Origin of the sequence: Sulfurospirillum tamanense (assembly GCF_016937535.1) — a bacterium.
Classification (GTDB): Bacteria; Campylobacterota; Campylobacteria; order Campylobacterales; family Campylobacteraceae; genus Sulfurospirillum_B; species Sulfurospirillum_B tamanense.
This window is the reverse complement of the sequence record NZ_JAFHKK010000013.1, coordinates 1-54380: the sequence shown is the minus strand read 5'-3', so window position 1 is coordinate 54380 and position 54380 is coordinate 1. Positions and strand designations below refer to the sequence as shown.

Sequence of the window (54380 nt, the reverse complement as noted above, 5' to 3'; positions counted from 1 at the left end):
AGTTTAAACTTTATCTTATCAAAGAGTTCCAAAGACTTAAAAGTGAAGAGCTAAAACAACTTGGTTGGGATATTCGTCGAAACCTTACAAAGCTAAACTATAAAATCCATACCGATACTATCAAAGAAAATCTCACCCCAAAAGAGCTTACACCTAGTCAGATAAATTTTGTCTATGCGAGCGAAGCCGACATCTTAAATGTAGCACTCTTTGGCATGAGTGCAAAAGAGTGGAGGGATCTAAACAAAGACAAAAAAGGAAATATCCGTGATGAGGCTAATGTCAATCAACTTGTATGTTTGGCAAATATGGAATCTCTCAATGCGCACTTTATCAGTGAAGGGTTATCGCAAAAAGAGAGGCTTCGAAGGCTCAATAAAATAGCAATAGAACAGATGAGAATATTAAGCAGTGAAAATATCAAAACAATAAGCAACCCCAAATGACAAAAACACCTAGCCCAATCATCCCCATCATCGCAAGAAATAAAGCTCCCATTTCGCTTCTTGCCAAAGATGGCATGGTGTGGATGTGACAAGCCTTAAAAAACGCCCTTTGGTAAGTTTGTGATGGGCTTGCTAAGCGCGTTTTAGTTCACGGCCTCTGCATCAATCAAAAACTCATGGGGTTGCATCACGTTGATGGGGGAGTTTTTAAATCCGCTAAGGTCTCGGGTGATGATGATGTCAACGTGCGCATGGGAGGCGCTCGTGTAGATGACGCTGTCTTCAAAGTCGCTGCCTACGTTTTTTACGCTTTCTTGCAAAATATTTTTGTCCAAGCTTACAACTTCAAACAGCTCAAGTAACGTTTGAATCGCTTCATTGCACTCTTTTTTGCCAAGATGCTTGCGTAAAAGGTAATAAAGCGTCGTCACGGAAGTTGGGCATAAAAAGCCTTGTATCTCTTTTGATTCTATTTTGAGAAAAATCTTTTGTGCCAGTTGGCTAAAAGGCTCGCGCTCCATGAGTAAATCTAACACAACGTTAGTGTCAAGTAAAACCCTCATGCGTGCTTCTTTTCAAGGTAGGCGGTGTATTCCTCTTTCGAGATTTTCCCTTTAAGGACGCCTTGAAGTTTTGATGTTTTAGAGGGTATTGTTTTGTTGGGATTTTCATGTTTTAGCGTGGATTCAAAAAAGTGCATCACCAATTTTGAGACAGAAGTGTTGTGCTTTTTTGCGTAAGATTTGATGCCATCGATAAGGTTTTGGTCGGCATAAAGAGTGATTTTACTGTTCATCGTCAATCCTTGTCGTATATAAATATCAGCATTGTACGACAATCGTGCGCGGCATGTCAAACCCTCCTTGGTGTCTATTAAAAATTTGATGATGCTGGCTTGGTTACCTTGAAGTTTATGCACTCAATTTTGCCGTAATAGTTTTGTGTTCTTGGAACCCTCGATAGTATTGTTTTCAGCAAACATCATGTAGAGTTTCTCATTATTAGAACTTGTATGCTCTTTCTCCAAAAAACCCTTACATGTAAAGGAAAACCCAATGCAAATGACCCACATCCCTTTTGGCACAACCGAGTGGAGCAGTATCACGCCAAGTGAACATCGAGGCGAAAGTGGCGTTGCCCTTTGGCGCACCAAACAATGCGGTGAGATTCGCGTGCGGATGGTGGAGTACTCCGCAGGGTACAAGGCCGACCACTGGTGCCAAAAAGGGCACATTTTGTTGTGCTTGGAGGGTGAACTTTACACGGAACTTGAAAACGGCGAAGTGCATCTTTTAACAGCAGGGATGAGCTACGAAGTCGCCGATGAAACCATGGCGCACCGCTCCTACACGCCTTGTGGCGCGAAGCTTTTTATTGTGGATTAGTTTTTTACGCTTTATTGAAGGCGCGCTTGCTGTGTGGCCATAGTTTTTTTATGGGCAGGTTTTTGTGTTCTAATGTTCGGTATGATATGCCTTAGTCATCTTAGTGCAAAACAAAGAGCAGACAACACCAAGGAGTGCGCCATGAAAACAGAACACTTTGACACCATCATCGTCGGAAGCGGGACTTCTGCTTACTATGCCCTTGAAGCCTTAGCGTCCCATCAAAAAGTAGCAGTGGTTGCCCCTGAGCCCCTTGGCGGTGTTTGCGCGCTTAAGGGGTGCCAGCCTAAAAAGTACCTCGTGGCACACCAAGAAGCCCGCAATGCCATCAAAGATTTGCTTGGCCACGGCTTTGAAACCATGTCAAAAAGCTCTTGGGCAGCGCTCCAGTCCCTTAAAAACGCATTTACCGCGTCCGTACCCCACAGAACCCGCAAAACGCTCCAGTCTAAGGCACGCTTTATTGAAGGCATTGCCACCTTTTGCGCTCCTGATGCGCTTCGTGTGGGAGAAAAAACCCTGAGCGCAAAACATATCGTGATAGCCACAGGCTCCTTGCCAAGGCGCAACGCCATCAAAGGCAGCGAACATTTACGCACAAGCGATGATTTTTTAGAAATGCCTAGTCTCCCCAAACGCATTGCCTTTGTCGGGGCGGGGGTGATTGCCTTTGAGTTTGCCTATGTGGCGGCGAGTTTGGGCAGTGAGGTCACGGTTGTACACCGTTCCAACCAACCCCTTAAAGGGTTTGATGAGAGCATGGTAGCGCGCTTTTTGAGTGCGACCAAAGAAGCAGGCATTCGCGTCATTACCAACGCGCCCGTCACAGAAGTGACCAAACAAGGCGCCACGTACACGCTCATCACGGAAGAGGGCTTACATGTAAAGGCCGATGCGGTTTTTGAAACCATCGGGCGCATGCCCAATCTCTCGGTGCTAGAGGGTGATGCGGGCAACGTGCAAGCTAGCGCCAAAGGCATTGCGGTTAACGCCCACATGCAAAGCGTGAGCAACCCGCACGTGTACGCCATCGGGGATTGCACCGACACGCCCTACCAACTTGCCACGGTTGCGGATGAACAAGGCAAAATAGCAGGAGAAAACATTCTCAAAGGCAATCACCGCACGTGGGATGATGCGTTGGTGGCGCATGCGATGTTCACCCACCCGCCCTTAGTGGCCGTGGGTATCACAGAAGAAGAGGCGAGGGAAAAGGGGTTGGATTACGCCATCAAAGAGGGCGAAACGGCCAGTTGGCCCTCTTCAAAGCGCATCGGCGAAACCCACGGGGCATACAAGATGGTGCTCTCTAAAGAGGGTACGCTTTTGGGTGCAACGCTTTTGCGCCACAATAGCCCAGAAGTGATTAACCTGTGTGCCATGTTGCTAAAAACAAAGATGCCCATTGCGACGTTTAAGCAAATGGCTTTAGCGTATCCGACGGCTTCGTCTGATTTGAAAAACATGCTTTGACTAATGCGCTCCCACAAGCCTTTGGTACGTTACATGTAAGGCTTCTTTGAGGTTTCGCTCTGTTCTTGGGGCGCGTTGCATGCGCCGCTCTTCGTCTGTGATGACCCATGAAAAAAGATAACCCCACGTGTGCGGTGGTATGTCAATACTGCTTCGGATTTCCCCAAAGCGCGCGTCGCTCATGCGGAGGGTGTCGCCTTGTTTTTGCGCCACCCAATACCCTTTAGAAAACCATGCTATGGCGTTGACATTGGCGGCATCCTTGTAGGGTTCCAGGAGCTCTTTGTGTTGAGGGATGCGCTCATACGTGATGGCGCGCGGGGCTAAAAGTGAATAATACCCGACCAGTAAGCCCTCAGGTGTTTGGGCGAGGTGCCGCCACAACAGGGTGTTAAAAGGCGTTGCCATGGTCGTGGACGCGCTTACATGTAAGGCTTTGTTTTTTGTGTCTTGGGTGAAGACATGATGGGCGTAACCGTGGGCGCCCAACGAAAATAGAGCATAAAAAGAGCTTATGTAAAGTCCCGCAAGATTGGCTTTGGGACTTTTAAAAAAAACAGCAAAGCCAATCCCAAAAAGCAACGGCAGGGTGAAAAGTGGATCGATGATAAAAAGATTCCCGTGGGCAAATCCGTAGCGCGAAAAAGGTGCTAAAAGCTGGGTGCCATAAATGGTGAAATAGTCAATGAGTACATGGGTGCCAAAAATGGCAAACAGTCCCCAAAAGAGGTGCGAAAAAGGTATTTTTTCACGCCATCGATGGGCTATGAAAGCAAACATCAAGGCACCAAAAAAGATAAACCAAATGGAGTGGGACTCTCCACGGTGCAAGTAAAGGCGCTCCACCTCATCCAAAAAAGGGCGCGCCACAATATCCAAGTCTGGCAATGTCCCCAAGAGTGCTCCCCAAAGCAACGCTTTTTTGCCCAAGGGCTTGTGCCAACATGCATACGCAACCGATGCGCCAAGGGCGGCTTGTGTGAGTGAGTCCATGGTGTCCTGCTACAGTTTTTCAAGAAGCATAGCAAAATAGCATTAACGACGCCTTGCCAATAGCGTAAAAATAAAAGTCAAGGGAGAAAACCCCAAACACAAAGCTTTTACTCCACATGTAAGACCTTAAAGCACTTCATGCTACACTTTTTCACTTTTTTTAAGGAGTCGTGCGTATGGATACATTTGAAAATGTGAGTGTTGTTAAAAAGGCCAATGTCTATTTTGAAGGTAAAGTAACGAGTCGCACCCTTGTTTTTGCTGATGGAAGCAAGAAAACTTTGGGTGTCATGCTTCCGGGAACTTACACTTTCAACACGCAAGCAGCCGAAGTGATGGAGATTCTTGCGGGAAATTGCGAAGTGCATTTGGGTAAAAACACCTTACATGTAAGGGCGGGAGAGTCGTTTGATGTGCCCGCACTTAGCACGTTTGAGATAACATGCCCCGAGGTTGTGGATTATTGTTGTTCGTTTGTGGAGTAAGCTTCACATGTAAGCCATGAGAGTGCTTTGCTTTTGTGGCTTACGCAGTTGTGCTCAAAAATAGACTTCTTTTAAAGGGACGGTTGTGGAGTTTTTGGCTATTTTTTTAGCGTTCATCATCCCTCTTGCGTGGACGCCTGGCCCTGTAAATATTACTTTGGCGGCCATGGGAACAACCAATGGCTTCAAGCAATCCCTCAAGCTTATCTTGGGCCTCAATGTGGCTTTTATGCTCCAATCTCTTGCTACAGGCTTGGGGCTTGCGCGTCTTTTTTCCCTCTATCCTTTTAGTTTCATTGTTATTAAAAGCGTTGGTGTTGCTTATCTTTTGTATTTGGCCTATAAGATTTCACAAATGAAACTGCAAGACAAAAAGATTCCCCTTGATTTTAGCAACGGATTTATCCTGAGTTTGCTCAATCCTAAAGTGTACATGACTCTTGTCTTGATGTTTACGCAGTTTAAAAACCAAAGCGAAACTTTTGGCGGCATTTTTTTTCTAAGCGCGCTTGCCATGTCTTTTTTCTTTGTGGGAAATGCATTGTGGTCTTTGTTTGGATCAAGTTTGAGAAGATTTATTGCAAATGAAACCGTCTTTGTTCTGCAAAAATACGTGTTTGCTCTGTTGCTTTGCGGCGTAGCGGTGTATATGGCGCTCCATTAAAGTGAAAATGCTTGGGACATAAAGTAACCTGTGGTATAATCCCCGCTCCTATGGTAGAGCAGGTGGCTGCTTGGGGCGCTCACGCCCTAAGAGGAAAGTCCGGGCTGCAATGAAGTAAGGTTCCATCTAACGGATGGCCGGGGTAACCCGAGGGACAGTGCAACAGAGAGTAGACTACCCTTACATGTAAGGGAAAAGGTGAAACGGCGGGGTAAGAGCCCACCAGCGTTTTAGGTAACTAAAACGGCTTTGTAAACCCAACCTGCAGCAAGAAGGGATGGTTTTTTACTTCATACTCACAAAACCCTTCGCTAGAGCGTCTTGGCAACATGGCGCGTAGATAAATAGTCACCCACGACAGAACCCGGCTTACGCTCTGCCATGGGTTCTTTCTTAGGAGTTCATCTCTTTTAAGTACGCCTCAACCCCTATGTTTTCAAGGTTTTGCGCTTTGGCTTCCACTTCTTCTTGCATCTGTTTTTTATAATTCTCAATTTTTTCACACACTTCTTTGTGTTTGATGCCTACCATTTGTGCCGCTAAAATACCCGCATTTTTTGCATTGTTGATAGCAACGGTTGCCACAGGAACGCCTCCGGGCATTTGGACGATGGAGAGCAACGAATCCATACCATCCAAAGAAGAGGTTTTTACAGGCACACCTACCACGGGAAGCGGGGTGAGCGAAGCAACCATACCAGGTAAGTGCGCCGCACCTCCGGCTCCCGCGATGATGACCAAAAGGCCACGCTCTTGGGCGCTTTTTGCATAGCTAAACAATTTTTCAGGAGTGCGGTGGGCAGAGACAACACTCACCTCATAAGGTACGCCAAAGGCATCACACATCTGGGCGGCTGCTTGCATGATGGGAAGGTCAGAGTCGCTTCCCATGATGATTCCAACAAGAGGTTTGTTCATAGGGGTTTAGTTCCTTTCACTTTGAAAATGTCTTTAGCTTTAAGCGCGCGTGCAAGCGCAAGGTCTAGGTTGTGGTCAAGCACAGTGATGTGGCCCATCTTGCGAAAAGGTTTGGTGTGGCTTTTGCCGTAAAAATGAAACGAGACTTTATCAAGAGCAAGAATTTCTGGCAGTCCTTCCAAAAGCGGTTCGCCCTCAAACCCTTCTTCCCCAAGGAGGTTCACCATAACCGAGGGGATGATGAGCTCTGTTGAGCCAAGAGGCAAGCCCGTGACCGCACGGACGATTTGCTCAAACTGCGAAGTGACGCAAGATTCAATGGTGTAGTGGGCTGAATTGTGAGGCCGTGGGGCGATTTCATTGACCAAGATTTTCCCCTCTTTGGTTAAAAACATCTCTACACCAAAGATGCCCACTCCCTCGAAAGACTCCACACAAGCAATGGCAATGTCTTTCACCTCTTGGGCTAACGCAGGTGCAATTCGCGCAGGGGCCATGACGCTGTCACAAATGTTGACCCGCTCGTCAAAGAGCATCTCAACTACAGGATAACACGCCACTTCGCCTTGGAGATTGCGCGCTACGATGATGGCGAGTTCTTTGTCGATATTTACCATCTCTTCAAGGAAGCTTTCGCCTTGGATGGCGTTTTTAAGGTCTTCTTTGGACTTTAGCACCATCACGCCGCGCCCGTCATACCCGCCTTTTTTGGCCTTTTGCACCACAGGAAAACCAAGGCTTTCTAAACAAGAGGGCGTCTTGACGTCTTTGTAGGTTGGCACGGGAATGCCCTTGGAATCAAGGAACTTTTTTTGTTCGTATTTGTTTTGAATGAGGGCGATGGTGTAGGGGGAGGGGTAGATGGCGTGGCCTTGGTCAAAGAGGGGCTTTAGGGCTTCTACATCCACATTTTCAAGCTCAAAAGTGGTGACATCACAAGTGCGAATCAGCTCAACAAGTTTAGCTTGGTCGTAAAATCCACCCACAATTTGTGCGTCAGAAACTTGGCCTGCGGGGCAATTGGGCGTGGGGTCTAGGACGGTGACGTGAAAGCCCATTTTTTTAGCTTTTTGGGACATGATTTTGCCCAATTGTCCACCGCCAATGATGCCAAGTTTGAGGTGCGAATAGTTTAATGGTGTGTTCATGGGTGCTGATTCTCCAACAATGCGGGGTGTATGTGAGGGCGTATTGTATCGATTTTTGGCTTTGAAACTCCAAAGATTTCATTTTGAAATAAAATCCCTAGACACTTTTTTTCTGGGCTACACTGCACCCATGGCAAAAACTCTTTTTGAAAAAATGGCGATTTTAAGTGATAGCGCCAAATACGATGTCAGTTGCAGTTCTAGCGGGAGCGACCAAAAAGGCGCGAGTCTAGGCAAATCCCATGCAAGCGGGATTTGTCACAGTTTTAGCGCCGATGGACGGTGCATTTCCTTATTGAAAGTGTTGATGACTAATGCATGCATTTACGAGTGCGCATATTGCATCAACCGCGCAAGCAATGCCATCCCACGCGCGGCCTTCACACCCCGTGAACTAGCAGATATTACCATCGATTTTTACAAGCGTAACTACATCGAAGGGTTGTTTTTAAGTTCTGGTATTGTCAAAAGCGAAAACCACACCATGGGGTTATTGCTCCAAACCTTGGAGATTTTGCGCTTTGAGTATGGTTTCGGAGGCTACATCCACGTCAAACTCATCCCAGGATGCGACACTGAACTCATCGAAAAAGTCGTCGCACTGGCCAGTCGAGTGAGTTCCAACATCGAACTGCCTAGTAGCCATTCTTTGGCGCTTCTTGCGCCTAATAAAACCAAAGAAAAAGTGATGCAACCCCTGCGTGCCGCGCGCGACATTAGCTTGCATAAAACCTCCGCGCCTATTCCTATGAGCACCCAACTCATCGTCGGGGCCACGCCTGAGAGCGATTTTGACATCTTGCGCTTAAGCAGTGCGTTGTACGAAAAAGCCTTGCTAAAGCGGGTCTATTACAGCGCGTACATTCCCATTAACGACAACGCTTTACTGCCTTCCACACTTACTGCGCCGCCGCTGTTGCGAGAGCATCGGCTTTATCAAGCGGATTGGTTGTTGCGGTTTTATGGCTTTAGGGCTGAAGAGTTGGTGGACGAAGCGACCCGAAAACTTGACGTTGACCTTGACCCCAAAACCTTTTGGGCCTTGCGCCATTTGGAGCATTTTCCCGTAGAAATCAACACGGCACCCAAGGAAGTGTTGGTACGCATTCCGGGCATCGGGGTGCGAGGAGCTTTGAAAATCTTGCAAGCAAGAAAGTTTAGAGCCTTAGACCACGCTATGCTTTCCCGCCTTGGGGTTTCTTTGAAACGGGCCAATTATTTCATTACATGTAAAGGGGTGTACCAAAAAGAAGTGCCTTTGCGCGAAGACCACATCCGCCGCGCCTTGTTGGGGCCAAAAAAACTCCTGCAACCTAGCTTGTTTGACTGGTACCAAGGCATGGTAGGAGGGGAGGTATGATAGTGGTGTATGATGGGACGGCCGAGGGATTTTTGAGCCTTGTGTTTGAAGTGTACGCCCACAAACTTTCTCCTACGCACATCTTCAAATCCCGTCCCCAAAGCCTTTTACAAATCCACGAAGTAAGAAGTGACGAAACCCACGCAAGGCGCGTTTTAGAGGGGATGAAACGCACTTTTTCGCCTTTACATGTAAGGGAAATCCAGCAGGTGCTTTTGTGCGATACCCTTGCTTTTGAACTGCCTCTTTTGGCGTATGTGAACCTAGGCTTTAAAGACCCAAAAAACCTCTACGACCCCACGCAAGAGTCTGTGCGAACAGTACAAAACTGGGCGAGGGTTTATGGGCGAATGGTGCACCGCATGAAAGGCTTTGTGCGTTTTGAAGAGCTAGAAGAGGGAGTATTCTATGCCAAAATCCAAACAGATTACAATATTCTTGCTCTTTTAGGACACCACTTTGTGGAACGCCTTGGAGCGCAAGGGTTCATCTTGCACGACGTGGAAAGAGGGCTTGCTTTTGTGAGCCAAGAGAGGGAGATTTACGCGGTTGCCCACGCGGATGTGCCACAGGTGAGCGAAAAAGAGCTTACATGTAAAGGATTGTGGCAGACCTTTTTTAGCCACGTCGCCATCCAAAACCGCACCAACCCCAAACTTCAACAGGCATTTGTGCCGCTAAAATACCGCACCTATATGAGTGAGTTTGAGGGGCGATATTCGTCTACATGTAAGCACTAAGACGCACATCAGGAAAGATGCCGCTTTGGTGCATGAAAGGCAAGGTTTCAAGGCCTTTGAAAAAGCCGTAGCTTTCGATGAGGGCGCTTTTCATGCCCATGGCATTGGCGCCCAACACATCGGTGTGGAGGGTGTCGCCTACCATCATGACATCTTGCGCATCCACACCCCAGCGTTTTTTGGCAAGGTGTAAGGCGTAGGCAAAAACGTTGTTAAAAGGTTTACCCACGGAGTGTAAATCCGTAAACAACGAAGCGGGTTCCAAGAGGGTGTAAAACCCCGGTTGCTTGGGAAAAGCACCATCTTCTCTAGGGGCGGTGAGGTCGGGGTTGGCGACCCAGACGGTGCGCGGTCTCTCACGCAATGCTTCTCGCCACTTGGCTTGCAAGGCGTCATCCCAACATCCTGTGCTTAAAAATAAAAACCCATCGCTCTCCCAGAACCCATCGTCTTCTTGAAGCGTAACGCGCAAAGGCACTTCCATCTCGTGGCGTTCGCCGATGATGCCCCAATTGTTGGAACTAAAAGGCAAAAGCGACCACAGCACTTCGCGGCTTGAGACGATGTCATGGGGTTCAAAAGCCAAGCCCATGGCGCCTAGTTTGTCACACAAGTAGGACTTGGGAAGGGTGGCGGAGTTGGTGAGCATCAAAAAAGGAAGCCCGCGCGCTCGAAGGCGTTTGAGTAATTGTTGCGCCCCTGGGATGGCTTTCGTGCCCACATTAAGCACGCCAAATGCATCCAGAAAAAAGCACCCCGCTTGGTCTAAAAGGCTGTCGATATCCTTTACATGTAAAGGGGTTTTTAAAGCCAAAGCTTCGGGGAGGTGCTCGCGCACCCCCTCGTACAGTGAAAAAACAGCACGTGAATTCATCAAATAATCATCTTTCTAACCTTTGCGGAAATCGCCTCAGAGACGATGACCGTGCCTAAAATCACCACCACAATGAGGCTCACTTGTGGCCACGCAAGGGTGTTCATGGAGTGTTGCAATTGCAAGCCAATCCCGCCAGCACCCACCAAACCTAAAATGGTAGATTCGCGGATGTTGATGTCCCAACGAAAGAGCGAAATCCCCAAAAAAGAAGGCAAAATCTGCGGAATGATAGCATAATCAATCACCTGCATGCGCGACGCGCCCGTGGCCGATACCGCTTCTACGCTCACGGGATTAATCTCTTCAATCCCTTCATATAAAAGCTTCGACACAAAACCGATGGAGCGCAACGCGATGGCTAAGATGCCCGCTAGTATACCTGGCCCTAAAATAGCCACAAGCAACAAGGCCCAAATGAGTGAGTTGATGGAGCGCGACGTTACAATGATAAACAGCGCAATAGGCCGCACAAAACGAACCGAGGGGGTGGTATTGTGCGCGGCAAAAAACGCCACAGGAAAGGCGATGATAATGCCAAGCAATGTTCCAAGCGTCGCGATGTTGAGTGTGTCCCACAGCGCACCGTAAAGGGAGTTGATGTACCCCCAACGCGGCGGCAACATACGTGAGAGCAAGTCCGCGGCTTGTTCGGGCGCATCATAAACAAAAACCCATAGCGTGTTTTCGGTCATGAGGTTCCAACAAAACACACTGAGTGCCACTACGAGAAACCAACCGCCCCAGACAATCCATGCTTTTTTGCTCATGCGGCGTTGCCAGAGCTTTTCTTGTTCTAACTGACCCATTTGCGTATCCATCCTGAAGCATATTCGCACGCCATAACAATGAGAATGATGACGATGAGCACCGCGCCTGCGGAGTCGTATTCGTAGCGGTCGATGGCGGTGTTCAGGGTTGCCCCGATGCCGCCAGCCCCCACGATGCCGATGACGGCAGATTCGCGAAAGTTGATGTCAAAGCGATAAAACGAAAGTCCCACGAGACGTGGCATGACTTGGGGCCAAATGGCGTAATGAAACCGCTGAAACCACGACCCGCCTGTGGCGCTAATGGCTTCGAGTTGGCGCGGGTCGATTTCCTCGATTTCTTCGGCCAAGAGTTTTCCTAAAAAGCCGATGGTCGCATAGGTGAGAGTTAAAAACCCCGCAAACGCCCCAAAACCAAAGAGTGCCACGAGAAAGATGGCCACGATAATTTCTTGCATGGAGCGCGAAAAAGCGATGAAACTGCGGCAAAAATAGTAGATGGGTTTAGGTGAAATATTGCGTGCCGCGCCCATTCCAAAGGGGATGGAAAGCAAAATGCCTGCCACCGTAGACGTGACCGTCATGGTGAGGCTTTCGATGATGCCAATCTTGATGTCTGTAAAGCGCGAGGTAAAATCAGGCTGCAAAAATCCTTGCACAAAGCGCGCACCCCGCTCTAGTCCTTCGTACGCCCGAAGCCAGTTGACTTCTACACTTCCGATGCCCACAACAAGGTACGCCAGTGCCGCTATGTAAAGGGCGATGCGCCACGAAGCACTGGGGATGATGTAATGGGGCCGTTTCCACGTGGTTGGGTAGCTCACTAGGCCACCTCTTGTGAGACTTCGGCTTCTTGGGCGGTGAGGGTTTCCCAGTTTTCGTCCCCGTAGATACTCGTGAGTGCTTCTTCGTCCAAGGCTTCTGGCGAACCGTCAAACACTACGCTTCCTCCGTGCAAGCCGATGATGCGGTGGGTAAATTGCATGGCTAAAGGCACGTCGTGGATGTTAATGATGGCAGGAAGGCCCCGCTCAAAGCAGATTTCTTGGATGAGGCGCATGATTTGACGGGAGGTTTTTGGGTCGAGGCTAGCGGTAGGTTCGTCCACGAGTAAAAGGTCGGGCTGTTGCATGAGCGCTCTTGCGATGCCGACCCGCTGGCGTTGGCCGCCCGAGAGTTCATCGGCACGTTTGTTGGCGTGGTCTATGAGTCCGACACGCTCAAGCAAGCCAAAGGCCATTTGGATCTCTTTTTCAGGAAAACGCCGCAAAAAGGTGCGCCAAAAGGGTAGGTAGCCCAGTCTTCCAGAGAGAACGTTTTCCATGACGCTTAAGCGTTCTACAAGGGCGTATTCTTGAAAAATCATCCCGATGTGTCGGCGTTGTTCGCGCATTTTGCCACTGGAGAGGGAGCTTAGAAGGGTGTTGTCTAGCCAAATCTCTCCGCTTGTGGGGTCGATGAGGCGGTTGATACACCGAATGAGCGTGGATTTACCCGCACCGCTTGGGCCGATGAGTCCGACGATTTGCCCTTTTGGAACCTCAAAACTCACCCCTTTAAGAACCAGGGGTGCGTTTTTGTACTGCTTGGTGAGTCCTTTAATGCGTAGCAAAAGAATGCCCTATTTGCACGTATAGGAAACGCCCATAGCCGCGTCGATTTGGCGGATAACAGCCCAATGATTCTTAAAGGTGATAGGCAAGAATTGGCCTTCGGCTTTAAACTCGTTTTGAAGTTTAGTGCCTTCCCATTTGAAGCTAAAAAACGCTTCTTTGATTTTTTCTTGAAGTTCAGGTTTGAGGTTGTGTGCGATGCCGTAACCCGTGGTAGGGAACGTGCCAGATTTGTAGATAGTTTTGATTTGTTCCGCTTTGACAACGCCACGGTCTAGCATGCGTTTCATGACGGAGTTTGCAACAGCAGCAGCAGGGTAGTCTTTGTTGGCAACGCCTAGGATGGAGTTGTCATGTTTGCCAGAAAAAACAGGCTCGTAGTCGCGCTCAGCTTTAAGGCCATACTCTGCTTCCATAAGGGCAGAAGGAGCTTTGAAACCTGAGTTTGAGGTTTGTGAGGTGAAGGCAAGTTTTTTACCTTTGATGTCTTCAGGTTTAGTGATACCTGAGCCTGGGAAGGTGATGATTTCCATCTCGTAACCAAAAGAACCGTCTTTGGCCGCCATCATCGTAAAAGGTCGAAAGCCAGCACACGCAACGGCGATTGGATTAGAACCCGTGTTAAAACCCGCTACATGTAAACGGCCTGAACGCATTGCTTCGATTTGCGCGGCGTTGGATTGGACGGGAAAAAACTGCACTTTTTTACCCGTAACTTTTTCCATATGGGCCAAAAATTCCGACCACACGTCCGCGTAAACAGCAGGGTCTTCAACAGGCGTGTACGCAAACACAAGCGTGCTAGGATCTACCAAATTTTTTGGGTCAGTAGGAATGTCAGCGATAAGGTCGCCGTCATTGTCACTATAACGAGGGTCAAGCTTAAACTCCGCATGCGCAGCACTAAGGCCAAGCAAAAGCGCCACAAAAAGGGTTGTAAGTCGTTTCATTGTTCGTTCTCCCGAGGATGTAATTTGACGCAAAGTGTAACACCAAGGAATTACGAGTTGGTTACATGTAAAGGGGTTTTGTGCCTCCAATTGAAATATTTATCCAATTATCGTATGAATATTAAAAAAAGAGGGACGAAGATGAAAATAAAATAAATTTATGTAAGGACAGTTCTTGCATTCGTTTTGGAAGCAAAACCGCCCTTGGGGTGCACTGGTAAAACCCTTACATGTAAGGGTTGTTTCTCACAAATCCTCTAGCCTTAACAACGCCACTTCTTTGCGTAACAACGCGGTCATTGCCGTGTGGAAAACTTCGTCGTCGAGTTTGAAAATAAAAATACCAAACTCTTTTTCGTTGACGGTGTAAGTGTAGCGGATGTCCACATTGACGGAAGCTAGAATGCGCACGATGCGGTTGAAACTGCCGATGTGGTTGTTGATTTTTACGCCTAGCACGTAGGAGGACTGGGCCATGAAACCCTGCTCTAGCAAGACTTTTTTGGCGCGCGCCACTTCGGGGGTAAGTAAGCGCAAGAGGCCAAATTCGGTACTGTCGGCTAATGTGATGGAGGTGAGTGAAATGCCCTCATCTTCCAAAAGTAACGTGATGGCCAAAAGCTCACCTGAACGGTTTTCCACAAAAACGGTGAGTTGTTCAAGTCTGTACGATTCCATCTTAACTCCTTTGGTCGATGACGCGCACCGCTTTGCCTTCGCTTCGCACGATGGATTTTGGCGCGACGAGGCGGATGGCGACGTTGATGTACAAGTGGTTCAATAAGGAACGTTCACACTCTTTTTTGAGCCGTTCCAGTGCTGCTACGTCGTCTCGCATGAGGCTTTCATCAAGCTCTACGTCCACTTCGAGTTTGTCAAGGTGCCCTTTTTTCTTGGCGATGATTTGGTAGTTTAGCGTCACGCCTTGCACGCAAGAGAGCACGTGTTCGATTTGGGAAGGAAAGACGTTGACGCCGTTGATGACAAGCATATCATCACTGCGCCCCGCGATGCTCTCAATGCGCGCCAAAGTTCTGCCACACGCACAAGGTTCGCGGGTGAGGCTCGTGATGTCGCCCGTGCGGTAGCGGATGATGGGCAAGCCGTGTTTGGTGAGGGTCGTGATGACAAGCTCACCCCGTTGGCCATCAGGCACGGGCTTACATGTAAGGGAGTCGATGATTTCGGGGTAAAAATGGTCTTCATTGATGTGCAGTAAAGCGCTGTGTTTACAGCTTCCCGCCACGCCTGGGCCGATGATTTCAGAAAGGCCATACACTTCGTGGTAGTCGATGCCCCATGTGGTAGCAATCTCTTCTTTAAGCCCACGACTTGCAGGTTCCGCGCCAAAAAAACCCACTTTGAGGCGAAAATCTTTGTGCAAATCATACCCTTCAGCCTTGGCGAGTTCTGCCATATGTAAGGCAAAAGAGGGTGTGCCCGTGATGGCGGTGGCACCGAAGTCTTTAAGTAAAAGTAACTGGCGTGAGGTGAAGCCTGTGGAACTAGGCACCACGGCGATTTTCATGCGTTCTGCCGCCGTGTGAAACCCAAGCCCACCCGTGAAAAGCCCGTAGCCTGTGGAGTTTTGCAAGATGTCACAACTGGTGAGTCCGCCCATGGTAAAGATGCGCCCGACCACTTCTGCCCACACGTCCATGTCGTGTTCGGTATAGCCTACGACGGTGGGTTTGCCTGTGGTGCCACTGGAGCTGTGGATGCGTACAATCTGTTCCATCGGCACGGCAAAGAGTCCAAAAGGGTAGTTGTCCCGCAAGTCTTGTTTTTTGGTAAAAGGCAACCGTTCTAGGTCGCAAAGCGCGATAATGTCACGAGGAGATACACCCGCGCCATCAAAGGCGTTTTTGTAAAAAGGCACGCGCGCATACACCCGTTCAAGGGTCTCTTTGAGGCGGAAAAATTGTAAGGCTTCTAAAGAAGCGCGGTCAAGGGTTTCGGCTTTAGTGCAGGTCATCCTTGTCCTTTACATGTAGAAGTGTTGAGCTTGGATGATTTCCACACCGTGGGCGATGAGCGCTAAAACCGCCTCATCAAACTGCTCTTTGGGAACGCTAAAGATGAAGATGCCACTGCTAGATTCGTAAAAACTGTAGCAATACAAGATGTTTATCTCTTTGGCGCTAAGGAGTGAAACAACGCGGTCAAAACTTCCCACCACGTCATCGATTCGCACGCCAAATACATCGGTGAGGCGCACGCTTAAACCGTGGTTTTCAAGGACAGCTTTTGCTTTTTCAGGGTCGTCGACAAGGGTTCTGGCTAGTCCAAAATCTGAAGAATCTGCCAATAGGATGGACTTAATAGACACGCCGCCTTGGCTGAGCGTCTTGGTCAAAAATCCAAGTTCACCCGGTTTGTTTTCTAAAAAGACAGAGAGTTGTTTGATGGCATAAGACATTACAGGCTCCTTTTGTCGATGACGCGCACGGCTTTGCCCATGCTACGCTCAATACTGCGTGGTTCCACAAGCTTGACCTTGGCGTTGATGTAGAGGTTGGAAAGCAGGGCGTGTTGGATGTGTTTTTGGAGTTTTTCTAGGGCACCCAGACTGTCCATCGGCATGGCTTCGGTCACTTCGACCATGACTTCAAGCACGTCAAGGTAGCCTTTTTTGTCGGCAATGATTTGATAGTTTAGGCTGATTTCATCGATGGACGAGAGTACATGTTCGACTTGGGAGGGAAACACGTTGACACCGTTGACGATGAGCATGTCATCCACGCGTCCCATCACGCTGTGCATGCGCACATGGGTGCGACCGCATCGGCATGGGGTTGGGTCAAGGGCCGTGATGTCGCCCGTGCGGTAGCGGATGATGGGCAAGGCTTGCTTGGTAAGGGAGGTGATGACAAGTTCACCTTTTTCGCCGTATGGTAGCACTTCGCCTGTTTTTGGGTCGATGATTTCAGGGTAAAAATGGTCTTCAAAAATGTGCAACAAGGGGGATTCTTTGCAACTGTTAGAAACGCCTGGGCCGATGATTTCAGAAAGGCCGTAGATTTCGTGGTAGTCGATACCCCACACCTGCGCCACCTCTTTTTTTAGTCCCTCACTGGTGGGCTCAGCTCCAAAGATGCCGCATTTGAGTTGAAAATCTTTGTGCAAATCATACCCTTCTTCTTTGGCCGCTTCCGCCATGTGGAGGGCAAAAGAAGGGGTGGAAGTAAGTACGGTGGCACCAAAATCTTTCATGAGCAAGAGTTGGCGCGACGTGAAACCGCCCGAACTTGGTACGACCGTAGCCCCCACGGTTTCTGCGCCATTATGCACGCCAAGTCCACCGGTGAAAAGGCCGTAACCGTAGGCGTTGTGTACCGTGTCTTCGGAGTTGACGCCACACATGGTAAAGACCCGCGCCATCACTTCATTCCACACGTTCATGTCAGAACGCGTGTAACCTACGACGGTGGGTTTGCCTGTGGTGCCGCTAGAACTGTGGATGCGCACCACTGCGTCTTGCTTGACCGCAAACATCCCAAAGGGGTAGTTGTCTCTTAAATCTTGTTTTTTAGTAAAAGGCAGCTTGGAGATGTCCGCCATAGAGCGGATGTCTTTAGGTACTACGCCCGCGTCTTCAAAGGCTTCGCGGTAAAAAGGAACATTGTGATACACCCGCATGAGGGTTTCTTGAAGACGTTCAAACTGTAATGCGTGCAAGGCTTCACGGGGCAGGGTTTCTTCTTTGGACCAAATCATGCTTTGGCCTTCGCGTCATTGATGGCTTGGTGTAAGACGTTGATATTTTTCTCTGCCAATTTAGGATTCATTTTAGTAATGGCTTGTTCGATTTCTTTACATGTAAAGGGAAAATTGGGGTCTTTGGCGAGGGTGAACCCTAGCATATAGACATTGAGCGCATCAATAGGAAACGCTTTGTTTCTAGCTTTTGAAAAGGCATCGGTGTGATAGACTTTGTACGCTACCTCAGGAAACTCAGAAGTAGCGTTGACAATCACTGTGCCCGCGTTGGGTTTGAGGTAGTGTAGGTTGCGCAAGGCTTCAGTGGCTTCAAGGGCGATGAGCAAATCCGCTTGCCCCTCATCAATAGCAGGAGCATAAAAATCCCCCAGTTTAACATAGCACGACACCGAACCACCCCGTTGGCTCATGCCGTGGTTTTCGGTACCAAGGCATTTTTGACCCGCCAACGAAGCGGCAATGCTTAACACTTTGACCAAAAACACCGCACCTTGTCCACCCACGCCCGCAATGACAATCTGATATTTCACCTTACACCTCCTCTTTTTCAACAAACGCATCCACTGGGCAGATGACATCCAAGCACGACGAACAGCCCGCACACAAGAAAGGGTCGATGGCCATTTTTCCGTTTTCATCATAATGCATCGGCGGACATTTAAACGCGGTGATACACCAGTCACACTCCACGCACAGGTCTTGGTCGATCTCTACAAAAGCACGACCCAGTTGCCCTTCAACTTTTTCTTTATCTAACACACAAAATTCGCGCACAACGGCGACCACAGGGCCAGTGGCTTTTTCGTACGCTGTTTTTAAAGAACGGACAAAGTCAATGGTTTTGGAGAGTTCTGGTTCGTAGAAGTATTCGTGGCACGCTACGCCACAGCCCTCAACAATGCGCTTGATGTCCACTTGAGCAGGATTGCTGCGCTCGGGAGTGGTTTGACGGCCTGTCATGGCGGTAGTGGAGTTGTCAAGAATGACAAGCACAAACCGGTGGTTTTGGTACACGGCGTTAATGAGCGGCGCAACGCCTGAGTGGGTAAAGGTACTGTCCCCAATGGTTGCTACTACAGCTTTTTTGGGGTCAGCTACTGCAAATCCGCTCGCCATGGAAACACTGCCACCCATGCACAAGATGGTATCAATAGCGCCTTGGTTAAGACCTAGGGTGTAGCAGCCAATGTCAGAGGGGCAGATGGCATGTTCTTTTTTGAAAACATCGGTGATGGCATAATGCACGTCGCGGTGGGGGCATCCTGGGCACATGTTGGGTGCGCGACGAGGGAGTTCGCCAGTGAATTTTGGACTTTGGTACGGGTTTGCTTTTTTAACAATGCCCACATTTGCCAAGGTTTCCATGACTTTAGCTTTAGAAAATTCGTCGATTTCATGGGCGTGTTTGGTGAGTTTTCCGTAAAGTTTTGGGGAGCTTAATTGCTCCTCAATACAGGGATAACTCTCTTCAAATACGACAACTTTAGCATAAGAGGCAAACAGGGCTTCAAGTTCGGTTTTGGGAAGCGGGTAGGGCATATCAAGTTTTAAAACGTCGGCTTTAATGGCTTGCTCTGTTACGGCTTCGCGGACATAGCCATCTCCTGTTCCGCTGGTGAGAAAGAGGACTTTTTCGCCCTTGAGTGCGGCGACTTTGGGGGCAATGAGTTCTTTCCAGTTCCATGCTTTAATCACTTCGATGCGCTCTAGTTGTTCGAGGCCTTGGCGAAAGCGTCCCGCAGGAGGTACGGCACCCCAGCGTGGGACATTGCGTTCAAAATTTCCCTCCAGTGGCGTAACACTAAGTCCTTCGTCCACCTCGCAAATCTCTCTGGCGTGGCACACGCGCATGACGGGACGAAGCATCACGACGGTTTCAAACAAGTGTGAAATCTTTGTGCCAAGCTTGACCATGTCGTAAGCTTCTTGGGGGGTGGCAGGGTCAAGGACGGGAATGCGTGCAAACTTGGCAAAACTGCGGCTATCTTGTTCGGTTTGCGAAGAGTAGAACCCTGGGTCATCCGCACTAACAAGCAGCATAGCGCCTTTAAGCCCAATGTAAGCAGCGCTCATAAGTGCATCGCTGGCAACATTAAGGCCTACTTGTTTCATGGTGGCACAGGTGCGCTTGCCCGCGATGGCTCCTGCGTAGGCTACTTCAAACCCAACTTTTTCATTGGTTGCCCACTCGGCATACGCGTCAAGCTTGAAGTGGTGCTTGTACTTTTGGAAATTGGCCAAAATCTCGCTTGAAGGAGTGCCTGGATAGCCTGAAACCATGTCGATGCCCGCGTGGATAAGCCCCAGTGCGATAGCGTCGTTGCCCATTAGTGTCTGTTTCATGGATGATTGCCTCTTGGTAAGTTGGCACCGCCTTGTAAAGACAGTGCTGTAAAATCGTGTTTCAAGATTAGTCAAACTAACTTTACAAAGTGCTTATTTTTTAAGGATTTTTCTTTACATGTAATAATAAGTTACAAATTTACATTTTTTTTAAGAAAGCCTGGAAAAAGATGAAATTCCTTAAAATGGGATTTTTTTACCCGTTTAGTTTAAAAAAAGAAGGGAAAAAAGAGGGGTTAAAGATTACTTCAAGAAAAATCGGCCAGAATAGGCTAATTTTACGAAAAGGGTGTACATGGGCGTTTTTGACTTTGGTGTGGGCGCGGCGTTTTGGCTAACGGTGTTTAGTATGTTGCTGTGTGTTGGCTATGGGGCGTGGCGGTGGAATAAGGATGATGACACGGCGGTGGATGTAGCATTGCAAAGCTGGGCAAGCGAAGAAGATGCCATTGAGGGGGATTTGTAAATGGGTATGATTGAAAATGTGGTCATCATTTCCTATTTGGCCATCGTGGGGTATTTGGGCTTTTTGGGCTTTAAAAAGACAAAAAATACGACCGATTATCTCCTGGCGGGGCGCGACACCCATCCTTTTGTGATGGCGTTAAGTTACGGGGCGACATTCATCTCCACCGCGGCCATCGTAGGCTTTGGTGGCGTGGCGGCGTGGTTGGGGAGTTCGCTTCTTTGGTTGACGTTTTTTAATATCTTTGTGGGTATTTTCATCGCCTTTGTCTTTTTGGGCAATCCCACGCGCAAGATGGGCATTCGTTTGGGCGCACACACCTTTCCTGAGTTGCTAGGAAAACGGTTTGATTCCAAGTTCATCCAAGTCTTTGGGGGCGTGTTGATTTTACTTTTTATGCCCTTGTATGCCTCGGCGGTGCTCATTGGCGGGACGCATTTTATCGCGGCCTATTTTCAGGCCGATTACCATCTTTCGTTGCTTGTGTTTTCCATCATCATCACAGGTTACGTCATTGCGGGTGGATTGAAGGGTGTCATGTTTACTGACGCACTCCAAGGGGTGATTATGTTTGTCGCCATGGTGCTTTTGGCTATTTTTACACTAGATTCTTTGGGTGGCTTGAGTGAAGCGTATGAAAAGCTTGGCGTTGTGTGGGAGATGACCGTGGCACCTTTGGCGGAGGTGAGCATGAAAGAACTAACGCCAGGCAGTGCGGATTTTATGATGAAGCTTTCCATGCTGTGGGGGTTTAAGGGGTGGGCGAGTATGCCTGATTTTCTCTCACAAGGTTGGCTTTTTGTGATTACCTCCATCACCTTGGGCGTGGGCATTGGTGTGTTGGCGCAACCCCAGCTTGTGGTGCGGTTTATGACGGTGCGCAGTAAACAAGAACTTAACCGTGCGGTGCTCATTGGCGGGGTGTTTATCTTTGCCATGACGGGGATTATTTTCATCATCGGGGCCCTTAGTAATGCGTGGTTTTATGAGTTTAACGAAGGCAAAAATGCTTTGCAAAGTGCGGGTGGAGTAAACCAAGTTATTCCTTATTTTATCAACACGGCTATGCCTAAATGGTTTGCTTTTATTTTCTTGTTCGCACTCATTTCAGCGGCCATGAGTACGCTTTCTTCTCAGTTTCACACCATGGGAACGGCAGTGGGACGAGACGTGTATGAGCAATTGTTTAAAAAAGAAGGCAAAAGTTCCATGCTCATTACCCGCACGGGTGTGGTGGTGATGATCGTTTTTGCGGTGGTGCTTTCGTACTTGTTTGACGACCAGCCTGCCATCATTGCGCGAAGCACGGCCATCTTCTTTGCCTTGTGTGCAAGCATTTTTTTGCCCACCTATGTTGGCGGACTGTTTTGGAAGCGCATGACCAAAGAGGGAGCTATCGCTTCGATGCTTTCAGGGCTTGTGGTGTCTAGTTTTTGGTTGGTGTTTGTACATTTTAACGAAGCCAAGCACCTTGGGGTTGCTAAGGCGTTGTTTGGTGTAGATTCGCTGTTGAGTGGAAAAATTATCTTCGTAGATGCGCTTGTGATTGCGCTACCTGTTTCAATCACAGTGGCGGTGCTTGTATCATTACTTACAAAACCTGATGAAGAAGCGCTACGACGAAGCTTTAATTAGTGTGGTTTGAGAGGTATTTTTTTGTACGTTTTAGCTTGGCAAGTTCATTGCCAAGCCTTTGTTTTTGGGATTCAAAAAGAGTGATGGCCTCTTGGGTGAGGGCTACTGCTTCTTGAAGTTCTTCTTTACATGTAAAGGTGGTGGTGTTAAGCGTGCTAATGAGCGTTTCACATTTTGCTACATCTTGCGTGATGATAGCAAGCTTAAATGCATTTAGCCAATTATTCATACGTGCGCGTGCTCTCTCTCCACGCTTCCAAAAGGTTTTTAGTGACGTTTATCACTTCATCTAAATGGGTTGCCTTTCCTTCGATGTTGGCAAGTGCTAGTAGTTGGAGCTGGCGAATGTAGAGCCCGCTCAAATAGTGCGCCACGTCCCCTCCAGAGTAATTAAGAGAATTTAACAATTCAGCAAAAATAGCCGAACAGCGGTTAATCCAATAGGTTTTTTTCTCAATATCTTCATTTTCAATGGCTTTTCTTGCTTGCGCTGAAAACCGTAAAATTCCTTCATAGAGCATTTCAATAAGTTTTTCAGGTGACTCAATGGAAACATTATTGCGTGAGTAGGCCGCGTAGGCAAGATTACTTTTCATTCAAAACCCCTTTATTAATTACTTACTGTTTAGTTGCGAATCAATCATAGATTGCAGTGTTGCAAATTGATTGTTTAAATTGGCAATCATGGTGTCGTAGGCGGCAAATTGCGCGACCATTGTTGCGTATTTGCTATCAAGTTGCTCCATGGAGCGCACTCTTTCTTTGTTTAGACGCGTTTGAGCATTTGTAAACTGCTCGCCTAAGAGTGTGATGGAGCCACCATTACTAGAAACCATACTTTCAATAGATTGATGCAATTGACTAAAAATACCCTCACTAATTTCGGAGTTTCCTGTGACGGTCCGTGCTGTATAGCCTGTAGCATTGAGGCCAGCAGAGCTCCCTTTGACAGAAATATCCCATCCTTCCTTTTGGTTCAAAATTATTTTAGTTCCATTGGTGTCTAAAGAAGCGGTAACGCCTTCGGCAACAAGAGCTTTGTTAATGGCATCACGCAACGCTAGTGCGTTTTCTTCAGCTGTTGAGCCATCGGGTGTTGTGAGAATGATTGCTATGCCATTGATGGTTAAATCGCCGTATTTCAAATCAAGCGCGCCGCCACTGACTTCATTTTTGGGAGTGTAAAGTGTGGTATTGGGCGTGTTCATGCCTTTGAAAAAAGCTTCTACGTCCAAGGGGTCGTCGGTAAGTTTTTCCCTAAGTGTTGACTCAGTAAGTTGAAGAAGTCCATTGTCGTTAAGGTTAAGACCATATTGATTCAAAGAGCGTCCATCGGAATCCATGCTTGTTAGCAAGCGGTTAAGAACAGTTTTAATAGCATTGATTTGAGAGTTGCCTTGTAAAGACCCAGACTGCCCAGATTCACTATCATAATCAGTAGCAACCGAAAGGTTGTTAACTAAATCATTATATGCAGTTACAAAATTATTCATCTCCTCAACCAAGGCATCAGTGTCTTGTGTGATGTTAAATGTTGTTTTTCCTGTTTCTGTAAACTTAAGAGCCATTCCTACAGTGATGTCATCAATGGTGTTTGTTTCGCGTTGCATCGAAATGCCGTTGTAAACAAATTTTGCATTGCTTGCATTTGAGAGGCGGCTAGTTTCGGCTCCTTCTTCACTGATGGCATCTTCGTGATTGAGCCCAAGATCAGCAAGTACGGTGGTTCCTGAAAATTCAATTTTTTGGCTTTCGCCTGTTTCGGCTGATTGAATAATGAGACGATAGGGGTTTTCGCCCCCAACATTCATAATGCGTGCCTCAACTTTTCCATCAGTACCATTATTGATTATATCAGCAAGTTCAGTAAGTGTTGTGGTTGTTTTGACGTCAATAGAATATGTTTTGCCATCAATGGTGATACCAAGAGTGTCATTGCCACTTGCAAAAGTTGATGTCCGGGAAGCTTTGCCTACAGTTTGAAAAATATCTTTCGCAGCAAGTTGCTTAACATCAACTGTAACTTCTTGGGTTAAAACACCAGCATCCGCTGTCAGACTAGCAGAGGTTCCAGAACTACTAACATTTCTACCCTGAAAAAGTAAATCACTTGAAAGGCCAGAAGCAGCACTTTTTAATGAGTTTAAATAGCCTGTAATGGCTGTTAAATCTTTTTGTTGTGTAAGGTTTTGTTCGAGCTTGGTATCAATAGGTGTAATTTTCCCTTTTTCGTCAGCTTCACGCAGTTTTTCAATGATGTCGTAGGTTAAAACACTGCTACCAATGCCAAGTGAACTTAATGCGCCAGTTGCCATAGGTTATCCTTTTTTGTCAAAAATAAGTCCGATAATTTCTCTGAAGTGTTCTGAGAGCTTCATGGCTTCTTCAGTTGGAATTTTGCGAATGGTTTTGCCACTACTTTTTTCCATGACGCTTACATAGAGTGATTCGATTTTATCGTTAAAACCAAAAGAGATATTGGTGTTTAGTGATTCCATATGCTCATTAAGATTGCGTACAGTTTCGTTTAATTGCTGTTGAATCTCTTTTTTGTCTTGTGCGTTCTGACTACGTGAATCGCTTGTCACTTCACGTTGAACATCTGTTTTTTCTACTTGTCGTGTTTCGACAGCAGCGCCAGAAGAGGGCTTAACTGTTGTTGCAGCATCCATTTGCTTGCCAACAGCGCTAAAAATTTCCATTTGCAACTCCTTTTGCTTCGGTGCTTTATTGGCTCTATACTGTGAAGTATATCGGCGAAGTAAAAAAAAGGTTTACATGTAAAAGAGGGATGCCTCTATTTTCATAGAGACATCTAAAAAGAGCAAAGGGATTAGTGAGAAAGAATTTGTTCGAGAAAGAGTTTTAGACGGTCAGATTCTGGATTTTTGAAGAATTTATCGGGTATGTTTTCTTCAACAATTTGACCATTGTCCATAAAAATAATGCGATCAGCCACCTTTTTGGCAAAACCCATTTCATGGGTAACACAGACCATGGTGCGTCCTTCTCTGGCAAGCTCAATCATAACATCAAGGACTTCCGCAACCATTTCAGGGTCAAGGGCAGAAGTGGGCTCATCAAAAAGCATAATTTTAGGGTTTTTGCACAAACTGCGCGCAATGGCAACCCGTTGCTGTTGGCCTCCTGAGAGTTGGTTGGGGTATTTGTGGGCTTGTTCAGCGATGTTGACACGGGTGAGGTACTTCATGGCCAATGTCTCTGCGTCTTTGCGTGCCATTTTCTTGACCCACATGGGAGAAAGGGTGAGGTTGTCAAGAATAGAAAGATGGGGAAAGAGGTTGAAGTGCTGAAATACCATAGCCACCTCTTCACGCACGGCTTTGATTTTTTTAATATCGTGAGTGAGCTCAATATTGTCCACCACAATACTTCCTTCTTGAAACTCCTCAAGACGGTTGATACAGCGAATTAACGTTGATTTTCCCGATCCAGAAGGGCCACAAACAACGATAATTTCACCTTTTTTGACAGTGAGGTTAATCTCTTTTAGAACGTGAAAATCTCCATACCATTTGTTGAGATTTTTGATTTCAATAATGTTATTTTCTTCCATAGTTTTTCCTATTGTAAATTTGTATTAAAGCGTTTTTCAAGCCGTTGACTAAACCGAGACATGGAATAACAAAAGAACCAGAAAATAAAGGTTACAAACACATACCCTTCGGTTTCAAATCCCAACCAATAGGAATCCGCGGCACTAAGGCGCACCATGCCAAGCAAATCGAAAAGCCCGATGATAAGCACCAGTGTAGTATCTTGAAAAAGAGCAATAGAAACACCTACTAGATTTGGAATAGCAACTTTGAGGGCTTGAGGTAAAATAACTAAGCCCATTTTTTGCCAATAACTAAGCCCAATAGCATCTGCTGCTTCATACTGTCCTTTGGGGATAGCTTGAAGGCCGCCACGAATGTTTTCAGCAATGTAAGCTGCTTCAAACATCGCAATCCCAATAAGTGCACGAAGGAGCTTGTCAAAAGTGATGCCTTCAGGAAAAAACAAAGGAAGAATAATGGAAGACATAAATAAAATCGTGATGAGTGGGACCCCGCGAATAAACTCAATGTAGGTCACACAAATACTGCGAATGATAGGCAAATCTGAAGCACGCCCTAGGGCCAAAAAGACCCCAATAGGAAAAGCAACAATGATGCCAGTTGCAGCCACCACAATTGTAAGCATAAGGCCACCCCATCTGTCTGTAGGAACCATCTCAAGGCCTAGTGTTCCGCCAATGGTTAAAATGGCAGCAGCGACCAAGAAGAGGTTAAAAAAGGCAAATTTCATTAAAGTGCTCTTAAGGTAACGCAAAGCTAAAAGCAATAAAACAAAAAGACCTAATCCAAGATTGAGCCGCCAGCGTTCACCCTCGGGGTAAAATCCGTACATAAACATGTCAAGCTTATAGTTAATAAAAACCCAACATGCACCCCCGTTAACGGCACAATCCTCGCGCGTACTTCCAATAAAGGTTGCGTCAAAGTAAGCCCATTGAAGAAAGGGTGGGATAATAAGATACAAAAGCCCCACCCCTAGAAATGTCAGTAAAACATTTAAAGGTGAAGAGAAAAGGTTTTCACGTACCCAATGCCATGCGCCTTTGGAGTTTACAGGAGCGGATTTGGTGGGTTTCATGTCATATACAGCCATCTTAACGCTCCTTGATTTTCATTTTGTGGTTAAACCAGTTTAAGATTGCCGAAACCGATAAACTGATAGTGAGGTATACAAGCATTGTAATGGCAATGATTTCAATCGCTTGACCTACTTGATTGAGCGATGTGCCTGCAAAGACAGTAACAATTTCAGGGTATCCAATGGCCGCAGCCAGCGAAGAGTTTTTAACAAGGTTAAGGTATTGATTAATGATCGGAGGGATGGAGATGCGAATCGCTTGAGGCAAGATAACCAGCTTAAGGGTTTGGTATGGGCTTAAGCTTAATGAAATCGCCGCCTCTTTTTGTCCTTTACCAACCGCCTCAATGCCTGAACGTACCGCTTCGGCGATGAATGTGGCTGTGTAGATAGTAAGAGCAAAAGTGAGCGCTAAAAATTCAGGTGAAATGGATTTTCCGCCTGAAAAGTTAAAGCCACGAAGCTCAGGATAGCTAAAGCCAAAATCTGCGCCACCAATGAAAAAACCCACAATAGGCGCAAGTATAAAAGTAGCGATACCAATCCAGATAACCGTAAAAGGCTCCCCTGTTTTTTCTTGGCGAATGTTGGCCCAGCGGTTAAGAAAAAAGATAGCAACGGCTGCTACAACAAAACTAGCCAAAACAGTAAGGGTTGTGCTGTTCCATGAAAATTGAGGGATAAGAAGACCGCGATTATTAAGAAAAAAGGTATCAAAAAATTCTAAACTGTGGCGAGGTCCTGGGAGAGATTTGAGGACAACGTTGTACCAGAAGAAAATTTGTAAAAGAATAGGAATATTACGAAAAATATCAATGTAGGCTGCAGCAATTTTGCGAATAAGCCAATTGTTCGAAAGTCTTAAAATACCAATGAAAATTCCAAGAATGGTGGCCAATAAAATGCCCGTAAATCCAACAATCAATGTGTTGAGCAATCCTACCAAAAAAACACGTGCATGGGTGTCGGTTTCGGTGAAAGAGATAGGGGATTCGTAAATCCCAAACCCTGCCGTTCCTTCTAAAAATCCAAACCCAGTTTGGATGCCTCTTTGTTCTATATTGTGGAGGGTGTTAACCCCAATATACCACAAAAAAGCAACGAGGCCTACGACAGTTAAAAGCTGAAAGAGAAAACCTCTTACCTTTTCATTTCGTAAAGCAGCTAACATTAATTTCCTTTTACATGTAAAGTAGACGGGCAGGGGTTATCCTGCCCGAAATGTCTAAAAAATGATTATCTAAAAGGAGGAGAGTATTGTAAGCCACCTTTGTTCCATTGCGCGTTTAAGCCACGTTCAATGTTAAGAGGAGTGCTTGTTCCAACATTGCGCTCAAACACTTCGCCGTAGTTACCTACTTGCTTAACAATGTTATAAGCCCATTCAGGTTTTAAGCCAAGGTTTTGGCCCATTTGACCTTCGGTTCCCAAGATGCGTTTAACTTCTGGGTCCGTTGATTTTGTTTTAAGTTCATCCGCATTTTTGCTAGTGATGCCGTATTCTTCAGCGGCAACCATGGCAAAGAATGTCCATTTGACGATGTTAAACCACTTGTCATCCCCTTGGCGTACCACTGGACCTAGAGGCTCTTTGGAGATGATTTCAGGAAGAACGATGTGACCTGCTGGATTGGAGAGTTTTGTGCGAAGTCCGTAGAGTTGTGAAGCGTCTGAGGTGAGGATGTCGCAACGTCCTGCTTCGTAGCTTTGAACCACTTGGTCGTTGGTGTCGTAAGAGACGGTTTTATATTTCATGTTGTTAGCGCGGAAATAATCGGCTACGTTAAGTTCTGTGGTGGTACCTGTTTGCAAACACACAGAAGCCCCATCAAGCTCAAGGGCACTCTTAACGCCCAAGTCTTTGCGCACCATGAAGCCTTGACCATCGTAGTAGTTTACGCCAGCAAAATTTAACCCCAAGGAGGTGTCACGAGATTGCGTCCATGTGGTGTTGCGCACCAACACGTCAATTTCACCAGATTGAAGAGCAGCAAGGCGCTCTTTGGCGTTTAGCGCAATAAAACGTACTTTGCTTGCATCTCCAAGAACAGCTGCAGCAACAGCACGACAACCATCCACGTCCATACCGCGGTATTGGCCACCTGAAACAATTTCAGAAAAACCTGGCAAGCCGCCATCAATACCACACTTAACAAAACCCTGTTTGACCGTGTCATCAAATGTATCTGCTTGGACACTCAAACTTCCAACACTAAGCGCAGTCACTGCTGCAAGTGCCAACTTTGTCAACTTCATACGAACTCCTCGTGGTAAGTTTTTAGATTCGTGACACAAGACCAAAGAGGCTTGTTGTCATGTCACCTATTGTAATGAGATTTTATACAGCCACTATTAAACACTTCTTGCTGTGGACGAAAAAAAAGCAATTTTTAACCCTTTGCTACCATAAGAAACAAGCAAAAGGAGAAAAAAGTGACATTTTGAATCAGCCGTAAGTTCAAGATAAGTTTTTAATAAATGACAATAACGTTGTGATTTTAGCAGAAAACCAACTGCGAGGAGAAAAAAAATGGCTATTTTTTATGCACAAAACTGTTTTATGCTACAATTTTGAAAATTTAGCTTTGGACTGTTTATGAAAATCGCACTTTCTTGCCGTTCTGTTTTGTTGGATAAGGCTCTTTCTCTCTTTTTAAAACCCTATATTGTGTCACTAAAACAGTGTGATTTTGTTGTGTGTGATCATGAAGCAACAGCAGGAGTTCCTTTGTTTCGCATTGGGGATAACATTTCTTTTCCTTTCACGAAAAGTGCGTTAATGATGGCGTTGGAGGGCTTTTACACTTCCATAAAGACAACCGCGCTTATGGAGCAAGAGCCTACTTTAGCGCCAACACTTCCTGTGAGGGATTTTTCTAAACTCGAATCGGCACTAGGTGTTATTACGGCTCGGTACCAAGAGGAAGTCCTTAGAGTCATCAAGGAACACTATGAAGGATAATGCTTTACATGTAAGCATTGGGGGCGGGAAATACCGTGGTAAAAAACTCAAACTCCCCTCTTTGTCTACAACACGTAGCACCAAAAGTATTTTAAAAGAGTCGTTATTTAACACACTACAATTTGATTTGTGCGACGCAGTATTTGTGGAAGCCTTTGGTGGCAGTGGGTCTATTGGCATCGAAGCGGTGAGCCATGGGGCAAAACATGCCTATTTTTTTGAAAAAGATACTGCGGCTTTTCGCGTGCTTGAAGAAAACTGTGCAAGCGTAGACAAAACCTCTTTTACATGTAAAAGAGGAAACACCTTTGAACTTTTACCTGCACTTATTGCTTCTCTTGCCACTCCTGCATACCTTTATTTTGACCCTCCTTTTTCCTTTCGCGAGGGAATGAACGAGGTATACCAGGCGTGTTTTGATTTAACACAAAACCTCCCTGCTAAATCTATTAGAATGGTTATTTTTGAGCACATGTATCCTTTGGAGATGCCGCAAATCCTTGGGGATTTTACTCTCCATAAAACCAAAGCCTTTGGAAAGAGCGCCCTGAGTTATTACATGTAAAGACTGGAACGCTTCTTGCTTTTTCTTCTCGACATCTGTCGAACAAAGGAAAACAATGAAGCGGATTCTTGTTGGGTTACTTTTTCTCTCTCTTTACCTACACGCTGATCGTGTTAAGGATATTGCCAATGTGATTGGCGTGCGTGAAAACCAATTAATCGGTTATGGCCTTGTGGTCGGCCTTAGCGGCACGGGTGATGGCTCCTCTTCCGAGTTTACCTTGCAATCTCTCTCTAATCTTCTTCAAACGGTAAACGTAAAAATTGATCCTGATGATATTAAATCAAAAAACATTGCCGCGGTGATTGTAACTGCCAAACTACCTGCTTTTGCGCGTCAAGGTGATACATTAGACACCATCGTTTCCTCCATTGGGGATGCAAAATCCCTTGAGGGGGGTACTTTGCTTATTACACCACTTAAAGGGGTGGATGGAGAAATTTACGCGCTTGCACAAGGTTCTGTAAGTATTGGCGGACGAAATGTTCGTGGTGCGGGGCAGCCAAGTCACGCAACTTCCGGTGCTATTTTTAGCGGTGCTCTTGTGGAGCGTGAAGTGGTGTATGATATTTACAACCAAACCAACGTCAATCTTAGCCTTAACCATTCGGATTTTAAAACTGCACTTGCTATCCAAGAAAGTATCAATACCCATTTTGATGCGCGGGTTGCCATTGCTATTGATCCGCGAACCGTGACCATGCAACGTCCCCATAATCACTCCATGGTGGAGTTTTTGGCCAAGACGTTGGATTTACCTGTTGCTTACGAAAAAGAAGAAAAAATCATCATCGATGAGCGCACAGGAACCGTAGTGGCAGGAATTAACATCATGGTTGACCCTGTGGTGATTACCCATGGTGAAATTACACTTAAAATTCAACCCGTGAATATTTTTGACCCTGAAGAAGCGGGGCAGGTAGATTTGCGTGATGGGGTTGCGTTGAGTCCTAATAATAACTTACTTAATATGCAAGATGGTCGCACAACAGTAGCCAATGTGACAAGAGCATTGAACCGTTTGGGTGCAACACCTAAAGAGATTATCGCCATTTTAGAAAACATGAAGCGCGCAGGTGCTATTCGCGCAAAGTTGGAGGTTATCTAATGAACATTGACACAAGTCTTGCCATGCTTTCTCGGTCCTATGCCCCACCTGTGGCAAAGATTGAAACAGAAGATGACGTAAAATTAAAAGAACAAACAGACAAGTTTGAGGCGTTTTTTATTAAGCAAGTGCTAGATATCGCCCTTAAAAATGAAAACACGCTCTTCCCTAAAGACCCTGGCGATAAAATATATCAATCTATGTACAACGATACCATGAGTGAAAGTTTTAGTGGGTCGTTTGGTTTTAGTGAGTTGTTATTTAACTATTTGAAGGAACAGCGTTAACAAATTGGACGCCTTGCCGATGTAGTTGAAAAGTTACTCTTCACTACAAAGGAAGTGCCATGATTAAAGCGGTGCAACCGCAAGCTTCAGTGCTTGCGTCGCAAGTGTCGCAGCGAAGCGACAAAAACGAACCAGTTATTATTAAAACAAAAGAGACGGATCGAGCAACTGCTCTTAAAGAACAGATTGCTAGCGGAACCTACGCGATAGACCTCGAACAAACAGCTAAGGCTGTAGCAGAGGAGTTGCTCGGCTGATCTCTTTACTTAACCGTAAAGGACGATCATGCTTCACCATTACCTACAAAGTGCCACCAAGGACATTCAAAGCCTCATTCAACTTACACAAACAGATATTGTGGAGATTAAAGAAGCAAGGCATCAGCATGTTCAAGAGCGCGCAAAACTAAAAAATGATCTCATTCAGGCTTTTCAGACCAAAAAGTCTCTTCTTGATAACGAACTTGTAAGGCTTGTTGAAAAAAACCAAGGCAAAGAACTTTCTGAGCTCTTGAGCGAAGAGGAGAAAGACGGACTAGGAACCATGAAAGAAGAGCTTGCCACTCTTCATAGACTCAATAAAGAGTATGCTAAATACGTGGTTATCATTAGCGAGTTTTATAACTCATTGCTGGAGAGTATGTTTCCTCGCGAGATGGATGGTTACCATAAATCCACGCCAAAACCCGCATCTCTTTTGAAGGTGAGGGCCTAGTCATGAGTCTTTTTAGCACCTTAAACACAGGCGTTTCTGGGCTTAATACTTCCAGTTTATCCATTGCTACCACGAGTCATAACATTTCTAATGTTAATAACCCGCACTACACGCGTCAGCGGGTTATGACATCTGCTAGCATTCCTTTGAATACAGTACCTGGCGATGTGGGCACGGGCGTTAAAGTAGATACCATTGCGCGCATTCACGATGAATTTCTTTATACGCGCCTTAAGCAAAGTACCAATATGCTCTCTTATAGCAGTTATTCTCAACAGCGTTTACAAGAAGTCGCACGTTATTTTCCCGACTTGGATGATGTGGGAATTCAAAAAGACATAAAAAATTATTATAATGCGTGGAATGATTTTGCCTCTAATCCTAGCGAAGGGGCACAGAAAATTAACCTCATTCAAAACGCAAAAACACTAGCAACTAATGTTCAAAACACCCGAAATCAAATACGTACTTTACAAGATTCTGTTAACGATGAATTAAAAACCAATGTGGACGAACTAAATCGCATTGGGGAGCAGATTGCTAAAATTAATGGCGAGATTGGCAGGGTTGAAAGCCTAAATCAAAATCGAGCCAATGACTTACGTGACCAACGTGACCAACTTGAAAAAACCATGGCAGGGTTGATTGACTTTTCTGTTTTTAAGGGTGTTATGGTGACGGAAAACACCATTGATGTCAATCTTACCGATCAAGGAAAAGACTACCACTTAAACGTCGCGGGATTCTCTTTTATCGACGGTTCCACTTTTCACCCTGTCGTCATTGACAATGCTAAAAATGAAAGCGCTTACTACTCTGTTTACCACGAACAGCAAGATGGCAGACGTATAGAAATGACAGGGTTGCTACAAGGGGGGAAAATAGGCGCGATGCTTGATTTGCGCGGACGTACTATTGAGGAAAAAGGAGACGGTTATCCAAAAGATGGTACCTTGCAAGCTTATGTAGACGACTTGGATGCGTTTGCTAAAACACTCATTGTGCAAACCAATAATATTTATGCCCAAAGTGCCCAAGTTCGAATGGAGTCTTCGCCTATGGCAGGCTTAACACCCAATACGTCACTAATGAACCATGACAATAGTGTTCAGCGGGGCGCGTTTGATGTTATTGTTTATGATGCACAGGGTAATGAAGTAGGGCGTAAAACTATTGAAGTCAATGCTTTAACCACCATGGATGATGGATCGGCGCAAAGTATCGTGGGGCAATTCAACCGCAATGTAGACGATAATGGCGATAATGATGCCACCAACGATGTGGATGATTACTTTTTTGCAAACTATAATTATGACCCAGAGTCCAAACAAGGATCACTCAGTTTCTCACCCACGGATGCACAGGCAGGTTATACCATTGCCATTGAAGACAAGGGAAGCAATCTTCCTGGTGTGGTTGGTATGAGTCGATTTTTTGATGGTGACAGTGCCGCAAATATCAAGGTTGACAGCGCATTAATTAATGACCCCAGCAAGCTTCAAGGCTTTAGTGCTCCGGTTGATGGTAACAACACTGTGGGCAATGCAATGGTTCAGATGCAGTATGATAAACTCTCTTTTTTTCGCTCTAATGGAACGGTTGCAAACGAAACTGTTGAGGGTTTTTACCGTTTTGTAACTGTAAAAGTAGCAACCGACACAGAGTCTATTGGGCGCAATAATGACACCAATCAAGCACTGTACAACACCATCTACTCTGAGTATCAGTCTGTTAGTGGTGTTAGTATTGACGAGGAGCTCATTGATTTGATGAAGTTTCAAACTGCCTATTCGGCCAACGCCAAGGTCATTACAGCCATTGACCAAATGCTTGATGTGCTTCTTGGGATGAAGTGACACGTGAAGCGTCTGCCTGTTTTGAGTGTTGCTATTCTTGGGGTAATTGTTTTTGGCTCCTTTTTTGGACACATTGTTTATCCTGTTTCTGCTTCACTGCTCCAGCCAGAGGCTATTTTGCTTCCCCCGTCTTTTTCGCACCCTATGGGCACAGACAGGCTTGGGCGTGATGTGCTTGCGCGGGTGATTGCGGGAGGTCAGGTTTCTTTAATTATCGGTGTTGGAAGTGCTTTTGTGGCAAGCTTGGCGGGATTGATGATTGGTGTGAGTGCAGGATTTTTAGGAAAAGGTCTAGATAAAACAATTGTCGTACTTATTGATCTATTTTTAACTTTTCCTACATTTTTTTTATTGCTTGCGCTAGTGAGTTATGTGGAAGCTTCCACGTGGGTGTTGATTGTGGTGATTTCCATTACAGGGTGGATGGGAATGGCGCGATTAATTCGCAGTGAAAGTTTTGGTATTGCTCAAAAACCTTTTATCAAAATCCTCATGATGGCTAAAGTTCCTTTAGGAAAAATTATGCTCAAATACTTCACGCCGCTACTGGCGCCGATTTTTTTCATCAGTTTTACTTTTGGCGTGAGTGGGGCTATTTTGGCCGAAAGTGGGTTGTCCTTTTTGGGGATTGGCATTATGCCGCCTCAGATGAGTTGGGGAACGATATTGGCCGATGGAAAAGAGGTACTAGACATTGCATGGTGGCTTAGCTTTTTTCCAGGATTAATGATTTTTGGAGTGACTTACGCGCTCATTACGCTTTCAGATTTTTTCCAGTCACGCACCAATGAAAATGAAAACCACGCTTAAAACAAGACTCGATAAAGAGGCACAAAAACGCAATGTCGCATCAGAGCTTCTGCCTACAGCTTCTCCTGATCCTATGTGGATTGCCAAGCAACATAAGGATGAATTTAGCGCTTTGGTGTGTGCTTTGTTTGCCTATGGCAATGCTCGTGCTATTGTGAATTTTCTCGCCCAATTTCCCTTTGAAGCTTTACATGTAAAGAGTGAAGCCGAGTTTGGTGCATTTGAGTGGAAACCTTACCGCTTTCAAACAGCCAAAGATGTTGAGGCTTTTACTCTGGGATTGTGGCGCCTTAAACAGAATCATTCACTTAATGCTTTATTTCTTGAAGGGTACAACGCGCATCAAAATGTTGCGGAGGGAGTGCGTATTTTGGTAGATATGCTACATGAGAGCGTACCGCATGTTAGTAGAGGGTTGGCGTTTTTGCTTGGTAAACCCTTTACATGTAAACCTAAAAGCCCTTTAAAACGTTGGATGCTCTACTTGCGCTGGATGGTGCGTAAAGATGCTATTGACCTTGGCCTTTGGAAGGGGGTGGCACCTAGAGATTTGTTGATGCCGCTAGATACACACACCTTTAAGGTGGCACACTCTTTGGGTCTTTTAAAAAGAAAAAGTTATGATTTTCGCGCTGCGGAAGAGTTGACGGAAAATTTAAGGGTGTTCGATTTTGATGACCCGGTAAAATATGATTTTGCCTTGTTTCGTCTAGGCCAAGAAAGAGGCATTTAGTGGGTGTTTTGAGTCAAGTTTCATCTAAACTTAACAAAACGACTGCTATAATCAGCCAAAAATTTACACAAAGGCGTGTTGGATGAAAGACCTATTTCTTTTTTCGGGATTTATTTCCTACGACCACTCTTGGAGTTTTATTTTCCATGTTATTTTGACAGGAATTGTCTGTTTGCTTATTGCGCGCGCAGCAACCTCTTCGATGCAACTTGTTCCTAGGGGAACTCAAAATATTGCAGAAGCATACCTTATGGGTGTTATGACAATGGGTCGCGACACATTTGGCTCTGAAGAACTAGCGCGCAAATACCTGCCCATGATTGCTACGGTTGGATTTATGGTTTTAATTGCTAATGTTATGGGTATTATTCCTGGGTTTCACTCGCCTACAGCAGATATTAACTACACGCTTGCTCTTGCTATTATTGTCTTTTTGTATTACAACTTTGAAGGCATTCGCACTAATGGTTTCAAAAAATACTTTGGGCACTTTATGGGACCTTCTCCTTTGCTGGCGCCCATCATGTTCCCAGTTGAAATTCTTTCGCACATGTCACGTGTTGTTTCTCTCTCTTTTCGTCTTTTTGGGTGTATCCGAGGGGATGATCTTTTTTTGGCAATTATCCTTGTGCTTGCCCCTTGGATTGCCCCTTTGGCTCCCTATACCCTCTTGACGGTTATGGGTCTTCTTCAAACGTTCGTTTTCATGATGCTTACAACAGTTTACCTCGCAGGCGCAGTAATTATAAGCGAGGATCACTAAAGGCCCCCCTTTGAATCCAAAGCCTTTTTTTGACACGCTAGCCACATTCTTAGCGGGCGCCTCTTGGGCGTTCGCTTTGGTGGGGGCGTGTGTGGGGTTTTATCTTTTTTTCCCTTACGGGCTTTTGAGTGCGTTTGTGGTCTCTTTTCTTGCCGCTTTGCCAGGTCTTTTGTGTGTTATTTTTTTTGAAATTGCGTTACTGCAAAGGCAAAAACTAGAAGAGATGAAACGCCACACGCAACTGCTCGAATCTATCAACACCAAGTTAGATGTTCGCTTCTTATCTCATCACTGATTCCCATTTTTATTCACAAGACCCCCATTGCTTACGCAAAATTTTGACAAAGGTGTTGGCGAACCACACTCCTACTTTTGTTTGCTTGCGCGATAAAAGCACGCCAAATTATGCCTCCTTGGCTCTTGCTACTGTTTCGTTGGTGCAAAAAAGAGGCATTAAAGTGCTTCTGCATCAAGACTTCAAGCTTGCCGCGGTTTTGGGTGCTGATGGGGTACATCTCCCCTCTGATGCTAAACATTGCATTCAAGAGGCCAAACATCTTGGGTTACATGTAATAGTAAGTACGCATACGCTAGAAGAGGCTCTTTATGCGCAAGCCCAAGGGGCAGATGCTATTACTTTTAGCCCTATTTTTGCCTCCCCAGGAAAGGGCGCGCCTGTTGGTTTAGAGAAACTAAAAGAAATAGTCGGTATACTAAGTCTTGATGTATTCGCCCTTGGTGGCATCGTAACCAACGAGCATGTTCGCTTGTGTGCACAAACGGGCGCATCGGGCTTTGCCTCCATTCGGTACTTTTGCGATACTTTATGCAATCCACAGTAAGGTCATCCATGTTTGAAACCATTATCGGGCTAGAAGTTCATGCCCAACTTAATACAAAAACAAAAATATTCTGTGCGTGTTCTACGCGTTTTGGTGATGCACCCAATACCAACGTATGTACGGTTTGCCTGGGTCTTCCTGGCGCCTTGCCAGTGCTCAATAAAGAAGCGGTAAAAAAGTCTATCAGCTTTGGGAGAGCCATTAACGCCACCGTTAACAAAACGTCTATTTTTAACCGAAAAAACTATTTTTATCCTGATTTGCCAAAAGGGTATCAAATTAGCCAATTTGAAGTGCCTATTGTCGAAAAAGGTGAAATCTTTTTGGATTTTGAAGATGGAGCACAAAAGCGTATTGGTGTGACGCGTGCACACCTGGAAGAAGATGCAGGAAAAAACATTCATCATGGCAATGAGAGTCATGTGGATTTAAACCGCGCTGGGACACCACTGCTTGAGATTGTAAGTGAACCAGATTTACGCAGCAGTGATGAAGCAGTGATGTATCTGAAAAAGCTTCATGCGATTTTACGCTATCTTGACATTAGTGATGCCAACATGCAAGAAGGAAGTTTTCGGTGTGATGCGAATGTCTCTATTCGCCCCAAGGGCGATTCTAAACTTTATACTCGTGTGGAAATTAAAAACCTAAATTCGTTTAAATTTATTCAAAAAGCCATTGAGTTTGAAGTCACCAGACAGCGCGAAGCATGGGAGGATGGAGTATATGAGCAAGAAGTCGTGCAAGAGACTCGCCTCTTTGACACGCAAACGGGGGTAACACGTAGTATGCGCGGCAAGGAAGACAGCGCGGAGTATCGCTATTTTCCAGACCCTGATTTGTTGCCGGTGATTATTCCTGAAGCGATGATGGAGGAGTGCAGTAAAATCCCTGAATTACCTGATGAAAAAAAGGCACGTTTGGTTAAGGAATATGGCATTAAAGAGTACGATGCTGCAGTCATTACAGGCTCAGTGGAAATGGCTCACTATTTTGAAGCGATGGTTAAAGAAGGCGCAGGGGCAAAAAATGCAGTTACTTGGCTTACGGTGGAGCTGTTGGCGCGATTAACCCACGGGCTTAGCATTGAAACCTCTCCTGTGGATGCAGGCACTCTTGGTGCATTGGTAAAGCGCATCGAAGATGGCACCATTAGCGGTAAAGCAGCCAAAGAGGTGTTGGATTATCTCATGGCCCATAGAGTTAGCGTAGATGAAGCTATTGAAACGTTAGGCCTTACGCAGATGAGTGACGATGGGGCAATTTTAGAGATTATCGAGGAGATTATTGCTGCCAATGGGGACAAGGTAGCAGAATATAAAAGCGGTAAAGAAAAGCTTTTTGGCTTTTTTGTGGGGCAAGCTATGAAAGCAAGCAAGGGGACAGCAAACCCTGCTAAAGTAAACACGCTACTTCAAGCTAAGCTTAATGGGTAACTTATGGAAGTAGGAATCATCGGCGGGGGCAAATGGGGACAAGCGCTTCACTTTGCTTTTTCAAAAAACCACAAGAGCCGCCTTTATTCTCGTACGCCTAAACACATAGAGGGCTTTGCCTCCCTTGAGGAAGTGTTGGCGTGTCCGTTGTTGGTTTTTGCTTTGCCCGCACAAGTGGTTGGTGAGTGGCTAGAGGCTAATTTTGTAGACAAAGGCCAAAGTATCCTCGTAGCAGCCAAAGGGATTGATGTTAGAAAGCATATTTTTTTAAATGAAATGTTCGCTAAACACCTTCCCGAAAACCGTTTGGCTTTTCTTTCAGGCCCCTCTTTTGCTGCGGAAGTCATGCGTGCTCTTCCTACGGCGCTAGTAATTAGCTCTCACAATACATCCCTTGCGCAAACCTATGAAAAGCTTTTTCCCTCTTTTATTAAGACATACACAAACGATGATGTTGTGGGGGCTGAAGTGAGCGGTGCGTATAAAAACGTCATTGCTATAGCCAGCGGCATTTGTGATGGTTTGGAGCTTGGTAACAATGCAAGGGCAAGCTTGATCGCTAGAGGACTTGTTGAAATGGCCCGTTTTGGGGTGCATTTTGGTGCTAAGGAGTCTTCATTTTTAGGTCTTAGCGGGGCGGGAGATCTGTTTTTGACCGCCTCTAGCACCCTTTCGCGTAATTACCGTGTTGGATTGGGGCTAGCACACCTTCGTCCGCTTGAACAAATCCTCAAAGAATTAGGCGAAGTGGCCGAAGGGGTTTATACCGCCAAAGCGATTGTCTCTATGGGCACAAAAGAGGGTATCTATACACCTATTGCAAAAGAAGTAGCACATATGCTTGAGGGTAAGCCTCCTCTTGAGAGCCTGCGTGATTTGTTGAGTCAAAACGGATGAATATTGCTTTACATGTAAGCCTTTCGTTGGTCTTGCTTAACTCCTTTGTTTTTGCCGCTCCCAACATCAAAACAATGGTGGGTCAAATGGTCATGGTGGGATTTGAGGGCCAAATGCCAACAGAGATAATCCCTGTGCTAGAGGCAATAGAAAAGGGGGGTGTTGGGGGTGTGCTTTTGCTTGGCCGCAACATCGCAGACGGACAACAGTTAAAAACACTCACGAGCACCTTGCAAGCAAACGCAAAGAGGACACCCCTTCTGATAGCCGTTGATCAAGAAGGTGGAAAAGTAGCCCGCCTAAACAGCAATAACGGATTTGAAACCTTTGTTTCTGCCAAAGAAGTGGCCACGCAAATGAGTCTCGAAGAAGCCAGTGTTTTATACGGCCACATGGCCAAGCAACTCAAAGTGCACGGCATCAACTATAACCTAGCCCCTGTTGTGGATATTGAAAATCCACATTCTCCTATCATTGGTGATATTGGGCGTAGTTTTAGCCCTCACGTCACAACGGTAAGTTTGTACGCACAAGCGTTTACGCAAGCCTTTGCGCGCGAAAACATAGCCACCGCACTAAAACACTACCCAGGACATGGTAGCGCCACAACAGATTCACATAACACGCTCACAGATGTGACTAGTTCGTGGAGTTTTGATGAGCTTCGGCCTTATTATGATTTTATTCAAACAAACCAAGCACAAAGCATCATGGTAGCCCACGTTTATTTGCGTCAATTTGACCCAAATTTTCCTGCCTCTCTTTCAAAAATCCTTATTACCGATATTTTGCGCGAACGCATGGGATTTGAAGGTGTGGTCATTAGTGATGATATGCTAATGAAGGGAGTTGCGCAAGGGTTTTCCTTTGAAGAGCGCATCATTCATGCAATTAATGCAGGTGTGGATATTGTGATTGTTTCAGATTTTTATACCCAAGGGATGTCTGTGCCAGAGCGCATTGCGAAGAGTGTACATGAGGCTATAAACCGTGGCGAGATTAAGCTGCAAACCCTCGAAGAGGCCTATGCGCGCATTTTGGAATTTAAAAAAACCCTTCAGACTCAATAGTAAATGCGCGTCAGATAAAGCCCATTGGGCGAGACAAGCCCTGTAAAGACTTGGCGTGCATTGTCAATTTGTGCGCGCAAATCCTCTTTTGAGAGCACTCCCTTTTCATAAGCAAGCGCAGCAGCAACCATCATGCGTACCTGAGAGCGTAAAAAACCACTCCCCTTGAATGAAAATACACTTAAATGCTTATGTGTGTACGCATGTGCTTCAAAAAGCGTACGTACATTATGTGTGGTAGGACTCCCTGTTTTCTTAAATAGTGAAAAATCATGTGTGCCCACAAAACATTCAAGGGCTTTATTAATCTTTTCAAGTGAAGGCTTGGTGGGGTAAAAAAGATGGTAAGGGCTTAAAAAAGGAGAAAAGACACCGTGGTTTAGAAGATAGCGGTATTGTCTTGCTGTAGCGCTATAGCGTGCATGAAAAGTGTGTTCTACGGGTGTAATATGTTTGATGTAGATATAGGGCGCAAGGTGTTGATTGAGTGTCGTGCGTAGCAAATGCACATCACTCCAGAATTCGGGTAAGTCTACATGTACTACTTGACCAAGGGCATGAACGCCCTTGTCTGTGCGTCCTGCACCTGCAGGCGTAGTGTTGATATTGAGTTTTTTTAGTGAGGCAATAAGGTGGTTCATGACCGTGTTGGTGTCATGGATTTGTTGTTGAAAGCCTCCAAAACGTGACCCGTCATAAGCAAGGGTCAAAAACACACGCAACTAGTACCTCCGTAAAATTTTTCGCTGAAAATAGAGCCAAGAAAAGAGTAAAAAAAGGCCAAAAATCAAAGGAATACTCAATAAAGGTAATGCTTTGTTGAGTAGCATAATAAGGGCAAAATAGACAAATAAGACAAGAAAAATTCCCCCATAAATCCCTTTTTTTTGGTAACGGTAGGTAACAATTCCAAAGCTCAACGCAAATAAAACGGTTGCCATAGGGAAAAGGGCAATAAGAATATCCAAAGAGATGCGCTCTGCACGCCGTTTGTTGGTCTTGGCTTCCGCCCAATACTCTACAAGCGAAACCACTTCAGAAAGATCACCGCGTCCATAAGTTTGAAGAAACATTTCATTAAAAACAAGTTCATGGATGCGTGCGGGAGAGAATTCATAGCCGCGCCCCGCATCAAGCGAGAGAACCAGCTCACCTTGTACGTTGGTGATTCTACCTTGTTCGGCAAGCAAAAGACGCTCGTTGGTGGTTGCATCGCCTGTTGCATACATAACGACATGCTCATACTCATCGCCGCCATCTTTTTCGTGTTTTCCTTCGATAAACACAAGCCAATCGGAAAAGCGTTGGCCAAATTCAGCAGCCTTGAGCGTGAGACTGGCATTGGTGCGCTTGTAATCAATAAAATTTTTATTTAATTGCCCAGAAATGGGTAAAAATACAAGAGCGTTGGCCAGTAAAAGCAACGAAGTCAGCGTGGCCAAAACAAAGAAAAAACGCGCTATTTTTTTAGGCGAGTACCCGAGTGTAAAAAGAACAATGGTCTCATTTTCGCGGGAAAGCTTAAAAAGCATCAACCCCAGGGCAATGAAAAAAGAGATGGGAATTGTAAAGAGTAAAATTTGAGGCAACATAAAAAGATAAAGTTTTCCTAGCTCTAAAAAGGTGATTTCAATCACCGAAGTAACCCGCGCAATTTGGATAAAAAAGACAATTGACATAATGAAAAAAAGCGTAGCAAACAAAGAGCCAAACATGGAGAAAAAATGGCTTAAAAAATAACGGTTGATTCTATCCATAATAAACCTCAATGAGCCCTGTAATGGGAGTTTGAAAAACGTATGTCAAAAAAAGCCCCAGAGATAAAAAAGGGATAAACGGCAAAGCCACCTCTTTTTTAGAGAGCAAATAAAACGCAAAAAGCGCGAGTAGGGCAGCCAAGTAGATTGCCACAAGCCCGAGGGTGATTCCAAGTATGGCACCCATGATAGCGGCAACAAGAATATCAGCTTCGCCCATCGCTTCTTTTTTGGTAAAGGCGGAAACACCCATGCGCAATAAAGCAAACCCGCCCGCAAACATAAGCGCGTGTTCTAAAGAAACCAATACATTGCCGCTTAGGAGTGCTACGCCAAGGGCGGGAAAGCTGAGCCCATCAGGAACAGCTTTGTAGCGAAAGTCAATGAGAGAAAGGGCAAAAAGCAAGGCAAACACAAGTCCTAAAAAGACCCCTTCTGCCAAAGGTTCTCGAAGGGCTACAAAGATAAAAAGCCCTGCACATATAAGTTCCACAAGAGGGTATTGGATGCTGATGGGTGCTTTACATGTAGCGCATTTAGCCCGGAGAAACAGCCAAGAAAGAAGTGGAACATTGTGATACCACCGTAGGGGTGTTTTACATGTAAGGCAATGGGAACTTGGAAATAAAACACTTTTACCCTCAGGAAGGCGATAAATCGCTACGTTTAAAAATGACCCAACGCACAAACCTAGCAGTCCCATAAATCCTATAATCATCCTAAAGTCCTCCAAAACGACGAACGCTTTGATAGTAGGAGTTAATGAGAGTTTCAAGTTCTTTACATGTAAAGGCGGGCCACAGTGTGGGCGTAAAACGTAATTCTGCATAGGCTGCTTGCCACAAAAGAAAATTAGACAAACGCATCTCACCTCCCGTGCGAATGAGCAAATCCACAGGAGTGGGATCATCAAGAGCGGTTTCGAGTGTTGCGGTTGTGATGGGTGCATGAGCATCTACAAGACGCTGTGCTGCGCGTGTAATCTCATCCAAACCACCGTAATTGAGGGCGAGAACCTGGGTGAGTCCCGTGTTGTTGGCAGTGGCTTCTTTGGTGTGCGCGATGGATTTTTTAAGGGATTGGGAAAATGGACCCATGTCGCCAATAACATCAAAGCGAATATTGTGCGCCAAAAGAGTGGGAAGCTCTTGTTTTAGAAAGCGTGCCAAAAGCTTCATTAAAAAATCCACTTCAGTGCGCGGACGTTTCCAATTTTCAGTACTAAAAGCATAAAGAGTGAGTCTGTTGATTTCGTATTTGGCTGCATAAGTCGTGACTTCGCGTACCACTACAGCCCCTTTTTCATGTCCTTTGGTGCGCGTTAATCCTTGCTCGTTCGCCCAACGGCCATTTCCGTCCATGATGATAGCTAGGTGTGATAAGGGATGCATAGGGCTATCCTCTCACATCAAGTAAGGCATGGGTGCCTTCCCAGAGAGGTTCAAGTGTGTCATTGAGTGAAAAGGTGATAGCGTAAGGGAGTGTGGAAGTGTGGTGGCTTAAAAACAGTGCCGTACGCTCAAACAGTGTTTCAAGGCTAAGGGTATGTTTCATTGGGTTTAGTGTTCCTCTTAGGGCGCCAAGGTTTTCATAGGCAAGGTAAAAGTCTATCAAAGTGTCGTTTAAACTCTTATACTCCCTCCACTGAAGAAGAAACTGGCGACCCTCTATGCGCAAAGGCAAATGAACAATGCCCTCATGGAGCGCCAAAAGCATGGAAGTTAGAGTGTGAAAAAAGACCTTGCTTTGCGCATGATACAGTTCATTTAATAACCACTGTTTTAAAACCAAAGAAGGCTCTTTGGACTCAAGAAGAAGGGTTAAAAATCCAAAAGACTCCATTTCCAAAAGATGTTCATCTGATTGAAGCACGCGAGGCTTGGGACGCAAGTGACTAATGGTTAAAATTCCCTCTTTTGACTCAGTAAAATTCCCCCAATAGCGTGCCCTTGCTTCTAATTCTTTATGACTTTTTGTGGTCATTTCTTTGTGCCCCACCTTGAGTCTATAGCGGCCGTAACCCACTTTTTCAAGCACTTCAATGCTAATGGGGAGGGCGGCATTAAAATGGATGGTGTGGTGGTGTTTTAGGGCGCGGGTAAGGGATTGGGCAAGGTTCATGCAAAGCAGGCCTCGACCAATTTTAAAGAAGCTTCAAGCTTGCTGAGGGGCTCGAAAGTAACTTCTTGGTGGCGTGTTAAGAGGTGCAGTTGGGTGTGGTCGTCTCCAAAAGTAAGCGTGTCGTCCAAAATATTTAAGCACACACCATCAAGTTTTTTAGCCTCAAGCATGGCGCGTGCATTAGCATGGGCATTTTTAGCGTCTGTTTCTGCTTTAAAACCAATGCACCGTATGCCAGTCGCTGCTGCCTGGATTAAAATGTCTTCATTTTGCACTAAAGACAACTCCCACGTACTGCCCAAATCGCTTTTTTTTGCTTTGCCCTCAAGGGTGTTTTTAGGAAGGTAATCACTCACAGCCGCCGCCATTATGAGCGCTTCATGGGCACTTAGTATTTCAAACAAGGTATGTTTAAGTGAGGTCGTATTGGTGTAACTCATCCGTGAAAAAGGAGCGTTTAACGTGTGAGCAGGAGCACTGGTAAGCAAGGTAGGTTTGGCGCCTTTGAGAAAAAGAGCAAGAGCAAGGGCTTCTGCCATTTTTCCACTAGAGTGGTTGCTAAGACAGCGCACCGCGTCAATAGCTTCGGTGGTACCTCCGCCTGTAACAAGGACTTTTTTGCCTTTGAGGGCAGGGGTTTGAAGCAGCGCTTGGGCAATGTACCAAAAAATAGTCTCAGGTTCAGCCATGGCGCCTTTGCCATGAATTTGGCAGGCAAGGAGTTTAGAAATTGGTTCTACAATGCTCGCTCCCCGTTGCGCTAACAAGGCAATAGAAGCTTGTGTGGCGGGGTGTTCTATCATCTGCGTGTTGGCCGCAGGTGCAAAAACAAGAGGATGAGGACACGCCAGAGCCGTTTGCAGTAACAACCCATCGGCAATGCCGTGGGAGAGTTTGTTTAGGGTGTTGGCCGTGGCCGGAGCGATGCAAAAAAGTTCCGCCCAACGGTGGACGTGGATGTGGTTGTCTTGGTTTGTCCAATCTTCGCTCTTTGCGTGCAAAACCCGCTCGCCTGTGATGGCTTCAAAGGTTAAAGGTGTGACAAAACGTTTGGCTTCTTCGCTCATAATGACGCGCACACTGGCTCCGGCTTTGATGAGCAAGCGGGCAAGTTCAACGCTTTTGTAAGCGGCAATGCTTCCTGTGACGCCCAGTAAAATCCGTCGACTGGTTAAAAGATGTTCCATGGCTACTGCTTTGTAGGGAAAAAACGGTGGAAAAAACCCGCTTTGATGGAGAGCTTCGCGCGGCTGATGGCCAGTGCTCCTGTGGGAACATTTTGCGTGATGGTCGAACCCGCAGCAATGAGCACATCATCTTCAATGACAACAGGAGCGATGAGTTGAGTGTCGCTGCCGATGAAAACATTTTTCCCAATCTGCGTGCGGTGTTTGGCTTTGCCATCATAGTTACATGTAATCGTCCCGCAACCCACGTTAGTGCCCTCATCAATGCTCGCATCGCCAAGGTAGCTAAGATGACCCGCTTTAACGCCTTTGAGGGTAGAATTTTTAACTTCCACGAAGTTGCCAAGGTGGGAATCTTGAATGTGACAATGGGGTCGAATCCGTGCCAAGGGGCCTACAGTAGAATCAACAATAGTGCTTGATTCGACGACACTGTTGGCTTTGATGGATGAAGCAATGATAGTTGAATCTCCCAAAATACTCACACCATTTTCAAGAAAACATTCCCCCTCAAAGCGCGCTCTAGCGTCAAGAAAGATGGTTTGGGGAAGGCGCATGCTCACCCCTTCTTCCATCCATTTTTCCCTTAAGCGCTGTTGCATGGCGGTTTCGGCTTGAGCAAGGTGAAGCTTGGAATTAACGCCCATAAACGCCTCTTCATCCACCATAACCGCCTTGACTGCCTCGCCTTGGCTGGTGGCGATTTCCACAAGGTCGGTGAGGTAATACTCATTTTGTGCGTTGGCATTGCGCAGGTTGGGCAGGGCGTTTTCTAAAAACTTTTTTTGAAACACGTACACGCCTGCATTGACCGTGCGCAACGCCTTTTCTTGTGCTGTGGCGTCTTTTTCTTCCACAACGCGTGCGACGTTAGAAGAGGCGTCTAGCACAACCCTGCCATACCCAAAGGGATTACGCGCTTCAAAGACGCTCATAACAACGGCTACGTCGTGGTTTAACAAAGGAGTGAGGGTGCTTGCTTGCACCAAAGGCATGTCGCCGTTTAAGACAAGTACGGTGTCGTATTTGGGGTGCGCGGCTTTGATGGCCCCACCTGTGCCTGGGAAGTTGGCATGGTCTTGAAGGACAAAGGTAATGCCTTCAAAATAAGATGCCATCGCGGCTTTGATGGCTTCGTGCTCGTGGTAGAGCACCACGTGAATATCGTCGCTTAATGTTGTGGCTTCGGAAAGGATGTGAAAAAGCATCGGATGACCGCTAATGGGGTGTAAAACCTTTGGCAAAGAAGACTTCATGCGTGTGCCAAACCCTGCAGCCATGATGACAATAGAAAGATTCATGGGAGCGTCCTTATTAAAAAAAGGTATTGTAGCAAAAATAGGTGAGAAGCAGGTTAAGGCAGGCTTACATTTTTCCTTACATGTAAAGAACACTTTAGACCCATTTGTGGAGACTTAAGGCTTCTTTAACCAATCTTTAACCCAAAAGCAACTAGAATATCCGCATCTTTCACAAGGGGCGTAAACGCATGGATTTGGGAACGGTTGTTGGGTTAGTCTTGACGCTAGCACTTTTAGCAGGCGCAATGGCTATGGGTGTAGGGGTAGGTCCTTATATCGATGTTCCTTCTATTCTCATCGTATTTGGCGGTACAACAGGTGCGCTGCTCACCGGTTTTAAGATGGAGCAGATGAAAAGCATGGTTAAAATCTTTATGATTGCAATCAAGCCTCCACAAGAAAATGTTCCAGAGTTGATTAAAAAAATGGTAGATTACTCCACTAAAGCGCGACGGGATGGTATCTTGGCCTTGGAAAATGATGCCAACAACGAGTCCAATGCCTTTTTGCGCAAAGGCCTTTCCATGGCAGTGGATGGCAATGAGCCAGACAATATCCGCGATTTGCTTGAAATTGAGATGGAACAAACCAGTGCGCGCCATAAAAGTAACGCCGATATTTTTGACCGCATGGCAGGGTTTGCGGGCTCCATGGGGATGATTGGTACGCTCATCGGCCTCGTAGCGATGTTGTTAAACATGGCAGACCCCTCTGCCATTGGTCCAGCGATGGCCGTAGCCTTGCTCACGACCATGTACGGCGCTATGATTGGAAACATTGTAGGCGCACCTGTTAACAATATTTTACTTATTCGCGACAGTGATGAAACCTTGGCCAAAACGCTTATCTTGGAAGGTATTATGGCGATTCAAGCTGGCGATAACCCCCGAACTTTGGAGGCAAAACTTCTCTCCTTTTTGCCGCCCAATGAGCGCACGAGCCAGTTTGAGTAAGCAGTAATTCATGGCCAAGAAAAAAGATCCTTGTAATTGCCCCAAATGTTTGCCAAACTGGTTGGCAGCTTTTGGTGATTTGATGTCTTTATTGCTCTGCTTTTTTGTACTTTTGCTCTCCATGTCCACCATGGATGCTAAAAAAGTACAAGAAGCCATCGGCTCCCTTGCAGGCGCGCTGAGTGTCCTAGAAGGCGGGACAAAGACAGAAATCAGTCGCGAACGGCAACAGCAAGCCACGCCCATTGAGCAACAAGAAGAAACGGCACAACGGGTAAAAACTCTTTCACGTACCATCACAGATGTTAATGAAATGCTTAAAGCAACAGGTTCTCCTGAGGTGACTTTGGAGGAATCTGAGGATGGATTTATTATACGTTTGCCCTCTAATTTACTCTTTCGAGCGGGTTCTGCGGCTATTGATAATGACGATGCAATTTTATTTTTAAAGCGCATCGCTATGGTAATACAACAGCTTCCTGAAGATCTGCATATTAACGCAAGAGGCCACACAGACAGTGAGCCCCCTTCACAAGATAGTCCTTTTAGGGACAACTGGGAGCTCTCCTCTGCCCGTGCAGTGAGTGTGATTAAAGAGTTGCTTTTGAGCAATGTAAGCCCTGAGCGCGTAGTGGCTTCTGGAAAATCTTCTTATGAGCCTTTAGCATCCAATGCCACAGCAGAAGGGCGTGCCAAAAACAGGCGCGTGGATTTGCATTTTTATTCACTCAATAAAGACAATAAAAACGCAGCCCAGCAAAGTGTTCTTGACCAGCAAGGTGCACAGTGAGAATTCTTTTTGGGATATTTTTTCTAAGCGCCTCTTTACTTGGCGTGGATGATCCCGTAACCATTCCTACTGTTAATTTAAGCCTCAGCGCACCAAGTTCACCCGAACAATTGGTCACAAGTCTTAATGTTCTTATTGTTTTAACCCTTTTGGCCCTCGCGCCTTCGTTGATTTTCATGATGACGAGTTTTTTGCGCCTCGTTATTGTTTTTTCTTTTTTGCGCCAAGCTATCGGCACCCAGCAAATGCCACCCAATACGGTGGTTATTTCCTTGGCACTGATTTTAACCTTTTTCATCATGGAGCCTATCGCAAAACAGTCTTATGAGGTAGGAGTAAAACCCTATCTTGCGGAAGAAATCAGTTATCAAGAAGCCTTTGCTCTGGGCGTTGAGCCCTTTAAAGAGTTTATGATTCGCAACACAAGGGAAAAAGATTTGGCCCTTTTCTTTCGAATTCGTAATCTTGAAAACCCTGCCACCGTCCAAGATGTGCCGTTGACTGTGGCGGTACCTGCATTTATGATTAGCGAGCTCAAAACAGCCTTTGAGATAGGCTTTTTGCTCTACTTGCCCTTTTTGGTGATTGACATGGTGGTGAGCTCTGTTCTTATGAGTATGGGGATGATGATGTTGCCGCCGGTGATGATTTCGATGCCTTTTAAGTTGCTTATCTTCGTGCTAGTGGATGGCTGGAATTTACTTGTTGGAAATTTAGTGGAGAGTTTCAGGTGACACAAACTTTGCAGATAGGCCGTATAAATCAGCTCATGATTGAGCGAAAAAGTGACCCAGGATTGTATTTAAAAGCGGGTGATGGGGAAGAGGTTTTACTTCCTAACGCCTATGTTTCCATTACGATGGAGATAGGTCAAACCCTAGACGTGTTTGTCTACACAGACTCCGAAGACAGGCTAGTTGCTTCAACGCGCATGCCTGAGGCGCGTTTGGGGGAATTTGCTCTTCTGGAAGTGAAGGATGTTACCTCCTTTGGTGCCTTTTGCGATTGGGGCTTGCCAAAAGAGTTATTTGTGCCCGTAAAGTTTCAAAAAACACCCTTTAAAGTTGGCCAAAAACGGGTTATTCGGGTGAGTTTGGACGAGCAAACCAACCGCCTCATTGGCGTGGAAAAATTTGGCAAGTTTCTCACCACGCGTCGCCCAGATTTTTCCACAGGGGACGAGGTAGCGTTGTTTGTCCTTGCCTCTACACCTCTTGGGTTTAAGGCTATTGTTAACAACCGTTTCACGGGAATGCTCTTTCATAATGAAGTGTTTGAACCTTTACATGTAGGGAAGCGCACCAAGGGCTACATCAAGGAAGTGCGCCAAGATGGCAAGATAACCCTCTCTTTGCGCCCCTTAGAAAAAGGTGATGTTTTTGCCAAGGAAAAAGTCCTTAGTGTTTTACGCGCTAATGGTTACGCACTCCCTTTTGCCTACAAGGCCACCCCTGAGGAAGTATATGCTTATTTTGGTTTAAGTAAGAAAGCCTATAAGCAGGCACTCACGCAGCTTCAAGAAGAGGGTGCCATTACCCTTGATGAAAATGGCATACGTTTTAGTGGCGCTTAAGGGTTGCTAGGGAGTTGAGGGTAATGGCGCCTAGGATGATAGCGCCTCCTAAAAGTGTTGCTTGTGTAGGAACTTCGTCTAGCCACCACCACCCCCAAAAGGGCGCCAAAACACTCTCTACGATAATGAGCAACCCCATATGTGCAGGAATAAGATACTGAGTCCCCGTCCCAATTAAAATACGTGAAAAAGGGGTGACAAAAAGTCCCATGAGTGCCACAAAAAAGAGTCCTTGCAGGGAAATCTCAAATGAAAAACTCAGCCCACAAAAAAGTGCCATAAAAAACCCACCGAACGAGACAAAAGCTACCCGACTGGCTTTTTTATAGCGCGAGAGAGTAACAAACAAAAAAGACATGCACACTACAGCCCCCATGGCGTAGAGGTTCCCGTGAAAATCCCCCGTACCAAGATCATCCGAGAGGATGATATATAGCCCAATAAACACAAAAAAAGTTGCTATGTAAATACGCAAAGGCGTGGGTTCTTTTAAAATCACAAGGGCAATGAGTGCACTCACCACGGGAGCGCTAGCGAGGATTAAAACCGTGTTGGCGATACCTGTGAGAGAAACGGCCATCACAAAACAGTAGTTTCCCACACCCATGCAAAGACCCGCCAAAAGGGCACCTTGGGGTTGTGCGCTTAAGCTTTGCCTCCATGTCTTGACGCCTTGGGAAAGTAAGATGAGCTGTGTGGAGAGTAAAACAAAAAGGCCAAAATAGACCCCAACCACCACCCCTGGTGCGTTAGCAAGGCGAATGAGTGGCGCTTCGGCACTCATTAATGCTACACCTGCTAAAGTGATAAGTAGTCCTTTGGTTTCTGGTGTCATTATTGTCCTTTAAAGCCACACCCCATTTCTAAGAAAATACCCAAGGGGGTAGGCGCTTAACACCATCACAAGAAGGGTGTTACATGTAAAGGAGAGAGTGTACCAAAAATTTTTCACAGGACGCTGAAGTGTGGCGCTAACAAGGGCAAAAAGAGCACCAAGACCACCTAGAAACAACAAAAGATAGATAAAGTAGCCCACAAAATAGTATTCACTTTGTAAAAGGCAAAAAGGACATTTGTGCGTAGGAAGTTCGTACACATAAGGAGAAAAAAAACGAATGAGAGCCTGAATGGTCACCGCCATCCACAAGAAGCTAGAAAGGCTGAAAAGAATCGGACGGCACAAGTAACGCAACAGGCCAAGCAAACCATAAAGACCAAAAAAGAACCCCAAAATGACGCTGTTTTCATACCAAGGGTTGTTACTGGTTTGGTCAAACAAGATGCTACAACAGGCCACGGGCGTGTCGGTGGGGATGTTGAGAAAATGGGCAAGTTCAAGCAAAAACTCGACTACTAAAATAAAAAAGAGCCCCTGAAAAAGCAAGAATTTTTTTCGCGTAAAAGGGTAAGTGGTTTCGCTTAAATCCACACGGTGCAGCAAAATCCAGGCGCACAACAAAAAAAGTGTAAGGATTTTGACAAAAAACATCCACGCCCCCCACGGGGTCGCACTAACAATGCCTGCCCCACACATGGCGCCTAATACATGTAAAGAAAGCCCATCAATCACCCAGATAAAGAAAAAAAACAAAGGGAGCTTGAGCAGTAAGATAAACATGATAATCGTGCCAACAAGGTAGCTTTTTTTATTGAGTCCATACTGGTAAGAGGTGGTAAGGCGGGGATCAAAGTCAAGGCCGATGCGCAAAGAAGCCAAGAGCGCTATAAGTCCTAAAAAGAGCAAAATTCCCTCCACCAAAAGGAGGGTTTGCACGTAAGGGTTTGCCAAAATCACACACGCCGCCCGTGGGAAAGTTCTACATGGTTGCTGTTCCATGCTAAAAGTAAGGGGTCGTGAGTGGCGATGAGCAAGGTTTTTCCCGCTTCACGCAAGGTATCGAAGGTTTTTAAAAGCTCTTTGGTTAGGGTGACATCGAGGTTAGCGCTGGGCTCATCGGCAAGGATAATGTCGGGGTCGTTGATGAGCGCGCGTATGAGCGCTACTCGCTGTTGTTCGCCGCCTGAGAGGAAAGAAGCAAGGGTGTGTTGGCGCTCAAAAAGGCCAAAGCGTTTCAAAAGTGACTCGGCACGCGGGGTGATGTCTATGCCATCAGGCAAAGCGGGGAGGGCCAGGTTGTTTAAAACACTCAGTCTTGGAATGAGGTGAAATTGCTGAAAAATGATGCCAATATGCCGACGGCGAAGGCGCGAAGCGAAGTGCTCAGGCAAGGAAGAGAGCGGTTTGGAGGCCACATGGACGGTGCCGTGGCTAGGTTGGTAAAGACCCGCGCACAGGGCAAGCAAGGTGCTTTTGCCGCTCCCGCTCACCCCCTTTAACAACACGCATTCTCCTTGCTTTACATGTAAGGAAATATCCCAAAGGGCTTGAAACTCTTGGGGTGTACCTTCGTTGAAAACTTTGCTGACGTGTTCTGCTTGAATCATCGCATCACCTCTCCCGCATCTTCCACGCTCGCCTTCCATGCAGGAATGACAGAAGCGGCAAGGTAGAGCGGTACGGTAGCAAAAAAGAGCAGGAAAAAAAGTGGTACATCTAAAGAAAAAGGAAGGGAAAAAGCAGGGCGCAGGGCACTGTAGCCCGTAAAGATAAGTCGCAAAAGCGGGGCGTCTAAGAAAAACACGTACCCAAGGGCGAGAGTGAAGCCCGTTAAAAAGCCACCCACGCTAATGAGGGCCGCTTCGGTGAGTTTGTGTTTAATGATGTGTTCTACTTCCCATCCCAGCGCTTTTAAGATCCCAATTTCGCGTTTTTCTTGGGAGCTTAAACCACTGGCTTTATCGTATAAAATCATGGCAAAGGTTGCAAAACAAACCAAACTTAGTGCCAAAAACCATCCACCTTTCATGTCGTACAAGCTTAAGTAACGTTGGATGAGTGCCTCTTTGGAAAGAATACGCAAAGTGGGGTTTTGCGCGGCGATTTTAGAAGCCACGGTGCCAATCTCTTCTTCGTTGGGCACCTTAACAAAAGCATCGGTGTAGCCTTGTGGTAAACCTAAAATGGCGCGCGCTTGCGCCATGGGCATGAGGATGACATCATTACTCAGTAAGGAAAGTTCGGGGTCGAAGGTTCCAGCAAGAGTGAGTCTTTCAAACCCACCACCGTGTTTTAAAAAAGAAAGGGAATCGCCAGACATATATTTCTTAAGCAAATGGACCAAAGAAGGGGAGGTGAGCATGGGCGGAAAGGGAGTATCCAATGCTTCTAGGTGCGCACTTGAAGCAAGAGTATTGTACTGCTCCACATAAGGTTCGATGCCCACAAGGCTAACATAAAGGTTATCAAGTTCCAAATAATACATCCCCCACACCCGCCCTTGCACCATACTTACTCCTGCAATCCTCCAAAAAGGCTCCAAAATCGCAGGGGAAATGGGCACAGTTTGGTTACCTTGAAGTTGCTGAACCGTGAGTGCTGGCAAAGAAGAAGCGCTGTGTAAAAAGGCGTGTTTTAGGCTATGGGTAATCATGAGTGACGTGCTCAAAAGCCAAACCAAAAGGGTGAAAATGAAACCGATAAGTAAGTTCTTGCGCCCAAACCTCCCCAAGGAGTGCAGGGTGTAATCAAACAGTGTCCTCATGGAAGAATACCTGTTTGAACAAAACTCCCGCGCACGTGTTCGCGAAGTTCGGGGTGGGTGTCAAATACACTCCACGGGGGCTGGGTAAGCGGGTGGCGCAAAAACAGATGGTTAGAGTGAAAAGCAGGAGTGGCAAAACCCGTCACAGCGGTGAAAGAAGAAGAGGATATAGAAGAATTATAAAGCAAATAAAGCTCTCCACTAAATACCCCAAAAAGCACTAAAGATACTACGAAAAAAAAATGTTTACGGGTCATGTTTTGCCAATCACTTTAAGTGATAAAAGTATAACTACAGGGTGTTAAATATGTGTTAAAAGGTGTAGGTTTTTAAAAATGTTGCTAGAATTGCAGTAAAAATAAAAAAAGGTTTTTTGATTGTGGCGTATTTGGCAATAACAACCCTTATGTG

Annotated in this window: 64 protein-coding genes and 1 other RNA gene (1 of these 65 running past the window's edge); 29 read left to right on the top strand and 36 right to left on the bottom strand. The window is 46.0% G+C overall.

What is annotated here, in order from left to right; genetic code table 11:
• A protein-coding gene (locus JWV37_RS07215; protein WP_205459112.1) for a KilA-N domain-containing protein crosses the window boundary here: on the top strand, positions 1-446 show its 3' portion. Its footprint begins 370 nt before the window's first position; 446 of the gene's 816 nt are visible here — the last part of the coding sequence; its start codon lies off the left edge, out of view; it ends in the stop codon at positions 444-446.
• A 143-nt stretch (positions 447-589) separates the two neighbouring features.
• On the opposite strand, the gene JWV37_RS07210 is transcribed toward JWV37_RS07215, so the two are convergent.
• Together JWV37_RS07210 and JWV37_RS07205 are read right to left on the bottom strand one after the other, a co-directional pair.
• Positions 590-1009: a type II toxin-antitoxin system VapC family toxin gene (locus JWV37_RS07210; RefSeq protein ID WP_205459111.1), complete on the bottom strand. Its 420-nt coding sequence runs from the start codon at positions 1007-1009 to the stop codon at positions 590-592.
• Positions 1006-1242, bottom strand: a complete 237-nt coding sequence (locus tag JWV37_RS07205) for a DUF6364 family protein (protein WP_205459110.1) — start codon at positions 1240-1242, stop codon at positions 1006-1008. Before JWV37_RS07205 ends, JWV37_RS07210 begins: the two co-directional genes overlap by 4 nt.
• A gap of 259 nt (positions 1243-1501) precedes the next feature.
• On the opposite strand from JWV37_RS07205, the gene JWV37_RS07200 reads away from it, so the two are divergent.
• Entirely contained in the window at positions 1502-1831 is a 330-nt protein-coding gene (locus tag JWV37_RS07200) for a DHCW motif cupin fold protein (protein WP_205459109.1), read from the top strand.
• 141 nt (positions 1832-1972) lie between these two features.
• Positions 1973-3304, top strand: a complete 1332-nt coding sequence (locus tag JWV37_RS07195) for a dihydrolipoyl dehydrogenase family protein (protein WP_205459108.1) — start codon at positions 1973-1975, stop codon at positions 3302-3304.
• Here the strand turns inward: JWV37_RS07195 and JWV37_RS07190 are convergent, their stop codons facing one another.
• Positions 3305-4297, bottom strand: a complete 993-nt coding sequence (locus JWV37_RS07190; RefSeq protein ID WP_205459107.1) for a metal-dependent hydrolase — start codon at positions 4295-4297, stop codon at positions 3305-3307. It lies immediately after the preceding gene.
• Positions 4298-4473: 176 nt separating this feature from the next.
• On the opposite strand from JWV37_RS07190, the gene ppnP reads away from it, so the two are divergent.
• The 3 genes from ppnP (at position 4474) to rnpB (ending at position 5833) form a co-directional block, all read left to right on the top strand.
• Positions 4474-4782 (top strand): pyrimidine/purine nucleoside phosphorylase, encoded by a 309-nt coding sequence (gene ppnP / locus JWV37_RS07185; RefSeq protein WP_205459106.1) that lies wholly within the window; start codon positions 4474-4476, stop codon positions 4780-4782.
• 85 nt (positions 4783-4867) lie between these two features.
• A complete protein-coding gene (locus JWV37_RS07180) occupies positions 4868-5446 on the top strand; it encodes a LysE family translocator (RefSeq protein WP_205459105.1) in 579 nt (192 codons plus the stop codon).
• 50 nt (positions 5447-5496) lie between these two features.
• An RNA gene (rnpB, locus tag JWV37_RS07175) (RNase P RNA component class A) lies at positions 5497-5833 on the top strand.
• Between the two features lie 6 nt (positions 5834-5839).
• Here the strand turns inward: rnpB and purE are convergent.
• Both purE and JWV37_RS07165 read right to left on the bottom strand, forming a co-directional pair.
• Positions 5840-6364, bottom strand: a complete 525-nt coding sequence (purE, locus tag JWV37_RS07170) for a 5-(carboxyamino)imidazole ribonucleotide mutase (RefSeq protein WP_205459104.1) — start codon at positions 6362-6364, stop codon at positions 5840-5842.
• The gene (locus JWV37_RS07165) at positions 6361-7512 is read right to left on the bottom strand and encodes a 5-(carboxyamino)imidazole ribonucleotide synthase (protein ID WP_205459103.1); all 1152 of its coding nucleotides are present in this window, start codon (positions 7510-7512) and stop codon (positions 6361-6363) included. The genes purE and JWV37_RS07165 overlap by 4 nt, the downstream gene beginning before the upstream one ends.
• Between JWV37_RS07165 and JWV37_RS07160 the strand changes: the two genes are divergently transcribed.
• Positions 7511-8872, top strand: coding sequence for a putative DNA modification/repair radical SAM protein (locus JWV37_RS07160; RefSeq protein WP_240332086.1), 1362 nt, complete (start codon positions 7511-7513; stop codon positions 8870-8872). The genes JWV37_RS07165 and JWV37_RS07160 overlap by 2 nt on opposite strands.
• Entirely contained in the window at positions 8869-9612 is a 744-nt protein-coding gene (locus JWV37_RS07155; RefSeq protein WP_205459102.1) for a TIGR03915 family putative DNA repair protein, read from the top strand. The genes JWV37_RS07160 and JWV37_RS07155 overlap by 4 nt, the downstream gene beginning before the upstream one ends.
• On the opposite strand, the gene JWV37_RS07150 is transcribed toward JWV37_RS07155, so the two are convergent.
• From JWV37_RS07150 to JWV37_RS07100, 11 genes are all read right to left on the bottom strand, one after another.
• Positions 9596-10486, bottom strand: coding sequence for an HAD-IIA family hydrolase (locus JWV37_RS07150; RefSeq protein ID WP_205459101.1), 891 nt, complete (start codon positions 10484-10486; stop codon positions 9596-9598). The two genes, JWV37_RS07155 and JWV37_RS07150, sit on opposite strands and share 17 nt — an antisense overlap.
• Positions 10486-11295 (bottom strand): phosphonate ABC transporter, permease protein PhnE, encoded by an 810-nt coding sequence (gene phnE, locus JWV37_RS07145; protein ID WP_205459100.1) that lies wholly within the window; start codon positions 11293-11295, stop codon positions 10486-10488. The genes JWV37_RS07150 and phnE (JWV37_RS07145) overlap by 1 nt, the downstream gene beginning before the upstream one ends.
• A complete protein-coding gene (phnE, locus tag JWV37_RS07140; RefSeq protein ID WP_205459099.1) occupies positions 11283-12080 on the bottom strand; it encodes a phosphonate ABC transporter, permease protein PhnE in 798 nt (265 codons plus the stop codon). The genes phnE (JWV37_RS07145) and phnE (JWV37_RS07140) overlap by 13 nt, the downstream gene beginning before the upstream one ends.
• Positions 12080-12868 carry a phosphonate ABC transporter ATP-binding protein gene (phnC, locus tag JWV37_RS07135; protein WP_205459098.1) on the bottom strand — a complete coding sequence of 263 codons (789 nt, stop codon included), beginning with the start codon at positions 12866-12868 and terminating at the stop codon, positions 12080-12082. The genes phnE (JWV37_RS07140) and phnC overlap by 1 nt, the downstream gene beginning before the upstream one ends.
• 9 nt (positions 12869-12877) lie before the next feature.
• Positions 12878-13819, bottom strand: a complete 942-nt coding sequence (gene phnD / locus JWV37_RS07130; RefSeq protein ID WP_205459097.1) for a phosphate/phosphite/phosphonate ABC transporter substrate-binding protein — start codon at positions 13817-13819, stop codon at positions 12878-12880.
• A gap of 246 nt (positions 13820-14065) precedes the next feature.
• The gene (locus JWV37_RS07125) at positions 14066-14497 is read right to left on the bottom strand and encodes an ACT domain-containing protein (RefSeq protein ID WP_205459096.1); all 432 of its coding nucleotides are present in this window, start codon (positions 14495-14497) and stop codon (positions 14066-14068) included.
• A gap of 1 nt (position 14498) precedes the next feature.
• Positions 14499-15794 (bottom strand): phenylacetate--CoA ligase family protein, encoded by a 1296-nt coding sequence (locus tag JWV37_RS07120; RefSeq protein WP_205459095.1) that lies wholly within the window; start codon positions 15792-15794, stop codon positions 14499-14501.
• Between the two features lie 9 nt (positions 15795-15803).
• Complete coding sequence (locus tag JWV37_RS07115; protein WP_205459094.1) at positions 15804-16238, bottom strand: ACT domain-containing protein; 435 nt, start codon at positions 16236-16238, stop codon at positions 15804-15806.
• The gene (locus tag JWV37_RS07110; protein ID WP_205459093.1) at positions 16238-17536 is read right to left on the bottom strand and encodes a phenylacetate--CoA ligase family protein; all 1299 of its coding nucleotides are present in this window, start codon (positions 17534-17536) and stop codon (positions 16238-16240) included. Before JWV37_RS07110 ends, JWV37_RS07115 begins: the two co-directional genes overlap by 1 nt.
• Positions 17533-18069, bottom strand: a complete 537-nt coding sequence (locus JWV37_RS07105) for a 2-oxoacid:acceptor oxidoreductase family protein (protein ID WP_205459092.1) — start codon at positions 18067-18069, stop codon at positions 17533-17535. Before JWV37_RS07105 ends, JWV37_RS07110 begins: the two co-directional genes overlap by 4 nt.
• A gap of 1 nt (position 18070) precedes the next feature.
• A complete protein-coding gene (locus JWV37_RS07100) occupies positions 18071-19882 on the bottom strand; it encodes a thiamine pyrophosphate-dependent enzyme (RefSeq protein ID WP_205459091.1) in 1812 nt (603 codons plus the stop codon).
• A 295-nt stretch (positions 19883-20177) separates the two neighbouring features.
• Between JWV37_RS07100 and JWV37_RS07095 the strand changes: the two genes are divergently transcribed.
• Both JWV37_RS07095 and JWV37_RS07090 read left to right on the top strand, forming a co-directional pair.
• Entirely contained in the window at positions 20178-20348 is a 171-nt protein-coding gene (locus JWV37_RS07095) for a symporter small accessory protein (protein ID WP_205459090.1), read from the top strand.
• Entirely contained in the window at positions 20349-21983 is a 1635-nt protein-coding gene (locus JWV37_RS07090) for a sodium:solute symporter family protein (RefSeq protein WP_205459089.1), read from the top strand.
• Here JWV37_RS07090 and JWV37_RS07085 read toward each other — a convergent pair.
• The 8 genes from JWV37_RS07085 to JWV37_RS07050 all read right to left on the bottom strand — a co-directional run bounded on the left by JWV37_RS07085 (position 21976) and on the right by JWV37_RS07050 (position 28898).
• Entirely contained in the window at positions 21976-22212 is a 237-nt protein-coding gene (locus JWV37_RS07085; protein ID WP_205459088.1) for a hypothetical protein, read from the bottom strand. The genes JWV37_RS07090 and JWV37_RS07085 overlap by 8 nt on opposite strands.
• Positions 22205-22579 carry a flagellar export chaperone FliS gene (fliS, locus tag JWV37_RS07080; protein WP_205459087.1) on the bottom strand — a complete coding sequence of 125 codons (375 nt, stop codon included), beginning with the start codon at positions 22577-22579 and terminating at the stop codon, positions 22205-22207. Before fliS ends, JWV37_RS07085 begins: the two co-directional genes overlap by 8 nt.
• A gap of 18 nt (positions 22580-22597) precedes the next feature.
• On the bottom strand, positions 22598-24298 hold the full coding sequence (fliD, locus tag JWV37_RS07075; protein WP_205459086.1) for a flagellar filament capping protein FliD: 1701 nt from the start codon (positions 24296-24298) through the stop codon (positions 22598-22600).
• Positions 24299-24301: 3 nt separating this feature from the next.
• Entirely contained in the window at positions 24302-24685 is a 384-nt protein-coding gene (flaG, locus tag JWV37_RS07070) for a flagella length regulator FlaG (RefSeq protein ID WP_205459085.1), read from the bottom strand.
• Positions 24686-24816: 131 nt separating this feature from the next.
• Positions 24817-25560: an amino acid ABC transporter ATP-binding protein gene (locus JWV37_RS07065; protein WP_240332085.1), complete on the bottom strand. Its 744-nt coding sequence runs from the start codon at positions 25558-25560 to the stop codon at positions 24817-24819.
• An 8-nt stretch (positions 25561-25568) separates the two neighbouring features.
• A complete protein-coding gene (locus tag JWV37_RS07060; RefSeq protein ID WP_205459084.1) occupies positions 25569-26657 on the bottom strand; it encodes an amino acid ABC transporter permease in 1089 nt (362 codons plus the stop codon).
• Position 26658: 1 nt separating this feature from the next.
• On the bottom strand, positions 26659-27813 hold the full coding sequence (locus tag JWV37_RS07055) for an amino acid ABC transporter permease (protein WP_205459083.1): 1155 nt from the start codon (positions 27811-27813) through the stop codon (positions 26659-26661).
• A gap of 65 nt (positions 27814-27878) precedes the next feature.
• Positions 27879-28898: an amino acid ABC transporter substrate-binding protein gene (locus JWV37_RS07050; protein ID WP_205459082.1), complete on the bottom strand. Its 1020-nt coding sequence runs from the start codon at positions 28896-28898 to the stop codon at positions 27879-27881.
• A gap of 340 nt (positions 28899-29238) precedes the next feature.
• Between JWV37_RS07050 and JWV37_RS07045 the strand changes: the two genes are divergently transcribed.
• The 15 genes from JWV37_RS07045 (at position 29239) to JWV37_RS06975 (ending at position 40685) form a co-directional block, all read left to right on the top strand.
• A complete protein-coding gene (locus JWV37_RS07045; RefSeq protein ID WP_205459081.1) occupies positions 29239-29604 on the top strand; it encodes a hypothetical protein in 366 nt (121 codons plus the stop codon).
• Positions 29594-30169, top strand: coding sequence for a 16S rRNA (guanine(966)-N(2))-methyltransferase RsmD (gene rsmD / locus JWV37_RS07040; protein ID WP_205459080.1), 576 nt, complete (start codon positions 29594-29596; stop codon positions 30167-30169). The genes JWV37_RS07045 and rsmD overlap by 11 nt, the downstream gene beginning before the upstream one ends.
• 55 nt (positions 30170-30224) lie before the next feature.
• Positions 30225-31277 carry a flagellar basal body P-ring protein FlgI gene (locus JWV37_RS07035; protein WP_205459079.1) on the top strand — a complete coding sequence of 351 codons (1053 nt, stop codon included), beginning with the start codon at positions 30225-30227 and terminating at the stop codon, positions 31275-31277.
• Positions 31278-31300: 23 nt separating this feature from the next.
• Positions 31301-31564 carry a rod-binding protein gene (locus JWV37_RS07030; protein ID WP_371829335.1) on the top strand — a complete coding sequence of 88 codons (264 nt, stop codon included), beginning with the start codon at positions 31301-31303 and terminating at the stop codon, positions 31562-31564.
• 71 nt (positions 31565-31635) lie between these two features.
• Positions 31636-31821 (top strand): flagellar biosynthesis anti-sigma factor FlgM, encoded by a 186-nt coding sequence (locus JWV37_RS07025; RefSeq protein WP_205459077.1) that lies wholly within the window; start codon positions 31636-31638, stop codon positions 31819-31821.
• 28 nt (positions 31822-31849) lie between these two features.
• A complete protein-coding gene (locus JWV37_RS07020) occupies positions 31850-32278 on the top strand; it encodes a hypothetical protein (protein WP_205459076.1) in 429 nt (142 codons plus the stop codon).
• A gap of 2 nt (positions 32279-32280) precedes the next feature.
• Positions 32281-34134 (top strand): flagellar hook-associated protein FlgK, encoded by a 1854-nt coding sequence (gene flgK / locus JWV37_RS07015; protein WP_205459075.1) that lies wholly within the window; start codon positions 32281-32283, stop codon positions 34132-34134.
• Positions 34135-34146: 12 nt separating this feature from the next.
• The gene (locus JWV37_RS07010; protein WP_205459128.1) at positions 34147-34944 is read left to right on the top strand and encodes an ABC transporter permease; all 798 of its coding nucleotides are present in this window, start codon (positions 34147-34149) and stop codon (positions 34942-34944) included.
• Positions 34928-35677: a TIGR02757 family protein gene (locus tag JWV37_RS07005; protein ID WP_240332083.1), complete on the top strand. Its 750-nt coding sequence runs from the start codon at positions 34928-34930 to the stop codon at positions 35675-35677. Before JWV37_RS07010 ends, JWV37_RS07005 begins: the two co-directional genes overlap by 17 nt.
• 82 nt (positions 35678-35759) lie before the next feature.
• The gene (locus JWV37_RS07000) at positions 35760-36440 is read left to right on the top strand and encodes a F0F1 ATP synthase subunit A (protein WP_205459073.1); all 681 of its coding nucleotides are present in this window, start codon (positions 35760-35762) and stop codon (positions 36438-36440) included.
• Positions 36441-36450: 10 nt separating this feature from the next.
• The gene (locus tag JWV37_RS06995; protein ID WP_205459072.1) at positions 36451-36735 is read left to right on the top strand and encodes a hypothetical protein; all 285 of its coding nucleotides are present in this window, start codon (positions 36451-36453) and stop codon (positions 36733-36735) included.
• Positions 36710-37282, top strand: coding sequence for a thiamine phosphate synthase (locus JWV37_RS06990; protein WP_205459071.1), 573 nt, complete (start codon positions 36710-36712; stop codon positions 37280-37282). Before JWV37_RS06995 ends, JWV37_RS06990 begins: the two co-directional genes overlap by 26 nt.
• Before the next feature lie 8 nt (positions 37283-37290).
• Entirely contained in the window at positions 37291-38718 is a 1428-nt protein-coding gene (gatB, locus tag JWV37_RS06985) for an Asp-tRNA(Asn)/Glu-tRNA(Gln) amidotransferase subunit GatB (RefSeq protein WP_205459070.1), read from the top strand.
• A 3-nt stretch (positions 38719-38721) separates the two neighbouring features.
• Entirely contained in the window at positions 38722-39615 is an 894-nt protein-coding gene (locus JWV37_RS06980; protein ID WP_205459069.1) for an NAD(P)H-dependent glycerol-3-phosphate dehydrogenase, read from the top strand.
• Positions 39612-40685, top strand: coding sequence for a glycoside hydrolase family 3 N-terminal domain-containing protein (locus tag JWV37_RS06975; RefSeq protein WP_205459068.1), 1074 nt, complete (start codon positions 39612-39614; stop codon positions 40683-40685). The genes JWV37_RS06980 and JWV37_RS06975 overlap by 4 nt, the downstream gene beginning before the upstream one ends.
• On the opposite strand, the gene truA is transcribed toward JWV37_RS06975, so the two are convergent.
• Genes truA through glmU form a run of 7 tightly spaced genes read right to left on the bottom strand, consistent with a single transcriptional unit; the run spans position 40679 to position 47051 of the window.
• Positions 40679-41401, bottom strand: a complete 723-nt coding sequence (gene truA / locus JWV37_RS06970; protein ID WP_369407664.1) for a tRNA pseudouridine(38-40) synthase TruA — start codon at positions 41399-41401, stop codon at positions 40679-40681. The two genes, JWV37_RS06975 and truA, sit on opposite strands and share 7 nt — an antisense overlap.
• Positions 41402-41407: 6 nt before the next feature.
• Positions 41408-42442 carry an LptF/LptG family permease gene (locus tag JWV37_RS06965; protein ID WP_205459066.1) on the bottom strand — a complete coding sequence of 345 codons (1035 nt, stop codon included), beginning with the start codon at positions 42440-42442 and terminating at the stop codon, positions 41408-41410.
• The gene (locus JWV37_RS06960; RefSeq protein ID WP_205459065.1) at positions 42435-43160 is read right to left on the bottom strand and encodes a prepilin peptidase; all 726 of its coding nucleotides are present in this window, start codon (positions 43158-43160) and stop codon (positions 42435-42437) included. Before JWV37_RS06960 ends, JWV37_RS06965 begins: the two co-directional genes overlap by 8 nt.
• 1 nt (position 43161) lies before the next feature.
• A complete protein-coding gene (gene uppS, locus JWV37_RS06955; RefSeq protein WP_205459064.1) occupies positions 43162-43833 on the bottom strand; it encodes a polyprenyl diphosphate synthase in 672 nt (223 codons plus the stop codon).
• Between the two features lie 4 nt (positions 43834-43837).
• Positions 43838-44563 (bottom strand): hypothetical protein, encoded by a 726-nt coding sequence (locus JWV37_RS06950; RefSeq protein ID WP_205459063.1) that lies wholly within the window; start codon positions 44561-44563, stop codon positions 43838-43840.
• Positions 44560-45750 carry a bifunctional phosphopantothenoylcysteine decarboxylase/phosphopantothenate--cysteine ligase CoaBC gene (gene coaBC, locus JWV37_RS06945; protein ID WP_205459062.1) on the bottom strand — a complete coding sequence of 397 codons (1191 nt, stop codon included), beginning with the start codon at positions 45748-45750 and terminating at the stop codon, positions 44560-44562. The genes JWV37_RS06950 and coaBC overlap by 4 nt, the downstream gene beginning before the upstream one ends.
• A gap of 2 nt (positions 45751-45752) precedes the next feature.
• Positions 45753-47051: a bifunctional UDP-N-acetylglucosamine diphosphorylase/glucosamine-1-phosphate N-acetyltransferase GlmU gene (gene glmU / locus JWV37_RS06940; protein ID WP_205459061.1), complete on the bottom strand. Its 1299-nt coding sequence runs from the start codon at positions 47049-47051 to the stop codon at positions 45753-45755.
• A 188-nt stretch (positions 47052-47239) separates the two neighbouring features.
• On the opposite strand from glmU, the gene JWV37_RS06935 reads away from it, so the two are divergent.
• From JWV37_RS06935 to JWV37_RS06920, 4 genes are read left to right on the top strand one after another with little or no spacing between them, the layout of a single operon-like run.
• On the top strand, positions 47240-48004 hold the full coding sequence (locus tag JWV37_RS06935; RefSeq protein WP_205459060.1) for a motility protein A: 765 nt from the start codon (positions 47240-47242) through the stop codon (positions 48002-48004).
• Between the two features lie 10 nt (positions 48005-48014).
• Positions 48015-48794: a flagellar motor protein MotB gene (locus JWV37_RS06930; protein WP_205459059.1), complete on the top strand. Its 780-nt coding sequence runs from the start codon at positions 48015-48017 to the stop codon at positions 48792-48794.
• 2 nt (positions 48795-48796) lie between these two features.
• A complete protein-coding gene (fliP, locus tag JWV37_RS06925; protein WP_205459127.1) occupies positions 48797-49528 on the top strand; it encodes a flagellar type III secretion system pore protein FliP in 732 nt (243 codons plus the stop codon).
• On the top strand, positions 49525-50367 hold the full coding sequence (locus JWV37_RS06920) for a CvfB family protein (protein ID WP_205459058.1): 843 nt from the start codon (positions 49525-49527) through the stop codon (positions 50365-50367). Before fliP ends, JWV37_RS06920 begins: the two co-directional genes overlap by 4 nt.
• On the opposite strand, the gene JWV37_RS06915 is transcribed toward JWV37_RS06920, so the two are convergent.
• Genes JWV37_RS06915 through JWV37_RS06895 form a run of 5 tightly spaced genes read right to left on the bottom strand, consistent with a single transcriptional unit; the run spans position 50354 to position 54226 of the window.
• Complete coding sequence (locus tag JWV37_RS06915; protein WP_205459057.1) at positions 50354-51202, bottom strand: DMT family transporter; 849 nt, start codon at positions 51200-51202, stop codon at positions 50354-50356. The genes JWV37_RS06920 and JWV37_RS06915 overlap by 14 nt on opposite strands.
• Before the next feature lie 9 nt (positions 51203-51211).
• On the bottom strand, positions 51212-52204 hold the full coding sequence (locus JWV37_RS06910) for a hypothetical protein (protein WP_205459056.1): 993 nt from the start codon (positions 52202-52204) through the stop codon (positions 51212-51214).
• A complete protein-coding gene (locus JWV37_RS06905; RefSeq protein WP_205459055.1) occupies positions 52159-52812 on the bottom strand; it encodes an ABC transporter ATP-binding protein in 654 nt (217 codons plus the stop codon). Before JWV37_RS06905 ends, JWV37_RS06910 begins: the two co-directional genes overlap by 46 nt.
• Positions 52809-53969: an ABC transporter permease gene (locus tag JWV37_RS06900; RefSeq protein WP_205459054.1), complete on the bottom strand. Its 1161-nt coding sequence runs from the start codon at positions 53967-53969 to the stop codon at positions 52809-52811. Before JWV37_RS06900 ends, JWV37_RS06905 begins: the two co-directional genes overlap by 4 nt.
• Complete coding sequence (locus tag JWV37_RS06895; protein ID WP_205459053.1) at positions 53966-54226, bottom strand: hypothetical protein; 261 nt, start codon at positions 54224-54226, stop codon at positions 53966-53968. The genes JWV37_RS06900 and JWV37_RS06895 overlap by 4 nt, the downstream gene beginning before the upstream one ends.
• Between the last annotated feature and the right edge of the window lie 154 nt (positions 54227-54380).

What these genes read in the sequence shown, in the direction of transcription:
- JWV37_RS07035 (WP_205459079.1), top strand. Translation starts at nt 30,225, where the DNA reads ATGAAGCGGATTCTTGTTGGGTTACTTTTTCTCTCTCTTTACCTACAC.
- gatB (WP_205459070.1), top strand. Translation starts at nt 37,291, where the DNA reads ATGTTTGAAACCATTATCGGGCTAGAAGTTCATGCCCAACTTAATACA.
- glmU (WP_205459061.1), bottom strand. Translation starts at nt 47,051, where the DNA reads ATGAATCTTTCTATTGTCATCATGGCTGCAGGGTTTGGCACACGCATG.
- JWV37_RS07030 (WP_371829335.1), top strand. Translation starts at nt 31,301, where the DNA reads ATGCTTTCTCGGTCCTATGCCCCACCTGTGGCAAAGATTGAAACAGAA.
- JWV37_RS06980 (WP_205459069.1), top strand. Translation starts at nt 38,722, where the DNA reads ATGGAAGTAGGAATCATCGGCGGGGGCAAATGGGGACAAGCGCTTCAC.
- JWV37_RS07115 (WP_205459094.1), bottom strand. Translation starts at nt 16,238, where the DNA reads ATGTCTTATGCCATCAAACAACTCTCTGTCTTTTTAGAAAACAAACCG.
- JWV37_RS06895 (WP_205459053.1), bottom strand. Translation starts at nt 54,226, where the DNA reads ATGACCCGTAAACATTTTTTTTTCGTAGTATCTTTAGTGCTTTTTGGG.
- JWV37_RS07120 (WP_205459095.1), bottom strand. Translation starts at nt 15,794, where the DNA reads ATGACCTGCACTAAAGCCGAAACCCTTGACCGCGCTTCTTTAGAAGCC.
- JWV37_RS06930 (WP_205459059.1), top strand. Translation starts at nt 48,015, where the DNA reads ATGGCCAAGAAAAAAGATCCTTGTAATTGCCCCAAATGTTTGCCAAAC.
- rsmD (WP_205459080.1), top strand. Translation starts at nt 29,594, where the DNA reads ATGAAGGATAATGCTTTACATGTAAGCATTGGGGGCGGGAAATACCGT.
- JWV37_RS07055 (WP_205459083.1), bottom strand. Translation starts at nt 27,813, where the DNA reads ATGTTAGCTGCTTTACGAAATGAAAAGGTAAGAGGTTTTCTCTTTCAG.
- JWV37_RS06975 (WP_205459068.1), top strand. Translation starts at nt 39,612, where the DNA reads ATGAATATTGCTTTACATGTAAGCCTTTCGTTGGTCTTGCTTAACTCC.
- JWV37_RS06910 (WP_205459056.1), bottom strand. Translation starts at nt 52,204, where the DNA reads ATGGAACAGCAACCATGTAGAACTTTCCCACGGGCGGCGTGTGTGATT.
- coaBC (WP_205459062.1), bottom strand. Translation starts at nt 45,750, where the DNA reads ATGGAACATCTTTTAACCAGTCGACGGATTTTACTGGGCGTCACAGGA.
- phnD (WP_205459097.1), bottom strand. Translation starts at nt 13,819, where the DNA reads ATGAAACGACTTACAACCCTTTTTGTGGCGCTTTTGCTTGGCCTTAGT.
- JWV37_RS07150 (WP_205459101.1), bottom strand. Translation starts at nt 10,486, where the DNA reads ATGAATTCACGTGCTGTTTTTTCACTGTACGAGGGGGTGCGCGAGCAC.
- fliS (WP_205459087.1), bottom strand. Translation starts at nt 22,579, where the DNA reads ATGAAAAGTAATCTTGCCTACGCGGCCTACTCACGCAATAATGTTTCC.
- JWV37_RS07065 (WP_240332085.1), bottom strand. Translation starts at nt 25,560, where the DNA reads ATGGAAGAAAATAACATTATTGAAATCAAAAATCTCAACAAATGGTAT.
- JWV37_RS07005 (WP_240332083.1), top strand. Translation starts at nt 34,928, where the DNA reads ATGAAAACCACGCTTAAAACAAGACTCGATAAAGAGGCACAAAAACGC.
- JWV37_RS07110 (WP_205459093.1), bottom strand. Translation starts at nt 17,536, where the DNA reads ATGATTTGGTCCAAAGAAGAAACCCTGCCCCGTGAAGCCTTGCACGCA.
- JWV37_RS06915 (WP_205459057.1), bottom strand. Translation starts at nt 51,202, where the DNA reads ATGACACCAGAAACCAAAGGACTACTTATCACTTTAGCAGGTGTAGCA.
- JWV37_RS07195 (WP_205459108.1), top strand. Translation starts at nt 1,973, where the DNA reads ATGAAAACAGAACACTTTGACACCATCATCGTCGGAAGCGGGACTTCT.
- JWV37_RS07160 (WP_240332086.1), top strand. Translation starts at nt 7,511, where the DNA reads ATGGGTGCTGATTCTCCAACAATGCGGGGTGTATGTGAGGGCGTATTG.
- JWV37_RS06935 (WP_205459060.1), top strand. Translation starts at nt 47,240, where the DNA reads ATGGATTTGGGAACGGTTGTTGGGTTAGTCTTGACGCTAGCACTTTTA.
- JWV37_RS07050 (WP_205459082.1), bottom strand. Translation starts at nt 28,898, where the DNA reads ATGAAGTTGACAAAGTTGGCACTTGCAGCAGTGACTGCGCTTAGTGTT.
- JWV37_RS07095 (WP_205459090.1), top strand. Translation starts at nt 20,178, where the DNA reads ATGGGCGTTTTTGACTTTGGTGTGGGCGCGGCGTTTTGGCTAACGGTG.
- JWV37_RS07000 (WP_205459073.1), top strand. Translation starts at nt 35,760, where the DNA reads ATGAAAGACCTATTTCTTTTTTCGGGATTTATTTCCTACGACCACTCT.
- JWV37_RS06950 (WP_205459063.1), bottom strand. Translation starts at nt 44,563, where the DNA reads ATGAACCTTGCCCAATCCCTTACCCGCGCCCTAAAACACCACCACACC.
- flgK (WP_205459075.1), top strand. Translation starts at nt 32,281, where the DNA reads ATGAGTCTTTTTAGCACCTTAAACACAGGCGTTTCTGGGCTTAATACT.
- JWV37_RS07210 (WP_205459111.1), bottom strand. Translation starts at nt 1,009, where the DNA reads ATGAGGGTTTTACTTGACACTAACGTTGTGTTAGATTTACTCATGGAG.
- JWV37_RS07125 (WP_205459096.1), bottom strand. Translation starts at nt 14,497, where the DNA reads ATGGAATCGTACAGACTTGAACAACTCACCGTTTTTGTGGAAAACCGT.
- JWV37_RS06905 (WP_205459055.1), bottom strand. Translation starts at nt 52,812, where the DNA reads ATGATTCAAGCAGAACACGTCAGCAAAGTTTTCAACGAAGGTACACCC.
- ppnP (WP_205459106.1), top strand. Translation starts at nt 4,474, where the DNA reads ATGGATACATTTGAAAATGTGAGTGTTGTTAAAAAGGCCAATGTCTAT.
- JWV37_RS07200 (WP_205459109.1), top strand. Translation starts at nt 1,502, where the DNA reads ATGCAAATGACCCACATCCCTTTTGGCACAACCGAGTGGAGCAGTATC.
- JWV37_RS06965 (WP_205459066.1), bottom strand. Translation starts at nt 42,442, where the DNA reads ATGGATAGAATCAACCGTTATTTTTTAAGCCATTTTTTCTCCATGTTT.
- fliD (WP_205459086.1), bottom strand. Translation starts at nt 24,298, where the DNA reads ATGGCAACTGGCGCATTAAGTTCACTTGGCATTGGTAGCAGTGTTTTA.
- JWV37_RS07090 (WP_205459089.1), top strand. Translation starts at nt 20,349, where the DNA reads ATGGGTATGATTGAAAATGTGGTCATCATTTCCTATTTGGCCATCGTG.
- uppS (WP_205459064.1), bottom strand. Translation starts at nt 43,833, where the DNA reads ATGCATCCCTTATCACACCTAGCTATCATCATGGACGGAAATGGCCGT.
- JWV37_RS07165 (WP_205459103.1), bottom strand. Translation starts at nt 7,512, where the DNA reads ATGAACACACCATTAAACTATTCGCACCTCAAACTTGGCATCATTGGC.
- flaG (WP_205459085.1), bottom strand. Translation starts at nt 24,685, where the DNA reads ATGGAAATTTTTAGCGCTGTTGGCAAGCAAATGGATGCTGCAACAACA.
- JWV37_RS07100 (WP_205459091.1), bottom strand. Translation starts at nt 19,882, where the DNA reads ATGAAACAGACACTAATGGGCAACGACGCTATCGCACTGGGGCTTATC.
- phnE (WP_205459100.1), bottom strand. Translation starts at nt 11,295, where the DNA reads ATGGGTCAGTTAGAACAAGAAAAGCTCTGGCAACGCCGCATGAGCAAA.
- JWV37_RS06960 (WP_205459065.1), bottom strand. Translation starts at nt 43,160, where the DNA reads ATGATTATAGGATTTATGGGACTGCTAGGTTTGTGCGTTGGGTCATTT.
- JWV37_RS06990 (WP_205459071.1), top strand. Translation starts at nt 36,710, where the DNA reads ATGTTCGCTTCTTATCTCATCACTGATTCCCATTTTTATTCACAAGAC.
- JWV37_RS07060 (WP_205459084.1), bottom strand. Translation starts at nt 26,657, where the DNA reads ATGGCTGTATATGACATGAAACCCACCAAATCCGCTCCTGTAAACTCC.
- JWV37_RS07155 (WP_205459102.1), top strand. Translation starts at nt 8,869, where the DNA reads ATGATAGTGGTGTATGATGGGACGGCCGAGGGATTTTTGAGCCTTGTG.
- JWV37_RS07205 (WP_205459110.1), bottom strand. Translation starts at nt 1,242, where the DNA reads ATGAACAGTAAAATCACTCTTTATGCCGACCAAAACCTTATCGATGGC.
- JWV37_RS07045 (WP_205459081.1), top strand. Translation starts at nt 29,239, where the DNA reads ATGAAAATCGCACTTTCTTGCCGTTCTGTTTTGTTGGATAAGGCTCTT.
- JWV37_RS06900 (WP_205459054.1), bottom strand. Translation starts at nt 53,969, where the DNA reads ATGAGGACACTGTTTGATTACACCCTGCACTCCTTGGGGAGGTTTGGG.
- purE (WP_205459104.1), bottom strand. Translation starts at nt 6,364, where the DNA reads ATGAACAAACCTCTTGTTGGAATCATCATGGGAAGCGACTCTGACCTT.
- JWV37_RS07085 (WP_205459088.1), bottom strand. Translation starts at nt 22,212, where the DNA reads ATGAATAATTGGCTAAATGCATTTAAGCTTGCTATCATCACGCAAGAT.
- JWV37_RS07020 (WP_205459076.1), top strand. Translation starts at nt 31,850, where the DNA reads ATGCTTCACCATTACCTACAAAGTGCCACCAAGGACATTCAAAGCCTC.
- JWV37_RS07190 (WP_205459107.1), bottom strand. Translation starts at nt 4,297, where the DNA reads ATGGACTCACTCACACAAGCCGCCCTTGGCGCATCGGTTGCGTATGCA.